The organism is Gelidibacter algens, from assembly GCF_001678675.1.
GTDB lineage: Bacteria > Bacteroidota > Bacteroidia > Flavobacteriales > Flavobacteriaceae > Gelidibacter > Gelidibacter algens.
Genome location: NZ_LZRN01000022.1, coordinates 1 through 57,671, shown reverse-complemented (window position 1 = coordinate 57,671; position 57,671 = coordinate 1). Strand labels below are relative to the sequence as shown.

52 protein-coding genes (1 of these 52 running past the window's edge) are annotated in these 57,671 nt (G+C 37.8%); 43 read left to right on the top strand and 9 right to left on the bottom strand.

The window, feature by feature from the left end:
* From A9996_RS11390 to A9996_RS11370, 5 genes are all read left to right on the top strand, one after another.
* Positions 1-251, top strand: partial view of a homocysteine S-methyltransferase family protein gene (locus A9996_RS11390; RefSeq protein ID WP_066434879.1) — the end only. Its footprint begins 754 nt before the window's first position; 251 of the gene's 1,005 nt are visible here — the last part of the coding sequence; the start codon falls outside the window, past its left edge; its stop codon occupies positions 249-251.
* 43 nt (positions 252-294) lie between these two features.
* Positions 295-2,970, top strand: a complete 2,676-nt coding sequence (metH, locus tag A9996_RS11385; RefSeq protein ID WP_066434853.1) for a methionine synthase — start codon at positions 295-297, stop codon at positions 2,968-2,970.
* A gap of 404 nt (positions 2,971-3,374) precedes the next feature.
* Positions 3,375-4,331 carry a methylenetetrahydrofolate reductase [NAD(P)H] gene (metF, locus tag A9996_RS11380; protein ID WP_066434851.1) on the top strand — a complete coding sequence of 319 codons (957 nt, stop codon included), beginning with the start codon at positions 3,375-3,377 and terminating at the stop codon, positions 4,329-4,331.
* A 147-nt stretch (positions 4,332-4,478) separates the two neighbouring features.
* Entirely contained in the window at positions 4,479-5,573 is a 1,095-nt protein-coding gene (locus tag A9996_RS11375; RefSeq protein WP_066434850.1) for an acyloxyacyl hydrolase, read from the top strand.
* Between the two features lie 72 nt (positions 5,574-5,645).
* Entirely contained in the window at positions 5,646-6,395 is a 750-nt protein-coding gene (locus A9996_RS11370) for a head GIN domain-containing protein (protein ID WP_066434849.1), read from the top strand.
* A gap of 90 nt (positions 6,396-6,485) precedes the next feature.
* Here the strand turns inward: A9996_RS11370 and gldA are convergent, their stop codons facing one another.
* Positions 6,486-7,379 carry a gliding motility-associated ABC transporter ATP-binding subunit GldA gene (gene gldA / locus A9996_RS11365; RefSeq protein WP_066434846.1) on the bottom strand — a complete coding sequence of 298 codons (894 nt, stop codon included), beginning with the start codon at positions 7,377-7,379 and terminating at the stop codon, positions 6,486-6,488.
* A 415-nt stretch (positions 7,380-7,794) separates the two neighbouring features.
* Here gldA and A9996_RS11360 point away from each other — a divergent pair, with 415 nt between their 5' ends.
* The 4 genes from A9996_RS11360 (at position 7,795) to A9996_RS11345 (ending at position 12,002) form a co-directional block, all read left to right on the top strand.
* Positions 7,795-8,622 carry a prephenate dehydratase gene (locus tag A9996_RS11360; protein ID WP_066434843.1) on the top strand — a complete coding sequence of 276 codons (828 nt, stop codon included), beginning with the start codon at positions 7,795-7,797 and terminating at the stop codon, positions 8,620-8,622.
* Positions 8,619-9,764 (top strand): pyridoxal phosphate-dependent aminotransferase, encoded by a 1,146-nt coding sequence (locus tag A9996_RS11355; RefSeq protein WP_066434841.1) that lies wholly within the window; start codon positions 8,619-8,621, stop codon positions 9,762-9,764. Before A9996_RS11360 ends, A9996_RS11355 begins: the two co-directional genes overlap by 4 nt.
* A gap of 60 nt (positions 9,765-9,824) precedes the next feature.
* Complete coding sequence (locus tag A9996_RS11350; protein WP_066434876.1) at positions 9,825-10,676, top strand: prephenate dehydrogenase; 852 nt, start codon at positions 9,825-9,827, stop codon at positions 10,674-10,676.
* A 243-nt stretch (positions 10,677-10,919) separates the two neighbouring features.
* Positions 10,920-12,002 carry a bifunctional 3-deoxy-7-phosphoheptulonate synthase/chorismate mutase type II gene (locus A9996_RS11345; RefSeq protein ID WP_066434838.1) on the top strand — a complete coding sequence of 361 codons (1,083 nt, stop codon included), beginning with the start codon at positions 10,920-10,922 and terminating at the stop codon, positions 12,000-12,002.
* Between the two features lie 97 nt (positions 12,003-12,099).
* On the opposite strand, the gene A9996_RS11340 is transcribed toward A9996_RS11345, so the two are convergent.
* Positions 12,100-12,552, bottom strand: coding sequence for a hypothetical protein (locus A9996_RS11340; protein WP_066434873.1), 453 nt, complete (start codon positions 12,550-12,552; stop codon positions 12,100-12,102).
* Positions 12,553-12,635: 83 nt separating this feature from the next.
* Here A9996_RS11340 and rsgA point away from each other — a divergent pair, with 83 nt between their 5' ends.
* The 8 genes from rsgA to rlmN all read left to right on the top strand — a co-directional run bounded on the left by rsgA (position 12,636) and on the right by rlmN (position 22,559).
* On the top strand, positions 12,636-13,583 hold the full coding sequence (gene rsgA, locus A9996_RS11335) for a ribosome small subunit-dependent GTPase A (protein WP_066434835.1): 948 nt from the start codon (positions 12,636-12,638) through the stop codon (positions 13,581-13,583).
* 155 nt (positions 13,584-13,738) lie between these two features.
* The gene (gene dtd / locus A9996_RS11330; RefSeq protein WP_066434831.1) at positions 13,739-14,191 is read left to right on the top strand and encodes a D-aminoacyl-tRNA deacylase; all 453 of its coding nucleotides are present in this window, start codon (positions 13,739-13,741) and stop codon (positions 14,189-14,191) included.
* 51 nt (positions 14,192-14,242) lie between these two features.
* Positions 14,243-16,171, top strand: coding sequence for a DUF3858 domain-containing protein (locus A9996_RS11325; RefSeq protein WP_066434829.1), 1,929 nt, complete (start codon positions 14,243-14,245; stop codon positions 16,169-16,171).
* Complete coding sequence (locus A9996_RS11320) at positions 16,168-18,189, top strand: DUF3858 domain-containing protein (RefSeq protein WP_066434826.1); 2,022 nt, start codon at positions 16,168-16,170, stop codon at positions 18,187-18,189. The genes A9996_RS11325 and A9996_RS11320 overlap by 4 nt, the downstream gene beginning before the upstream one ends.
* Before the next feature lies 1 nt (position 18,190).
* A complete protein-coding gene (locus A9996_RS11315; protein ID WP_066434823.1) occupies positions 18,191-18,517 on the top strand; it encodes a nucleotide pyrophosphohydrolase in 327 nt (108 codons plus the stop codon).
* A gap of 235 nt (positions 18,518-18,752) precedes the next feature.
* A complete protein-coding gene (locus A9996_RS11310; protein WP_066434821.1) occupies positions 18,753-20,027 on the top strand; it encodes a 3-phosphoshikimate 1-carboxyvinyltransferase in 1,275 nt (424 codons plus the stop codon).
* A 180-nt stretch (positions 20,028-20,207) separates the two neighbouring features.
* Positions 20,208-21,257, top strand: coding sequence for a tRNA preQ1(34) S-adenosylmethionine ribosyltransferase-isomerase QueA (queA, locus tag A9996_RS11305; protein ID WP_066434818.1), 1,050 nt, complete (start codon positions 20,208-20,210; stop codon positions 21,255-21,257).
* Positions 21,258-21,518: 261 nt separating this feature from the next.
* Positions 21,519-22,559: a dual-specificity RNA methyltransferase RlmN gene (gene rlmN, locus A9996_RS11300; RefSeq protein WP_066434816.1), complete on the top strand. Its 1,041-nt coding sequence runs from the start codon at positions 21,519-21,521 to the stop codon at positions 22,557-22,559.
* 578 nt (positions 22,560-23,137) lie between these two features.
* On the opposite strand, the gene A9996_RS11295 is transcribed toward rlmN, so the two are convergent.
* Genes A9996_RS11295 through A9996_RS11280 form a run of 4 tightly spaced genes read right to left on the bottom strand, consistent with a single transcriptional unit; the run spans position 23,138 to position 30,345 of the window.
* On the bottom strand, positions 23,138-24,583 hold the full coding sequence (locus tag A9996_RS11295) for a DUF4302 domain-containing protein (RefSeq protein ID WP_083993928.1): 1,446 nt from the start codon (positions 24,581-24,583) through the stop codon (positions 23,138-23,140).
* Between the two features lie 13 nt (positions 24,584-24,596).
* Positions 24,597-25,499 carry a substrate import-associated zinc metallohydrolase lipoprotein gene (locus A9996_RS11290; protein ID WP_066434811.1) on the bottom strand — a complete coding sequence of 301 codons (903 nt, stop codon included), beginning with the start codon at positions 25,497-25,499 and terminating at the stop codon, positions 24,597-24,599.
* Between the two features lie 27 nt (positions 25,500-25,526).
* Entirely contained in the window at positions 25,527-27,014 is a 1,488-nt protein-coding gene (locus A9996_RS11285) for a RagB/SusD family nutrient uptake outer membrane protein (RefSeq protein ID WP_066434808.1), read from the bottom strand.
* Between the two features lie 10 nt (positions 27,015-27,024).
* Complete coding sequence (locus A9996_RS11280; protein WP_066434805.1) at positions 27,025-30,345, bottom strand: SusC/RagA family TonB-linked outer membrane protein; 3,321 nt, start codon at positions 30,343-30,345, stop codon at positions 27,025-27,027.
* Positions 30,346-30,972: 627 nt separating this feature from the next.
* Here A9996_RS11280 and A9996_RS11275 point away from each other — a divergent pair.
* The 6 genes from A9996_RS11275 (at position 30,973) to dnaG (ending at position 38,211) form a co-directional block, all read left to right on the top strand.
* On the top strand, positions 30,973-31,995 hold the full coding sequence (locus A9996_RS11275; protein WP_083993927.1) for a T9SS type A sorting domain-containing protein: 1,023 nt from the start codon (positions 30,973-30,975) through the stop codon (positions 31,993-31,995).
* A gap of 251 nt (positions 31,996-32,246) precedes the next feature.
* Positions 32,247-33,224 (top strand): polyprenyl synthetase family protein, encoded by a 978-nt coding sequence (locus A9996_RS11270; protein WP_066434800.1) that lies wholly within the window; start codon positions 32,247-32,249, stop codon positions 33,222-33,224.
* Between the two features lie 340 nt (positions 33,225-33,564).
* Complete coding sequence (locus A9996_RS11265; protein ID WP_066434796.1) at positions 33,565-34,140, top strand: RNA polymerase sigma factor; 576 nt, start codon at positions 33,565-33,567, stop codon at positions 34,138-34,140.
* Positions 34,115-34,873: a hypothetical protein gene (locus A9996_RS11260; RefSeq protein WP_066434793.1), complete on the top strand. Its 759-nt coding sequence runs from the start codon at positions 34,115-34,117 to the stop codon at positions 34,871-34,873. Before A9996_RS11265 ends, A9996_RS11260 begins: the two co-directional genes overlap by 26 nt.
* 70 nt (positions 34,874-34,943) lie before the next feature.
* Positions 34,944-36,008 (top strand): hypothetical protein, encoded by a 1,065-nt coding sequence (locus A9996_RS11255; RefSeq protein ID WP_066434790.1) that lies wholly within the window; start codon positions 34,944-34,946, stop codon positions 36,006-36,008.
* A gap of 232 nt (positions 36,009-36,240) precedes the next feature.
* Positions 36,241-38,211 (top strand): DNA primase, encoded by a 1,971-nt coding sequence (dnaG, locus tag A9996_RS11250; protein ID WP_066434787.1) that lies wholly within the window; start codon positions 36,241-36,243, stop codon positions 38,209-38,211.
* On the opposite strand, the gene A9996_RS11245 is transcribed toward dnaG, so the two are convergent.
* Both A9996_RS11245 and nadE read right to left on the bottom strand, forming a co-directional pair.
* The gene (locus A9996_RS11245) at positions 38,208-38,837 is read right to left on the bottom strand and encodes a response regulator (protein WP_066434785.1); all 630 of its coding nucleotides are present in this window, start codon (positions 38,835-38,837) and stop codon (positions 38,208-38,210) included. The genes dnaG and A9996_RS11245 overlap by 4 nt on opposite strands.
* Before the next feature lie 150 nt (positions 38,838-38,987).
* Complete coding sequence (nadE, locus tag A9996_RS11240) at positions 38,988-39,776, bottom strand: NAD(+) synthase (protein ID WP_066434784.1); 789 nt, start codon at positions 39,774-39,776, stop codon at positions 38,988-38,990.
* A gap of 89 nt (positions 39,777-39,865) precedes the next feature.
* Here nadE and gldB point away from each other — a divergent pair, with 89 nt between their 5' ends.
* Genes gldB through A9996_RS11225 form a run of 3 tightly spaced genes read left to right on the top strand, consistent with a single transcriptional unit; the run spans position 39,866 to position 41,839 of the window.
* The gene (gldB, locus tag A9996_RS11235; RefSeq protein WP_066434782.1) at positions 39,866-40,834 is read left to right on the top strand and encodes a gliding motility lipoprotein GldB; all 969 of its coding nucleotides are present in this window, start codon (positions 39,866-39,868) and stop codon (positions 40,832-40,834) included.
* Positions 40,834-41,169, top strand: coding sequence for a gliding motility protein GldC (gene gldC / locus A9996_RS11230; protein ID WP_066434780.1), 336 nt, complete (start codon positions 40,834-40,836; stop codon positions 41,167-41,169). The genes gldB and gldC overlap by 1 nt, the downstream gene beginning before the upstream one ends.
* A gap of 58 nt (positions 41,170-41,227) precedes the next feature.
* Complete coding sequence (locus A9996_RS11225; protein WP_066434778.1) at positions 41,228-41,839, top strand: DUF4230 domain-containing protein; 612 nt, start codon at positions 41,228-41,230, stop codon at positions 41,837-41,839.
* A gap of 65 nt (positions 41,840-41,904) precedes the next feature.
* On the opposite strand, the gene A9996_RS11220 is transcribed toward A9996_RS11225, so the two are convergent.
* The gene (locus A9996_RS11220) at positions 41,905-42,216 is read right to left on the bottom strand and encodes a rhodanese-like domain-containing protein (protein WP_066434772.1); all 312 of its coding nucleotides are present in this window, start codon (positions 42,214-42,216) and stop codon (positions 41,905-41,907) included.
* Between the two features lie 68 nt (positions 42,217-42,284).
* Between A9996_RS11220 and A9996_RS11215 the strand changes: the two genes are divergently transcribed.
* The 17 genes from A9996_RS11215 to A9996_RS11135 all read left to right on the top strand — a co-directional run bounded on the left by A9996_RS11215 (position 42,285) and on the right by A9996_RS11135 (position 57,660).
* Complete coding sequence (locus A9996_RS11215) at positions 42,285-42,860, top strand: TetR/AcrR family transcriptional regulator (RefSeq protein WP_066434770.1); 576 nt, start codon at positions 42,285-42,287, stop codon at positions 42,858-42,860.
* 66 nt (positions 42,861-42,926) lie between these two features.
* The gene (gene paaE / locus A9996_RS11210) at positions 42,927-44,000 is read left to right on the top strand and encodes a 1,2-phenylacetyl-CoA epoxidase subunit PaaE (RefSeq protein ID WP_066434767.1); all 1,074 of its coding nucleotides are present in this window, start codon (positions 42,927-42,929) and stop codon (positions 43,998-44,000) included.
* Positions 44,001-44,169: 169 nt separating this feature from the next.
* Positions 44,170-45,126, top strand: a complete 957-nt coding sequence (gene paaA / locus A9996_RS11205) for a 1,2-phenylacetyl-CoA epoxidase subunit PaaA (protein WP_066434764.1) — start codon at positions 44,170-44,172, stop codon at positions 45,124-45,126.
* Positions 45,127-45,199: 73 nt separating this feature from the next.
* The gene (gene paaB / locus A9996_RS11200) at positions 45,200-45,490 is read left to right on the top strand and encodes a 1,2-phenylacetyl-CoA epoxidase subunit PaaB (protein ID WP_066434761.1); all 291 of its coding nucleotides are present in this window, start codon (positions 45,200-45,202) and stop codon (positions 45,488-45,490) included.
* A gap of 41 nt (positions 45,491-45,531) precedes the next feature.
* A complete protein-coding gene (locus A9996_RS11195; protein ID WP_066434759.1) occupies positions 45,532-45,882 on the top strand; it encodes a four helix bundle protein in 351 nt (116 codons plus the stop codon).
* A 47-nt stretch (positions 45,883-45,929) separates the two neighbouring features.
* Complete coding sequence (paaC, locus tag A9996_RS11190; RefSeq protein WP_066434757.1) at positions 45,930-46,682, top strand: 1,2-phenylacetyl-CoA epoxidase subunit PaaC; 753 nt, start codon at positions 45,930-45,932, stop codon at positions 46,680-46,682.
* Positions 46,683-46,782: 100 nt separating this feature from the next.
* Complete coding sequence (gene paaD / locus A9996_RS11185) at positions 46,783-47,283, top strand: 1,2-phenylacetyl-CoA epoxidase subunit PaaD (RefSeq protein ID WP_066434754.1); 501 nt, start codon at positions 46,783-46,785, stop codon at positions 47,281-47,283.
* Positions 47,284-47,385: 102 nt separating this feature from the next.
* A complete protein-coding gene (locus A9996_RS11180; protein ID WP_066434752.1) occupies positions 47,386-48,165 on the top strand; it encodes an enoyl-CoA hydratase-related protein in 780 nt (259 codons plus the stop codon).
* Between the two features lie 44 nt (positions 48,166-48,209).
* Complete coding sequence (locus A9996_RS11175; RefSeq protein WP_066434745.1) at positions 48,210-48,578, top strand: four helix bundle protein; 369 nt, start codon at positions 48,210-48,212, stop codon at positions 48,576-48,578.
* A gap of 52 nt (positions 48,579-48,630) precedes the next feature.
* Positions 48,631-49,830: a 3-hydroxyacyl-CoA dehydrogenase NAD-binding domain-containing protein gene (locus A9996_RS11170; RefSeq protein WP_066434741.1), complete on the top strand. Its 1,200-nt coding sequence runs from the start codon at positions 48,631-48,633 to the stop codon at positions 49,828-49,830.
* A gap of 151 nt (positions 49,831-49,981) precedes the next feature.
* Positions 49,982-50,398 (top strand): PaaI family thioesterase, encoded by a 417-nt coding sequence (locus A9996_RS11165; protein WP_066434739.1) that lies wholly within the window; start codon positions 49,982-49,984, stop codon positions 50,396-50,398.
* 73 nt (positions 50,399-50,471) lie between these two features.
* Positions 50,472-51,335 carry a KPN_02809 family neutral zinc metallopeptidase gene (ypfJ, locus tag A9996_RS11160; RefSeq protein ID WP_066434735.1) on the top strand — a complete coding sequence of 288 codons (864 nt, stop codon included), beginning with the start codon at positions 50,472-50,474 and terminating at the stop codon, positions 51,333-51,335.
* A 304-nt stretch (positions 51,336-51,639) separates the two neighbouring features.
* Positions 51,640-52,857, top strand: coding sequence for a 3-oxoadipyl-CoA thiolase (gene pcaF, locus A9996_RS11155; protein ID WP_066434731.1), 1,218 nt, complete (start codon positions 51,640-51,642; stop codon positions 52,855-52,857).
* 280 nt (positions 52,858-53,137) lie between these two features.
* On the top strand, positions 53,138-55,636 hold the full coding sequence (paaZ, locus tag A9996_RS11150; RefSeq protein ID WP_066434730.1) for a phenylacetic acid degradation bifunctional protein PaaZ: 2,499 nt from the start codon (positions 53,138-53,140) through the stop codon (positions 55,634-55,636).
* A 59-nt stretch (positions 55,637-55,695) separates the two neighbouring features.
* The gene (locus tag A9996_RS11145; protein ID WP_066434729.1) at positions 55,696-55,980 is read left to right on the top strand and encodes a GIY-YIG nuclease family protein; all 285 of its coding nucleotides are present in this window, start codon (positions 55,696-55,698) and stop codon (positions 55,978-55,980) included.
* Between the two features lie 45 nt (positions 55,981-56,025).
* Positions 56,026-56,778, top strand: coding sequence for an enoyl-CoA hydratase/isomerase family protein (locus A9996_RS11140; RefSeq protein WP_066434727.1), 753 nt, complete (start codon positions 56,026-56,028; stop codon positions 56,776-56,778).
* 51 nt (positions 56,779-56,829) lie between these two features.
* On the top strand, positions 56,830-57,660 hold the full coding sequence (locus A9996_RS11135) for a hypothetical protein (RefSeq protein WP_066434724.1): 831 nt from the start codon (positions 56,830-56,832) through the stop codon (positions 57,658-57,660).
* Positions 57,661-57,671: the final 11 nt, after the last annotated feature.

Genomic DNA, 57,671 nt, shown 5'->3' with positions numbered 1-57,671 from the left:
CTTATTTACAGCGTCTATCTCACGAGACAGAATTCTATACCTCTGCGCATCCCAATGCAGGTTTGCCAAATGCTTTTGGCGAATACGAACAGACCGCGAAAGAAATGCAGGTGCTGATTGAAAATTATCTCAAAGATGGCTTGGTCAATATTATAGGTGGTTGTTGTGGTACCACACCTGAACATATAAAAGCGATTGCAGAAATAGCTAAGAATTATGAACCACGCAAAATTGCAGTTGCGCACACCTGAGAGGTTTTTAAAACCTCTCAGGTCTTTTAAAGGAACTATTAAAATGAACAAAAACAATAAATACCTTACACTTTCAGGACTCGAACCATTAACCGTTACTCCGGAAAGTAATTTTATAAACGTTGGTGAGCGCACCAACGTGACCGGTTCACGTAAATTTTTACGTCTTATAAAAGATGAAAATTACAGTGAAGCCCTAGATGTTGCCCGAGATCAGGTAGAAGGGGGTGCCCAAATTATAGATGTCAACATGGACGAAGGTATGTTGGATGGCGTTTATGCAATGACCAAATTTTTGAATTTGATTGCGTCAGAACCAGACATTGCCAAATTGCCAATTATGATTGACAGTTCCAAATGGGAAATTATTGAAGCTGGATTAAAAGTGGTGCAGGGAAAATCAGTAGTGAATTCAATTAGTTTAAAAGAAGGTGAGGAAGCTTTTATCCATCATGCTAAATTGGTGAAACGTTATGGCGCCGCTGTAATTGTGATGGCTTTTGATGAAGATGGGCAAGCTGATACTTTAGAGAGACGTATCGAAATTTGTAAACGCTCTTACGATATTTTAGTTAATAAAGTAAAATTTGCTCCTCAGGACATCATTTTTGATCCCAATATATTTCCCGTAGCCACAGGAATGGACGAACACCGTTTAAATGCTTTGGATTTTTTCAAGGCTACCAAATGGATTCGTGAAAACTTGCCTTATGCCAATGTTTCTGGCGGTGTGAGCAACGTGTCTTTTTCTTTTAGGGGAAATAATGTGGTTCGTGAAGCCATCAACTCCGCATTTTTATATCATGCCATTCAACATGGGATGAACATGGGTATTGTCAATCCGACCATGTTGGAAATATATGATGAGATTCCGAAAGATTTATTGGAGCGTGTTGAAGACGTGCTTTTTGACAGACGGGAGGATGCTACGGAGCGTTTATTGGATTTTGCCGAAACGGTTAAAGATGATAAAAAAGTAGACGTTGCCAAAATTTTGGAATGGCGAAATGATCCGTTGCAAGATCGAATTACACATGCTTTAGTGAAAGGTATCGAAACCTTTATCATTGAAGATATTGAGCAAGCACGACAAGAAAGCAAGAAACCAATTGAAGTGATTGAAGGCCATTTGATGATTGGGATGAACGTGGTTGGTGATCTTTTTGGAAGCGGAAAAATGTTCTTGCCACAAGTCGTCAAATCGGCGCGTGTTATGAAAAGAGCTGTTGCTTATTTACAGCCATTTATTGAAGCCGAAAAAGACGGAAAACAAGCATTTGCTGGTCGTGTATTGATGGCCACAGTAAAAGGTGATGTCCATGATATTGGTAAAAACATTGTAAGTGTTGTTCTAGGCTGCAACAACTATGAAATTATTGACTTGGGTGTCATGGTGCCACCAGAAAAAATCATTGAAACCGCAATAAGAGAGAACGTCGATATTATCGGCTTAAGCGGTCTCATTACGCCATCGTTGGATGAAATGGTATATGTGTCCAAAGAAATGGAAAAGAAGAACATCAACATTCCATTGCTTATAGGTGGTGCCACCACTTCAAGGGCGCATTCGGCAGTTAAGATCGCACCAAATTATGGACATACCGTAGTGCATGTCAATGACGCTTCAAGAGCTGTAACCGTGGTTGGTAATTTGCTAAAAAAGGATAATCGTGTTTATAAAGAACAAATTCGTGAAGAGTATGAAAAGTTCCGCGAGCAGTTTTTAAAACGTGGCAAGCAAAAAGATTATGTGACCATTGAAGACGCCAGAAAGCGCAAATTCAAAATCGATTGGAACACTTCAGAAATCGTCAGACCAAACCAACTTGGGATTCAGATCATAGAAGATTTGGACCTTACAAAATTGGAGGATTTTATTGATTGGAGTCCGTTTTTTAGAAGTTGGGATTTACACGGGAAATATCCAGACATCCTCACCGATGAGGTTGTCGGAGAACAAGCCGCAGAATTATTTAAAGACGCCAAGGAACTTTTGAAAAAAGTGTTGGACGAAAAGCTTTTGAAAGCAAAAGGCATCTTTGGATTGTTTCCTGCGAATGCTGTAAATGATGATGATGTTGAAATTTATGATGATTCAGGCAGGGTAAAAGTCACCTTTTTAACCCTTCGTCAACAACTCGATAAACGCGAGGGCGTTCCAAACATTGCTTTGGCAGATTTTATAGCACCAAAAGATTCAGGAACACAAGATTACATGGGGTGTTTTTGTGTGAGTACGGGTTTTGGAACTGAAGCCTTGGCAAAACAATTTGAAAAAAATCTTGACGATTACAATTCCATTATGATCAAAGCGCTAGCCGATCGTCTTGCGGAGGCCTTTGCGGAGTATTTACATAAGGAAGTCAGAATTAATTCTTGGGGTTATGACTCCACTGAAAGTTTATCAAATGACGAATTAATAAAAGAAAGTTATAAAGGCATTCGTCCGGCACCAGGTTATCCAGCGTGTCCAGATCATTTGGAAAAGAAAACTATCTGGAAGTTGTTGCAAGTCAAAGAAACTATTGGTGTAGAGTTAACAGAGAGTTTGGCCATGTGGCCAGCAGCAAGTGTTTCGGGATATTATTTTGGGAATAAGGAAGCAAAATATTTCGGACTTGGAAAAATTACCCAAGACCAGTTGAAGGATTATGCAAAACGCCGTGGAATTTCGAACGAAGAAGCTGAAAAATGGTTGAGTCCTAATTTAGCGGATTAGAAAAAGGCGCTCTGTGTTTCTCTGTGAAATAGGTGTTACACAGAGTTGCACTGAGTTTACACAGAGATTCACAGAGAAATAATTAAAAATATATTAATCAAGCTGCTTACCTATATTTGAGTATTAGTGGCAAAAAAGTAGAATGTTAAAAGATGAAATGTAATCAAGTAGACTGAGCCGCGTTAGCGATTACTCATCCATTCTTATGTGATAAATAAGAAATCGTGAATGCTTCGCATTGGAACGGTCTGTTTGAGCTCCTCGAAGAGAGCGAGTAGTGAAAGCGCGACCTTTAGGTAACGCCAAAAAAAGTGAATAATAATTATAAGCCATTGAACATATTCGTGTCCCGATATTTTGGGAGTGGCTAAAAAAAGAGATCCCCACTTTCGTGGGGAGTAAACATGAAAGTAACAGAACACATCCAACAAGCCAACGGAAACACACAATTTTCTTTTGAAATTTTACCGCCATTAAAAGGGCAGCATATCAATATGATTTTTGATAATATAGATCCGCTAATGGAATTTAAACCGCCTTTTATCGATGTCACCTACCATCGTGAAGAGTACGTTTTTAAAGAACAAGAAAACGGACTGCTCAAAAAACACGTGGTTAAAAAACGTCCTGGAACGGTTGGGATTTGTGCTGCCATTCAAAATAGGTATAAGGTAGATGCCATTCCGCATATTTTATGTGGCGGGTTTACCAAAGAAGACACTGAGAATTTCTTGATTGATCTCGACTTTTTGGGCATTCAAAATGTGATGGCTTTAAGAGGTGATGCAGTTAAAAATGAAACCTATTTCAGACCAGAAAAAGAAGGTCATGAGTACGCCAACGGACTTGTAAAACAAATTTGCGCACTAAATGACGGCATTTATTTGGATGAAGAACTGCAAAACTCGTCTAAAACCAATTTTTGCGTGGGTGTTGCAGCTTATCCGGAAAAGCACATGGAAGCACCAAGTTTGGAAAGTGACATTCATTTTTTGAAAAAGAAGATTAAATATGGTGCAGAGTATGTGGTCACTCAAATGTTCTTTGACAATCAGAAATACTTCGAGTTTGTGGAAAAATGCCGAAGTGAAGGCATAACTATTCCTATCATTCCTGGATTAAAACCTATTGCCACCAAAAAACAATTGAACTTGCTACCACACCGTTTTCATGTGGATTTACCGGAGGCCTTGATCCTCGAAATTATAAAATGCAAGGATAACACTGAAGTAAAACAAGTGGGTATAGAGTGGTGTATTCAACAATCAAAAGAATTGCAAAAAGCAGGAATTCCGGTGCTACATTACTATTCTATGGGGAAAAGTGATAACATTCAAAGCATTGCATCACAAGTATTTTAATTGTTATGACAGCTATTAAAACAAGATAATTTGGGGTGATGGTAAGTTTTGAAATTTATGTTTCAAAACGTTAAAGTAAAAAAGATAGATTCCCACAACCATCACATTTTTAATTATTCGGTTAAATTTGCCGAATATTCCAATTGAATGAAGCATTTAATAGTAAGCTTATTGTGTTTAGCGAGTTCATTTCTGTTCTCTCAAGACGATCCTGATTTGTTCACTTTAGACGCTAATTACTTCTATGGAACCATATTAGAACATAATCCTGATATTTCACATCTTATTACTGACCATCCTACCGGACTAATCTTAAGTTATAGCAAAAAAACTTACGGCTTTAAGGCTTGGGAAAGTCGCTACAACTATCCAGATTGGGGGTTTTCATTCATCTATCAGGATTTAAAAAATGAATATTTGGGCGAAAACTACAGTCTATATGCCCATTACAACTTCTATTTTTTGAATCGGAATCTTAACTTTAGAATAGGTCAAGGTCTTGCATACACTACAAATCCGTACGACAGGGAGACCAATTACAACAATAACGCTTATGGCTCAGATGTGATGAGTACCACGTATATCATGCTCAATTATAAAAAAGAGAATGTGTATAAAGGCTTGGGTTTTCAGGCAGGATTCTCAATCATTCATTATTCTAACGCCAATGTCAAGGCGCCAAATAACTCTACAAATACCTTTGTCTTTAATGTAGGCGCTAATTATTTGGTGGATTATAAGGAGAAGCCAGACTTTCAGCCGTCAACGGAAGACAAGAAATTCACCGAAAAAATCAAGTATAACCTCGCATTTAGAGCTGGAGTTAATGAAAGTGATGTGGTAGGCACCGGACAATATCCATTTTATAATCTGTCATTTTATGCTGATAAGCGCATCAATAGAAAAAGTGCTTTGCAGGTAGGAACAGATGTGTTTTTTGCTGAGTTTTTAAAGGAATTGATCTATTATTATTCGGTGGCTTATCCTGAAAGAAATATTGACCCCGATACTGATTATAAGCGTTTGGGACTGTTTGTGGGCCATGAATTGTTTATCAATAAAATGTCCCTTATAACCCAATTGGGATTCTACGTTTATTATCCTTATGATTTTGAAGGTCGCGTATATAACAGAATTGGCTTAAAACGTTATTTTGGAGATCAATTTTTTGGAGCAATCACCTTAAAATCCCATGGCGCAAAAGCAGAAGCTGTGGAATTTGGAGTGGGGGTGAGGCTCTAATAGATTGAAGCTTGAAGTTGGAAGTTGGAGGCCTGAAGTTGGATGCATAAATAATAGTCGGAAAAATTAAACATGAAAAAGTACCTATACATCATTGGAGCAATCGTATTACTTTCCTGTAATGCCAAGGTGATGCCAGATTGTTTTCAGAATTCTGGGGATATTATTCGGAAGGAAATTACCGTTCCTGCCTTCAGTAAAATCATTGTTTTTGAAAGGGTGCAGCTGATCCTCAAAGAAGGACCCGAGCAAAAAATTGTTGTTGAAACGGGGGAGTACTTGATAGATGATATTAAGATCAACGTTGAAAACGATCAGCTTGTTTTAAGAAATAACAATGGGTGTAATATCACTAGAGATTATGGAATTACTAAAATTTATGTGAGCGCACCTAACATTACGGAGATCCGATCGAGCACGGGGCTGCCTGTGTTGAGTGATGGGGTTTTAAACTATCCTGTTTTGACTTTGGTCTCTGAAGATTTTGAAGCAGCAGATCAATACCATACTGACGGTGATTTCAGAATGGAAGTCAATTGTTCCAACTTAAATGTGATCAATAACAACTTATCTCATATGTATTTGAGCGGAACTGTTGAAAATTTGGTCATTGGTTTTTATTCTGGAGATTCCCGCTTTGAAGGCCGGAACCTCATTGCACAAAATATCAGGATTTTTCAGCGCAGCAGTAATGATATGATCGTCAATCCGCAGGCATCTTTAACTGGAGAAATCAGAAGCACTGGTAACGTTATTGTAGTCAATAAACCTCCAATTATTGATGTGCAGGCGTATTATACAGGACATTTGATTTTTGAGTGATTATTTAACACTGCCAACTGCTTGCCCTATTATGACTTATAAGAAGATAGGAAGCCCGAAGCCTGAAGCCTGCTGACTGAAGACTGCTGACTATAACGTCAGCTCCCTGAATAAGCTTTCCAAGTTTTTGTTCTTTTGGTTCAGTTGTAAAATCTTCAAGCCATTATCATGTGCAAAATCAAATACTGAGGCACGCATGTCTGCTTTGGTTGAGAAGGTTAATTCGTATATAAAGTCGTGGGTATTTTTAACGCTTTGCACATGCTTTAAACGATTGAGTAAAACATTCTCAACACGATAGTCAAACTCCACTTCAATAATTTGTTGCTGGTCTGCTTTTAATTCCGTTAGCTTTTTATCGGCGACAATTTCACCGTTATTGATGATAATAACACGGTCACAAATAGCCTCCACTTCTTGCATGATGTGCGTGGATAAGAACACCGTCTTTTCTTTTCCAAGAGATTTGATCAACTGTCTAATCTCAACCAACTGATTGGGATCCAATCCTGTTGTTGGCTCATCCAAAATCAACACTTCTGGGTCGTGCAATAAAGCACTCGCCAATCCAACACGCTGACGATACCCTTTTGAGAGTTGACCAATTTTTTTGTGAGCTTCCAAAGTTAATCCTGTTAGGGTGATCACGTCGCTAATGCGGTCCTTGTCAATCTTGTAAACATTGGCATTGAATGTCAAATATTCCTTTACGTACATGTCCAAATACAGCGGATTGTGTTCAGGCAAATATCCAACGCGTTTTTGAACATCGCGTGCATTTTTTTGAACATCAAAGTCATTTACTTTGGCTTCCCCTTCAGTGGCGTCAATATAGGTGGTCAATATTTTCATCATCGTCGATTTCCCAGCGCCGTTTGGCCCTAAAAATCCCACAATTTCACCTTTGTCAATTTTAAAGGAGATATTGTTGAGCGCTTTTTGATTGCCGTATAATTTGGTAAGATGATTGACTTCAATAGACATAGATTGCTAAATTTGTTCAAAAATACGCATTTTTAGATATAGGATACTTTGCGAAATCGTTGTATATCAAAAAGAGTTTAAAAAAGGTTTTGTTTATTCAATTTATTAATTACTTTAGCGACATCAAATAATGAAAACAATAATTACATCATATCAAAACTGGTTTTATTTCTTTTTTAGCAAAGGGGACGAGACTTCGTATGTGTAATTTATTAACCATAAATTTAATATAAAAGTCTCGATGAAAATCGGGACTTTTTTTGTTATTGAAACGTTCGTTTTATAAGTATCGAAGAACGCAATAAAATAAACTAGTTGAACTAATCGCGCCTTTCGGCAGGATCAAGAAAAAGCTATTAGCAAAAATAGGAGTATTTAGAATCAAGCTTTTTAAGCAGAAAACTTAAAATAAAAAATGATAAAATCGGTTGCTATACAAGGAATTAAAGGATCATTTCATCATATTGTTGCCTTACAATATTTTGAAGATGCTGTAACACTCGATGAGTGCATGACCTTTGACGGTGCTGTCCAGAGCGTGCTGAGCAATAAAACCGACGCTGTGATCATGGCGATCGAAAATTCAATTGCGGGGTCCATCATTCCTAATTACGCATTGATAGACGACAATCACCTGCACATTATTGGAGAACACTACTTGGATATTCAGCACCATTTAATGGGCCTTCAAGGACAATCTATTGAAGACATCCACGAGGTGTATTCTCACCCGATGGCGCTGTTGCAGTGTAAGGAGTTTTTCAAGAAACATCCACACATTAAGTTGGTAGAAGACAAAGATACGGCTGAGGTAGCACAACGCATCCAACAAAAAAAGCTTAAAAATGTCGCCGCTGTTGCAAGCCGTTTGGCTTCTGAATTGTTTGAACTGGAAATTATTGCAGAAAGCATCCAAACCATCAAACATAATGAAACCCGCTTTGTGATTGCAAAAACTTCCAACTCTGAAGTTGATGAGGTCAAGATCAACAAAGCCTCCTTAAAATTTGAACTGGACCATAAACGGGGCAGTCTAGCGTCTATCTTAAATGTGATGAGCGACTGTAAATTGAACCTTACCAAAATTCAGTCGCTACCAAAAATAGAAACGCCCTGGAAGTACGCCTTTTTTGTAGATGTTACTTTTGAGGCCTATCAAGATTATCAAAAGGCAAAATCAATAATGACCATTATGGCACAAGACTTTAAGGTTTTGGGCGAATATAAAAATGCACGACAATGATCACCTTTGCAAATCGATTAAATACTGTTGAAGAGTACTACTTCTCGAAAAAATTGAGGGAAGTTAACTTGCTCAAAGCCCAGGGGAAGCCAATAATCAATTTGGGAATTGGAAGTCCAGATTTAGAGCCACCGGCAAGCGTTATTGAAGCCCTCAATGAAAGTATGAAAGATGCTGTAGCCCATAAATATCAAAGCTATCAAGGCTTGCCCGAGCTGAGGGAAGCCATGGTTGGTTTTTATAAAGAGCATTTTGGGGTGTCGTTAAGTCCGCTAACTGAGGTTTTGCCGTTAATGGGCAGTAAGGAAGGCATCATGCACATCTCTATGGCATTCTTGAATGAAGGAGATGAGGTATTGATCCCGAACCCTGGCTATCCCACTTATGAATCAGTAACCAAACTTGTAGGAGCGAAACCTGTTTTTTACGATTTGGTAGCTGAAAACGATTGGTGTCCTGACCTTATGGTTTTGGAAAAAAGCGATTTGTCAAAAGTGAAACTCATGTGGATCAGCTATCCGCATATGCCAACGGGAGCCACGGCAAGCAATAAGGTTTTTGAAGATATTATTGCCTTTGCAAAACGTCACCATATTTTGGTGGTCAATGATAATCCGTACAGTTTTGTGTTGAACGAGTATCCGCGAAGCATCTTAAAATATAAAGGGGCCAAAGATGTTTGTTTGGAACTTAACTCTTTGAGTAAAACCTTTAATATGGCAGGTTGGCGAGTGGGCATGGTCTTGGGCAAATCAGAATATATTGATGCCATTTTGAAAGTGAAAAGCAATATGGATTCTGGCATGTTTTACGGCATTCAAAAAGGGGCTATTGAAGCCTTAAAATGTTCAAAAATGTGGTTCATTAGTCTGAACAGTGTTTATGAAGAACGCCGTCAGAAAGTATGGGAATTGGCGACCGCCTTAAACTGCTCTTATGACAAATCTGCGACCGGATTGTTTGTGTGGGCAAAATTGCCGCCCTTCATGAAAGCTGAAAAGTATATTGATATGATCTTGAAGGAGCATTCAATTTTTATCGCTCCTGGGACTATTTTTGGAAGTAATGGCGAAGGCTATATTAGGTTTTCACTGTGCGCCACGGTTGATGAATTGGAAGAGGCGATTGCAAGAGTGAAATAATATTATATAAAAAGAACTAATTCTTCCCTTTGGGAAGAGGTCTTGAAAAGACAAATGGGAATGAAAAATATATACATCATAGGGGTTGGATTGATAGGCGGTAGTTTGGCTCTTGATCTTAAAAAACACCACCATAAATCAAAAGTGTTCGGAATTGATCATAATGACGCACATTTGGAGGAAGCCATTCAGTTAAATGTTATTGATGCTAAAGCTACCTATGAGGACTTAAAGAACGCTGATTTGGTAGTTTTGTCCATTCCGGTAGATGCAGCAGTCAATGAAATTGTAAAAGTATTGGATTTGATTTCAGACGATGCCCTAGTTTTTGATGTCGGATCTACCAAAGCGGAGATTTGCAAAGCCATAGATCAACATCCTAAACGCCGTAACTTTTTAGCAGCTCATCCAATTGCGGGAACCGAATTCTCAGGACCAAAAGCCGCCATTTTAGGATTGTATCAAGATAAGACCAACATCATTTGTGAAGTTGAAAAAACAGCCTTTAAGCTCCAGGAAAAAGCACTTAAATTGTTTACTGATATGGGCATGCGCATCCGCTATATGAATCCTGATGCGCACGATAAGCATATTGCGTATGTCTCACATTTGTCGCACATCAGTGCTTTTATGTTGGGAAAAACAGTGATTGACAAAGAACGAAACGAACGCGATATTTTTGATATGGCAGGTAGTGGATTTGCTTCAACGGTTCGTTTGGCAAAAAGTTCCCCAGAAATGTGGACACCAATTTTTAAACAGAATAAAGCCAATGTGCTTGAAACATTGGATGAATACATCAACAACCTCACAAAGTTTAGAGCGTTAATGCATGACGATGATTTTGATGCTATTTATTCAGAAATGAAAAACACCAATCATATAAAAGAAATTTTAAACGGCATACAATAACTTTAAACACCAAAAATGTAAAGCACCAAATTCCAGTAGTGGTGGAATACAATCTTAAAGTTTGGATTTAGCCCCTAAGTATCGGGGTAAATCTTGGAAACAGAAAAGAGAACAAAGAACAAAGAAGAAAGAGCAAAGAGCAAAGAGCAAAGAGCAAAGAGCAAAGAGCAAATTTATTTGTGAAGTATGTCTTCTATGATCTTTTTTCTTAATAAAAAATAAAAAATTATAATCAAGAATACAATGGAAAACACGAAAGAATTAAGAACATGGTTAGATGATTTAAAATTGGATCATCCCTTGGTCATTGCAGGCCCTTGTAGTGCAGAAACAGAAGAACAAGTATTAGGCATTGCCCACCAATTGAAAGATACGGATGTCAGTTATTATAGAGCTGGAATTTGGAAACCACGTACCCGACCTGGAATGTTTGAAGGCGTTGGCGCATTGGGTTTAAAATGGCTACAAAAAGTTAAAGAAGAAACGGGTCTCAAAACAGCTACAGAGGTGGCCAATAGAGCGCATGTTGAATTGGCGTTGGAGCATGATATTGATTTACTTTGGATTGGTGCCCGCTCTACCGTAAGCCCTTTTATTGTTCAGGAAATTGCAGATGCTCTAAAAGGCACCGACAAAATTGTATTGGTTAAAAACCCGGTAAATCCAGATTTGGCGCTTTGGCTGGGTGCTGTGGAGCGTTTAGCTACCGCAGATATCAAAAATTTGGGGGTGATCCACAGAGGGTTTTCAACCTATGATAAATCAAAATACAGAAACAATCCAGAATGGCAATTGGCAATCGAGTTGCAAACCAAATTTCCTGATTTGCCATTAATCAATGACCCATCGCACATTACAGGAAAGCGCGATATGATTTTTGATGTCTCGCAAACAGCGTTAGACCTGAATTTTGACGGACTTATGATTGAGACGCACAGCAATCCTGATGCCGCTTGGAGTGATGCCGCACAGCAAGTTACTCCAAAGACGCTGATTCAAATGATGATCGATTTAAAAATCAGAAAAGAGTCAGACCCGGAAGCAGAATACAATACCAATTTGAATAATTTGAGAGCACAAATTGATGTTGTTGACAATCAACTAATTGAAATGATGGGGAAACGCATGAAAATTGCCGATAGCATTGGAGGCTTGAAAAAGCAGAAAAACGTCGCCGTTTTACAAAGCAAACGTTGGAATGAAATTTTGGGCAATATGGTCCTGGAAGGTGAACAAAATGGACTGAGTGAAGAGTTCATCCTTAAAATGTTTAAAGCTATTCATCAAGAATCTATTAACCACCAGGAAAAGGTTATCAACGGATAATATGAGTCTTAAATAAGATTTATGTCACATCGAGCCAAGTCGAGCTGCTTTCTTTAATTTTAGAAGGTTCTCGACTTGGCTCGAACAGACATATTTTTTACTGCTTATTACGTTTAAAAACATAGCGTGTTATAAAAATGCCTTGCCCGTCATCTTTTCCGCTATCACTTTCCACGGCACTAGTCACAAAGGCTAATTCCCAACCTTCTTCAGACATCGTGTTTATTTTTGAACTTACAACAGCATCGTTTGCAGCAATGTTTTGAAAACGGATACCTCCAATATTGTAAAAGTTGAGCAATTTTGTTTCCTCAAAATTCTTAACACGAATCTCGCCTCTGTCTGATTTATTACGTTCATCATCTTCTTCAGATCGATTGGTTGTAAAATCCTTATAATTCCTATCCTCTAAAGCTGAAACAATCCGAGAACGGCCCAAACCACTCGATACAATAGATTCAACACTTGTAATAACTTTATACTCTACCTGTGCATTGGCATCCATAAAGGTTATTAATGCCACTATTAATAATAAACCTAATTTTTTCATGTTGTTAATTTTTGAAAATTTTACATCTAAGTTATACATATTCTCGACTTAAAAATCGTTATTTTGTTAATTAAATTCAATCAATGACAGGAATTGTTTATAAATCTACAGGAAGTTGGTACACCGTTAAAACAGCGTTAGGTGTGGTGTATGATTGCCGTATAAAAGGAAAATTTAGACTTCAGGGCATTAAAAGTACCAACCCAATTGCCGTGGGAGATGTTGTAGATTTTGATGTGGAAACTTTAGACAATGTCACTACGGGTATTATTCATACCATTCACGATCGTGAGAACTATATCGTGCGCAAATCGGTTAACCTCTCTAAACAAACCCATATTATTGCATCTAATATTGATCAGGTTTTTCTTCTTATCACCATCAACAACCCACCAACACTCACCAGTTTTATAGACCGCTTTTTGGTCACTACCCAAGCCTACGGAATTAAAACTGTTTTGGTATTCAATAAAATGGATACCTATGATGATGAGAATGTGATGGAGGTGAAATATTTGGCATCCGTGTATAGAAAGATAGGCTATGAATGTATGGAAGTGTCAGCCATGAAAGGCCAGAATCTTGATCATTTAAAGAAATTGATGAAAGATAAAACCAGCATGTTTGCAGGCCATTCGGGTGTTGGCAAATCGACGTTGGTCAATGCCATTGAGCCAACTTTAGACCTAAAAACTAAAGCCATCTCCATGCAGCACATGCAAGGTCAACATACCACAACCTTTGCGGAAATGTTTGATTTGAGCTTCGGTGCCAAAATTATAGACACGCCAGGAATTAAAGGTTTTGGAGTCGTCGATATGGACAAGGAAGAAATTGGGGATTATTTCCCGGAGTTTTTCGCCCTAAAACAAGACTGTAAATTTAATAATTGTCTTCATGTTGAGGAACCCAATTGCGCTGTAAAAGAGGCATTGGATAGAGATGAAATTTCATTTTCCCGCTATAGAAGTTACCTGCAGATTTTAGAAGGTGATGATGAGAACTATAGAACGGAGGAATGGGTGAAATGAGTCTTCAGTCTTCAGTCGGCAGTCGGCAGTCTTCAGTCGGCAGTCGGCAGTCTTCAGTCATCGGTCATCCGTCATCGGTCATCCGTCATCCTTCATGATTAAACGAAAAAGATTAACAATTTAAAACTCCCCTACGGGGATTTAGCGGAGAGCTTATGAAAGTAGTCATTCAAAGAGTTTCAAAAGCAAGTGTTACCATTGATAACAAAATAGTGGCATCCATTAGTTCAGGATTGCTCATTTTATTGGGCATTGTTGATGAAGATACTCAGGAAGATATTCAATGGCTTACAAGAAAGGTTGCCAACCTTCGCATTTTTGAAGATGATAAGGGCGTTATGAACCGTTCCCTTTTAGATTGTGATGGAGATGCTCTCGTGGTCAGTCAATTTACTTTGCACGCTTCAACCAAAAAAGGCAACAGACCCAGTTACATTAAAGCAGGAAAACCCGATGTTGCTATTCCGCTGTATGAAACTTTTGTAACACAATTAGAACAAAGTCTGGGCAAGAAAATTCAGACAGGCCAATTTGGCGCAACTATGAAGGTTGAACTTTTAAATGATGGCCCTGTAACCATTATAATAGATTCTAAAAATCCTGAGTAACTATTTTGTTATTAGCTAAAAAGTTATATTTTAGCTATCTAACAAGACCCCATGATCAAAACCTGCCGCTTATTTTTCGTCTTGGTTTTCCCGCTTATCTGCTTATCTCAAGAGGAAAACCTAGTAACTTCCCATACCATTCCTTCTGCTTTATTAGAAAATGCCAATGCTGTGGTAAGACTGGATGATATCCATATTGAAGTCGAATCTTATAATAAAATGGTGTACACCAACAAACGGATTGTCACTATTTTAAATTCTTCCGGGAACTCTAAAGTTGGAACTTCAATGGGTTATGATGAGAATGTTTCCATTAAAAAAATGGAAGCTAAAATTTATAACTCAAGTGGTGAAGAGATCAAAAAATTTAAAAAAAATGATTTTGAAGATGTCAGCGCCGTTGACGGTGGAACATTGTATTCTGATAGTCGTGTCAAATATATGAGATACACGCCAACTGACTATCCTTACACTGTGGTCTTTGAAACTGAGGTAGAGTATGGATATACTGCCTATATCCCAAGGTGGAAACCAATTGAAGGCTATTATATAAGTACAGAAACTAGTCGTTACTCTATAAAGTATGATCCTTCTAATGAGCTCAATATCTATAAGAATTATTTCAAAGAATTTAACGTTCTAAACAACTCTAAAGATGGCGAAATCTATTATGAGGCATATAATTTAAAAGCCATTATGCATGAAGCTTATTCTCCCAATCTCACTGATGTTACACCATATGCAATGATAAATTTGAAAAACTTTTCCTATGAAGGTTATATAGGGAATACAAATGATTGGCACAGTTTAGGGCAATGGATGCATGAGCAATTGTTGGTAGGAAGAACAGAAGTTTCTGAAAAGACAAAAAGTGAAATAAGATCACTGGTTGCAAATATGGTAGATCCCATTGATAAAGCTAAAGCAGTGTATCAATATGTCCAAAATAACACAAGATACATCAGTGTTCAGGAAGGTATTGGAGGCATTCAGCCAATTGATGCGTTAAAAGTGGATGAGGTTAAGTATGGTGATTGCAAAGGACTTTCTAATTATACTAAAGCATTGTTAGATCTCGTTGGTGTAGAATCCTATTATACTAGAGTTTACGCTTCTCCTGATAACCTTGTAAGCATAAAAAATGATTTTGTTTCATTTCTTGGGCAAACAAACCATGTTATACTGAACCTGCCATACAAAGGAGAGAATATTTGGTTGGAGTGTACGAGTCAAACATCACCATTTGGGTACAGTGCCAATTTTACGGATGATAGAGATGTCTTTGTCATTACCCCTGAAGGAGGTAAAATTGTCCGTACTAAAGTTTACAGTGCATTAGAAAACCTATTGGATACGAAGGCCAACATCATTGTAACTGAAAATGGTGATATGGAAGCTAAAATCAGCTTAAATTCATATGGAACACAGTATGGCCATCACGTAGGTATTCAGAACAGTACGCTGAAAGATCAGACACTTCATTATAAAAATTATTGGAATTATATCAATAATGTTGATGTGGGCTCCATGACTTACAATAATGATAAAGACAGCATAGTTTTTACTGAAAATATTGAATTGACTGCCAAAAAATATGCTTCACAAACTGGAGATCGTTTATTGTTAAGTCCAAATTTTTTCAATGTGCTTTCAAATGTACCAACACGGTATCGGGATAGAACATTGCCGTTTGAAATAGAGCGGGGTTTTTATGATAAGGATGACTATGAGATTTCAATCCCTGAAAATTTTGAGGTTGAAGCCTTACAGGAAGATACACATATCAAAAACCAATTTGGTGAATATGCCTATTCCATTGTTAAAAAATCAGAAATCATCTTAAGCTTCAAACGAACCTTCATTTTGAATAAAGGCGCTTATGCAAAAGAAGATTATGAAGCTTTTAGAAACTTTTGGCTAGAGGTTGTCAAACAAGATAAGTCAAGAATTATTTTAATAAAAAAATCACTAACCCCATGACAAAAATCACCTGCCTACTTATTTTTATGGCCTTTAACTGGTCCAATGCGCAAGATTACCGATTTGGAAAAGTATCTGAAGAAGAACTTCAGGAAGTTAGTAATCCTACAGATCCTGAGGCAAATGCCACCATTCTGTATCTGTCTCAAAAAACCTATTATGATTTTACACAGAGTGATGGATTTGTTCAAATTACTGAGGTGTATCAACGTATAAAAATTTATAATAAGGACGGTTTTGATTGGGCTACAGAAGAAATTAAACTGAGTGATAATGGGTCAAAAAGAGAGACTGTTAGTGGTCTTAACGCAGTAACCTACACTTTAGTAAATGGCAAGATCGAAGAAACCAAACTTAGAAAAGATGGGATATTTGAAGAGCATAACAATAAATACTGGAAAACCGAAAAGTTCACCATGCCTAATATTAAGGAAGGATGTGTTATTGAGTTTGAATATAGGGTAACGTCACCATATATTAGTATTGACGACATGAATCTGCAATATACCATTCCTATTAAAGAATTGGATATTTCTGTCAGAATACCAGAATACTTCAATTTTAATAAATATGTCAACCCAAGAGCTACTTATATTCCAAAAGTAAATGAATCTACAGTGAGTAGAACAGAGGAAGTTCGCAGTAAAAGTAGAGAATCTAACTCCACTGGATTTGGAAATACTGTCAAGACTAACTTTTCAAGCGACAAGTTTAATTTCAAGGAATATAAAACGGAAATAAAACTATCCAATGTTCCTGCACTAAAAAGCGAAAACTTTGTAAGCAATCTTAATACGTACAGAACCAAGTTGATTTGGGAATACGCCTTTTATAAAAGTCCATCAGGACAAATTACAGATTATGCCTCCAACTGGGATGAGGTTACAAAAACCATTTATGATAACAGCGACTTTGGATCACAACTAACACAAACCAATTATTTTGAAGATGATATTGATGCACTCATCACGGGTGTAACTGACGACTCTCAAAAACTAAATCTCATTTATAATTTTGTCAAATCAAAAGTAAAATGGAATGATTATTTGGGCTATACTGCTGATAGTGGTGTAAAAAAAGCATATAAAGAAGGGGTAGGTAACGTAGGGGATATCAACTTGATGCTTACAGCGATGCTGCGTTATGCTAAAATAAACGCAAACCCAATGTTGATCAGTACCAGAAGCAATGACATTCCGTTGTTTCCTGCAACAGGCGCATTCAATTATGTGGTTGCAGCGGTTGAGGTGCTTAATGATGTCATCATTTTGGACGCTACTGATAAATTTGCGACACCAAATGTGCTTCCTGTAAGAGCCATCAATTGGCAAGGACGGATTATTAGAAAGGCTGGCAGCTCCACTTGGTTTGATTTATTACCTAAAGACATTGTTCAAGAAAATGTTTCCTTACTTGCAACAATTAACGGTGATCTTTCAATTGATGGTAAGGTTAGAAGTCAATTGACATCTTTTGCGGCCAAAAATTTCCGAAGTGAATATCAAAATTTCAATGCTGAAGAACAACTTATGGCTGTTGAAAAGGATAAAGGCGAAATAGAAGTGTCAAATTATGAGATCTCTGATATGGAAGCCTTAAATAAGCCAATAACCTATAATTATGATTATCATCTTGAAAGTGGCATTGAGCAAATTGGTGATAAGTTGTTCCTGACACCAATGCTGTTTTTCGCGCCTAATGAAAATCCGTTTAAGCAAGATAAAAGAGAGTATCCAGTTGATTTTATATATTCATTTAATGACAGATATCAAGTTATTATGACGATCCCTGACGGCTATGAGGTAGAGTCTATGCCATCAAATTCGGTGGTTCAATTTCAAGGAGATGCAGGTGAGTTTAAGTATATTGCAAAAGCAAGTGGGAAAAGTTTACAATTTTTAATTTCCATAAATTTAAATAAATCGTTTATACTGCCGGGCGAATATGATAATTTCAAGCAGTTTTATCAGCTCATGACAGAAAAGCAGGCAGAAAAGGTTGTACTGAAAAAAATATAAGATGGAACTAAAAAATTCACAACGTATTGTAGATGAGTGGATCAAGACCCACGGTGTCCGTTACTTTAATGAGCTGACCAACATGGCTCAACTTACTGAAGAGGTTGGCGAGGTAGCCAGAATTATTGCGCGCCGTTATGGTGAACAAAGTGAAAAGGAAAGCGATAAAGACAAAGATCTTGGTGAGGAATTGGCTGATGTGGTTTTTGTCGTGTTGTGCTTGGCCAATCAAACAGGAATCGATCTTCAGGCCGCCTTTGACAAAAAAATGGACACAAAAACGAAACGCGATCATGACAGACATCATAATAATGAAAAGTTGAAGTAAATGTTGGTTGTTAAGTGAGTTCGTTGCCTAGGGATTAAGATCTGCGTTCATCCGCGAAATCTGCGGGAAGCAAGAAATCATACGGACCATTTATGAGCTATTAATAGAACTAACTATTCTTCCTTTAGTTGAGGAGTCTAGTTGATTCCTGAATTTTATCTTTCAATATTTTGAATTTTTGTGTTAGTTTTTGACATAGCTTTTCTATTTTCGTTGATTGTAAATTTTTAATAGAATGTTGTTAACGCTCCACAAATCCTCTCTCTCAGAAAATATTCCTAAAATTGTCATCACGGGTTCCAAGAGTGAGTCCAATAGATTGTTGCTTTTGCAAGCGCTTTATCCAGAATTGCAGATTGAAAACATCTCCAATTCTGACGATTCTGAGGTGATGCAAAAAGCATTGAAATCGACCTCCAACCTTATTGACGTATCCCATGCGGGTACTGCCATGCGGTTTTTAACGGCTTTTTTCGCTACTCAAACGGGAAGAGAAATTACTATTACAGGTTCAGCTCGAATGAAAGAACGCCCAGTACAAGTTTTGGTAGAAGCGCTGAATATGTTAGGCGCTGATATTTCTTATCTCGAGTCGGAAGGTTGTCCGCCATTGTTAATCAAGGGCGAATTGCTGTCAAAAGACCAAGTAGCTCTCAAGGCCAATGTGAGCAGCCAGTATATTTCAGCCCTTCTGTTGATTGCCCCAAAATTAAAAAATGGTTTGGAATTGTCTTTGGAAGGAGAAATCACCTCTGTTCCTTACATCAATATGACTTTGGATTTGCTTAATCAAATTGGTGTAAAGACTAGTTTTGAGGGTAATACAATAAAGGTAAGTCCGCTAAAAAAGCTGAACACACATCAAGATATCCTTACAGTAGAAAGTGATTGGTCCTCGGCATCGTATTTTTATAGCATCGTAGCCTTAAGTCCTATCGGAACTGAAATCACCCTGTCCTCCTACAAAAGAGATAGCTTACAAGGCGATTCAGTGTTGGCTGACATTTATACTGATTTTGGCGTGGCTACACTATTCAACAACAATGCAATCACCCTTACAAAGCAAGCTGACTGCCAACTGCAGACGGTCAACTGCCAACTTCAAAACGCTCCAGATATAGCACAAACCATCGCCGTCACCTGTTTTGGATTGGGTGTAGGCTGCCATCTCACTGGTTTGCATACGCTCAAAATCAAAGAAACCGACAGGCTCGTTGCCTTAAAAACAGAACTAGAAAAACTAGGAGCAGACCTGCACATCACGGAAAACAGTTTAACCCTGAAACCTCACAAACTTTTCATTGCAGACGTAAGTTCCCCTCCTTCGGAGGGGTTAGGGGAGGATACAGGAGAGGCCATCAGCACATATCATGATCACCGGATGGCCATGGCGTTTGCACCGTTAGCTTTAAAAACAAACCTTCAAATTGAAGATGCCATGGTAGTCTCCAAATCCTATCCTACATTTTGGGAAGACCTTAAAACTCTCGGTTTTAAAATAACCCAATAATAAACCCTCATTTACTTGACAACCCCTACTTTGAGATTGTATATTTGCAGCCTGCAAAAAATCTATACAAATCGACGTGTAAAATACTTACAGCTAAGTAGGAAGCAATCGGTATGGTAGAAAAGGTATTCTTGAGGTCTGTTGGCAGATAGGTCTGATCATTAAAAACAAATTGTAAACATGAAATTATCCCATTTTAGTTTTAAACTTCCTGAAGAATTATTAGCTGAACATCCTGCCGAAAATAGAGATGAAGCACGTTTGATGGTCTTGGATAGAAAAAACAAGACGATTGAGCATAAATTATTTAAGGATGTCATTGATTATTTTGATGAAGGAGACGTCATGATTCTTAACAATACCAAGGTTTTTCCTGCACGTTTATATGGCAATAAAGAAAAAACAGGCGCAAGAATTGAAGTGTTCCTATTAAGAGAACTCAATGAAGAACAACGCTTGTGGGATGTTTTGGTTGATCCGGCACGTAAAATACGTATTGGTAACAAATTGTATTTTGGAGATGATGAAACTTTAGTGGCTGAGGTTATTGATAATACCACTTCTAGAGGACGTACATTACGTTTTCTTTACGATGGTTCTTATAAAGAATTCCGTCAAAAATTGACTGAATTGGGAGAGACACCACTACCAAAATATATTAAGAGAGATGTGGAGCCAGAAGATGAAGAGCGCTACCAAACTATTTTTGCAAAAAACGAAGGTGCAGTTGCAGCACCAACCGCAGGGTTGCATTTTTCTAAACATTTACTGAAGCGTTTGGAAATTAAAGGTATTGATTTTGCTGAAATCACCCTTCATGTTGGTTTGGGAACCTTTAACCCCGTTGAAGTTGAAGATTTGTCCAAACACAAAATGGACAGTGAGGAAGCTTTTGTAGATCAGAAAGCTGCCGATATTGTCAATAACGCGAAAACTAAGAAAAAGAGAGTGTGTGCTGTAGGAACTACTGCCATGAGAGCTGTTGAAAGTTCAGTATCCTCAAGTGGCACATTAAATGAGTTTTCAGGATGGACCAATAAATTTATTTTCCCTCCTTATGAGTTTAGTATTGCCAATTGTATGATTACCAATTTCCATACACCAAAATCAACCTTGTTGATGATGGTTTCTGCCTTTGCTGGTCATGATTTTATGAAAAAAGCGTACGAAGAAGCTGTTAAAGAAAAATACCGTTTCTATACGTATGGTGACGCGATGCTCATTATCTAAGAGATACTTTTTATTTTATAAAGGCTCCATCATTTTGATGGAGTTTTTTTTTCTCTATTATTCGTCAAAAGCTATTGAAATGAGGAAACATAAGGGTAATCGTTGGTTTCTTCTGCGTCAATCTGCGACATCTGCGGGAAAATCCCCAAAGTCTTTATAACGTCGGCATTAAGTTTAGACGAACCATAAAATTGAACTTTTTCAAATTATCCCGCTACCTATTCTGTAAACGGAAATCCTTTCATTATTTTTGCATCTGCAATGGAAACAACAAAAAAAGACATACGAGCATTAACGAAAGAGCAACTTCGTGAATTTTTTGTCGCACAAGGCGATCAGGAATTCCGCGGCAATCAGGTGTATGAATGGCTGTGGAGCAAAGGTGCCCACAAGTTTGAGGATATGACCAATATCTCCAAAGACACACGTCAAATGCTGCAAGATCATTTTGTGATCAATCATATTGAAGTGGACCAAATGCAACGCAGTAATGACGGGACCGTTAAAAATGCGGTGCGCCTGCATGATGGTTTGATTGTTGAATCGGTGTTGATTCCTACCTCAAAACGTACCACAGCATGCGTGTCCTCTCAGGTTGGTTGTAGTTTGGATTGTAAATTCTGTGCCACTTCGCGTCTTAAACGCATGCGTAATCTTAATCCTGATGAAATTTTTGATCAGGTGGTGGCCATTGACAAAGAGAGCAAATTATATTTTAACAGACCATTGAGCAATATTGTGTTTATGGGCATGGGAGAACCACTCATGAACTATAATAATGTATTAAAGGCTATTGAAAAAATTACATCGCCAGAAGGTTTGGGAATGTCTCCCAAACGAATTATTGTGTCTACGTCAGGTGTTCCTAAAATGATCAAGAAAATGGCTGATGATGAGGTGAAATTTGGTCTTGCCGTGTCGTTACATTCTGCCATTGATGAGGTGCGAACTTCCATTATGCCTTTTAATGCTACGTTTCCGTTGGCTGATTTGAGGGAAGCTTTAGAATATTGGTACGCCAAAACCAAAAATACCATTACCTATGAGTATGTGGTTTGGGAAGGGATTAATGATTCTAAAAAAGATGTGGAAGCTTTGATCCAATTCTGCAAATTTGCGCCAAGCAAGGTCAACTTAATTGAATATAACCCCATTGATGATGGCCAATTTCAACAAGCCAGCAATGCGGCTATCGAGATGTATATTTCCATGTTGGAAGCGAGTAACATTACCGTTACGGTAAGACGCTCAAGAGGCAAGGATATTGATGCAGCTTGCGGACAGTTGGCCAATAAGTCCTAACCCTGTTAAAAATAGTTGTCTTAAGACTGTTTTTAAAAGTCATTGCTTAAAAATGACTATATTTTGATAGCATTTTCCAATCATTGTAGAAAATTTCAGAGAAAAATATCGAGAATTTGTTAAAATGTTTGACAGCTTAATTCTCAGCATGGCAAAGGAAATCATGGGTTGCTTAGGCAGTTCTTCAAGAAGGTAAAATATAAGGGGGCGAAAAAGTGCAGACGGTTGTCAATGTGGATGAAATTGTGCCGAGTTTTGTTTGTTTCAACAAACCCATAACACCCGACCATAAAATTAGTACAACCTTTCTTTGCGTTCTTCTGATCAGATAGTCAGATAGGTTTATTTTTTCTAGTGACATCTACATGCTATCTCCTAACACCAACTAAATTAGCCATCCAAGAAATGCACTTAGGATAGTGCTGAAATGCAGGGCCATTTTAGCTTATTTCTGCGCATAAGGAATTTCAATAGTAGGTTAGGAAATTGATATCGTAAACTCATACCAAGAAAAAGCCTTTACGCAATACGCAAAGGCTTTTGAAATTATTTTATAAATACTTGATGTTTAGATACCCTTAAAAAAACAAGCCATAAACTCTTATTTCACCATTACCTTCACTATCTACACTTGTAAAGGTTCCTGCGGTATTGCCGAAACTGGCAGTATTAGTGGAAAAACTACCTTCTCTTGAAAATATCAACCCATCAGGATCTCCGACAAAATCAAGTAACGGTTGGACCCATGGTACGGTAAAGGCCAGACCTGGGTTACTTATACCTGTATAAGTTAAAAATAGTTTCCCATCATTAATCTTGGCGGCTTCAAAACAATAAAAGATATTAGGCCCTATAGCCTCTCCATCGTTAACGCCGTTATTATTAACATCATTGTATAGCTGAAGAACCAAGAATGTATCACAATCATTACTTTCAAAGTCCAATATCAATTGATAGCCACTAACTCTATAATTAAGGTTTAACCCTTGGTTGAAACTATTGGACACTAAATTAATCATGCTATCATGAGTACCGCTGGTAAGTGGGTTCTTTCCCAAATTTAAACGATACAGAAAGCCTGATGCTCCAAGATCCTGTTCCAAAACGACAATGTCATTAGGGTTAACATAGGCCGCTGCAAAGTCATAATAAATAGATGCCGTAGTGCCATTTACTGTTGATACGTAACGTTTGGTTTCATCATTGTAAGTAAAATCCTCATAGACCTCTCCTTGATACGTAAGCGGTGGACTGACAGTCAATCCTTCCAATGTAGGCGTAATACCAAACTCCAAATCTGTGATAGCGTTAGAAGTTACTAACCTTGAAGTTGAGAATCTTGTAACCTCATTGAACGAGAACTTAAATCTTGTATTTCCCTGACTGTTGTCAAATTCCAAAACGGGATATGTTGGCAAATCTGATTGAGGCGAACTCAACTTATCATAATTTTCTCTCAAAACATCAACTTCCGCAAGACTTTGTGAATCAAAATCTGTAAAATTGGTTGGCGTTAAGGTAAGTGTCGCTGTTTCGCTATTTCTGATATCCCTAAAACTTAACACGCCATTGTCGTTTCCAAAAAATTGAAAATTGTTAGTACCTGCGTAGCCCGTTCCAATCTCAACAGAGACGCCATCAATTTGAGCAGTGGGATCGACAGCCTTCGTAATGTGATTTCTCGTTGAAAAAACCAATTCTACTGTCGTGCCAAACCGTACGTCATAAAGAGAGTTGGCCAAAGCTGTTTGATTGTCAAAATCTGAGGTTTGTCTGACCGTACCATCTGCATTAAACTGCATGTATATGGTAAACCCTCCACGTTCATCATTTTTTGTGAAATATTCAGCCCTGTAGCCATTAGGTTGTGATAGCAATAGTGCCTTAAGTTCGTTGGTTTGCTGATCAGCTCTAACGGATGGAGATTGATCAAATAATTCTTCGGTGGTATCATCTTGACAAGCTGTTAAACAGATCATTGCTAGTAATACAAACCAGTATTGTGTTTTAAAAATTCTTTTCATTGTAAAGTTTATTTTAATTTACTGCATCTATTAAGGCCTGACTCGTTAACTCCTGGAGGGCATAAAAATCAATATCAAAATTATCTTGATAGTAATCCACAACAAATTGTTCCTTCAATCTAATAGCATCCTTAGCTTGTTGACTAGAGATACTATTAACCAGTGCATCATAATCTGCCCTTGTTCGTACCAACATTTGTGCAATCATTTCAACAAAATCTTCACCTGGTTGGTTTGATGCATAAGCGGTTATAAAACCTAATTCCCTCGCTTGCTCATTACTTCTATTAAACCATTGCGCAGTATAGTCGCCTGGTGTAATTTTTTCAAAAGCAGGATCAAAAGGCACGTTTTGGTTTAAAATATGGCCATACTCGTGATGAACAGTACTTATGGGGCCTACGATACTTAGTTGAACCTCAAAATCATTGTTGGTATCTTCATCATATACAATTGAGCTATAATCAAGCTCATCCAAGTTAAATAAGGTGATTCTGGCACCAGCTTCAGCAATACCCAATGTAATGGTAGGACTGTTAGGGTTGTAATTAAATCCTCCAGATAAGATAAATTCTCTAGGAGCGATGTTCTTAATAAAGTTGACTCCCCCAACCGCTGTATAAGGCGCTATCCAAACATCTTGAAGCAACGTTGCCATTGGCTTTACATTAGATTGAAATGGTGGATGCAAAAACCTGTTTACGCTCGTATCATTAATATCCCACTTGTATTGTATATCGATATTGTAGGGTATTACAAAACTATTTCGAAGATACAGATCAAGTTCATTGAGGATTGGTGGGGTGGTATCTATTTGGCTTGGGCCCACACTGTCATCTACATTACTACACGAGGTAGTAAAAACGGCCAGAATGATGGCGATGACAAAGGTTCTATTTAAAAAATTATCTTTCATAACTCTAGTGGATTTAAAATTAATATACTATCTAGGATTTGGTTCAATTCCAAAGGATTGTGCATCACTTGGTATTTGTAATGCTCTTCTCAAATCATCTTTTGGCAACGTAAATGTATTTCCGAAGAAATCATTATGGACAACTACTATATTATGTCGTTTAATATCAAACCAACGCAAACCTTCATCAAAGAAAATTGTTTTCTTCATATCTAAAACTGCATTAATATAGGGTAAGGCCTCCTCTGATATTGTGTAAAATGGTGTATATAAGCTATTATCGTTTACAGCAAATTCGTTTCTAAGTTCAGCATCAGATAAAACATTCCGTGGTGCATAATCTTCTGTTTTTACGGAAAAAGACAAGTTTATATCTGCCAAGGCACTTTCATACTGTCCTAACATCGCATACGCCTCAGCTCTATTTAATAGAGCTTCATCTGCATTAAAAAGCACAAAAGTTGCAAATGGAAAACCAATACCAGCTGCTTGATTAGTGACTCTAAAATATTCTACAAATTTAGGAACATTTGCAAATAATTCACCTCCGAAAAGTGAATAAGCCCAAGGAGAACCAGTGCCATTATCACCAGGAAATAGGCTATTACTCACAGAAGCACCCAAATGGTAACGTAGAGTTGCAAAGTCCCTAGCATACGTAGAGCTTCCTGCCACTAACAACAGGTTGGATGGTTCGCTACTTGAAATGTAACCATTACTCAATTCACTATAAGTTAAATTTTGATACGCTTGGGTGTTAATGATTCTCAATGCACTTGCCCCACCAGAGCCTAATGCCACAGTACTGTGATCAATTACCTTTTGCCATTCACCTTTATTCAAATAGAACCTGGCGGCAAAGGCATTCGCGGCCTTTTTGTTGAAGTGGTAAGAAGGTACATCGTAATTGTCTAAAATTAATGGTAACCCCTCAGTTAAATCTTTTTCAATATTAGTGTAAACCTCTTCAATTGATGCTCTTGTATACTTTGGCAACAATACCGTTTCTGGCTCTGTTACATAAGGCACCCCCAAGGTACTGGCGGCTGTTTCTGGATTATAAGCTTTAGCGAATATACTAACCAGCATAAAATGGGCATATGCTCTGCTTACCAAAGCTTCACCCCTTTGAGCATTAAACTTGTCGCCACCACCAAGTTCGTCTATCGATTGTAAGGCTTGGTTGGCTTGCGAAATGGCTTCATAAGCACTGTTCCAATAATTGGTTGGTGTATCAGAGTCAATGTCATTTAAATCTCTCCAGAAATACATTTCTTCATTGAGCCTTTGATTACGGGCATCCGGACCTTTATCAGTTGCGATGTCTGACATGGGCTGAACAAAAGAAACGTAAGCCGCCTCAGGGTAGGCTGCTGTCAATAATCGCGTTATATCCTCTTCTGTATTTATAGATGCCCTATTATCTGGCACCTCATCAAGAACATCGTTGCATGATACGAATGACGCACCTAGTACAACAAATAATACTCTTAAATTGAAATTATAATTTTTCATAGTTTATTTTTTAAAAACCTACATTTAATGAAAATGTGAATGATCTCGTGATTGGATATGCAACTCCTCCAGAATTAAAAAACTCAGGGTCTTGTCCTCCTAAATCGGAATCTGAATATAATAAAAATAAATTCGTCCCTTGCAGACTCATTCTTAAATTGGACAATCCTATTTGACTGAGGCTTTCAGAAGGGAAAGAGTATCCTACGGTCACATTTTTTAATCTTACAAAATCTCCATCAGCTACGCGTTCTGTAGAATAATTGTATGCATTGTAAGCTTGGGTAACGGCATTTTGACCATATGCTTGTATAGCTTGCTGAGAAGCAATTGCAGGAATATTTGTTATTGCTTCATCTCCAGGAAGTAACCATCTATTTACAAACTCTCTAGGAAATACATCCAAGTCTGAATATGTGGCGCTATAGCTAGGGTTTAACCTTACCTTATTACCCGCAGAAAAAGAAAAGAACACACTCATATCCCAATTTTTGTATTTGAAATTATTTGCAAAACCTCCTGTAATAGTAGGAAGTGTTGAACCTTCATGCACTAGGTAATCAAGAACATCTATCGTGTCCTGAAAATCGACGCCACCAATTGGATCTGCATCTGGGTCATCAAAATTGAAAGTTGGCAGCCCAAATTCATTCAAGCCATCAAAATCAAACGAAAATAAAGACCCGGGAGCATACCCGATAGCGTTCCCTCTACCTGTACCAGATACCAGATCAAAAACGTTGGTCTGTTGCTTTAAGTTCGTAATCTCTTGGTCAATGAATGAAATATTAAATCCTGAGCTCCATCTGAAATCTTCGGAATCAAGGTTGATGGTATTTAACTGAAACTCAACACCCTTAGTGTCCATAGAAGAATTATTACCAAGTTTTAATACTTCTCCACCAATTCCAGACGTTCTGATGAGGTCTATAAGGTCTATACCCTTTCTAAAATAAACATCAACTACAGTTTGAATTCTGCCGTTGTACATACCAAGTTCTAAGCCAAGATTCAATTCTTTAGTACGCTCGTATGTTAAATTGGAATTTTGAAGATCCACAATATCAATATAGTTTTCACGATCATCAGGGTTCAATCGGTCTGTTACCAAATTTTGAAAAACAGGTAAATTGTTACTGGCAGCATCAGCGATAAGTCCGGTCACACCATAACTTGGTCTTAACACTAAACTTGAAATGACCCTAGAATCTTTCAAAAAGTTCTCATTATGTACGTTCCATCGTCCGGCGATAGAATAGGTTGGAAGCCATCTGGCGTCAGACGATTTTCCAGCTCTGTTAGAGCCTTCATAATTACCTGTTAAATTGACGATGTATTTTGTATCAAAATCATATGTTGCCTGAACAGCTAAGGACACTTCACGTTGACGCGTTTCTTGTGAGAAAAAATAGTCATTACCCTCTAAAATTACCTTTTTCAAAATATCAGGGTCCGTGAAAATTGAACCTCCTCTAGAGAATTGGTACCCGTATCCTGTAAATGAAGACGCTGCCCTGTCAACATATCGGTATTCTTGAGAAGAATAGATTGTTAAACCATGTACATCATTGAATGTTTTTGAAAATTCCAAAGAATTTCTGAAGGTATAGGTTGTTAAGGTATTTTTCGATTCTGTCAAGATCCCACCAAATGGCAGTACCACTTTGGGCAAAGCATTTGGGTTATCTGGATCAGTAAATAAAAATGTGTTTTGTTGTTGCACAATGGCTGTTTCATCTGCCCTGTAAGCAGCAGCAAGATTGGAGTTCTCAGTTGCACCTTGCTCCCCATTGGACGTTACATATCTTGCAGAACCCAGAAAGTTATACTTCAGGTTATCATTGATCTTATATTCTGCCTGACCTTGGAACTTAAGATCGAACACATTTAGTTCAAAGGTGTTATTTCTAACTTCGTTTAAAATATTAAAAGGAGCCCAATTATTTCGATAATACTCCAAATCTCCATTCTCGTCTTTTGGTCTTAACGCCCTACTGGTCTGGATGGCATAATTATAAGGGTTAATGTCAAAGTCTCTTGTAAATGACCCGAAGAACACATCTTCCTGCCTATTTTGGGTCCCTGGCGTTTTCTGGTTTCTTATATTACCTTGAAGTAATGTTGTTAACTTTAATTTATCATCGTTAAGGTAATACGTATTTCTTAAAGTAGAAGTTATACGTCTCACCCTGTCTGCAACGGTCCATCCGGCATCTGTATAATATCCCAAAGACGCGTATGTTGTGGCTTTGTCGCTCCCGCTAGAAAAACTAATGTTGTGGGTTTGCGTAGGGGTCATATTGAACAACTCCTTAAACCAGTCTGTATTGGCTAATTCATATTTTTGTAAAAATGCTGCCTTAGCTTCAGCCGTATTTTCCAAACCATAAGAGCCATCAGACTCATTATAAGTATTTAGTGCTCTTGCCCTAATATTATAGATTCCCCCATTTCTTCCTTGTAAAACTGCAGGATAGCCTAAAAATCCCTTGGACTCCATCTCTCTATAAACAGAAACAGTTTCTTGAGAATTCAGCAAATCATACTGACCATAACGAGGCCTATCCCTTACTAAAAATTCACCGTTATAATTAAATTTGGGAGCCTGATTCTTTTTGCCTGATTTTGTGGTTATCACCACCACTCCGTTTAGTGCTCGCGCCCCATACAATGAAGTCGCAGAAGCGTCCTTCAAGATCTCAAAGCTTTCAACATCAGAGGGGTTTAGCCCAGAGATAGCAGAGCTCAATAAGGTATTTGGATCTCCAGAGACCAAATCTGAAACGGAAATGTTAACAATCTCTTCTTGGATAACCCCGTCCACAATCCAAATAGGTTTCGTATCTCCTAAAATTGAAGACGACCCTCTTATGGTAATTCGTGGTGCAGCACCAAAAGTTCCAGTAACGTTTTGAACAGAAACACCCGCAGCCCTACCTTCAAGTGACCCTGATATATCAGCTACACCATCTAATTTAATATCTGCTGCTTTTAGTGTTTGCGAAGCACCTGTAAAAAGCTCTTTTTTGATATTTTGATAACCAGTAATAACGACGGTTTCCAAACTTTCAACATCCTCAGCCATTACTATATCATAGGTCATCCCATCACCTACGGTAATGGAATTGGTAGTCATGCCAACATAACTAAAATCAATGACCTCTCCTTTTTGTGCATTGATAGAAAAATTCCCGTCAAAATCTGTTTGCACACCTCTTGAGGTTCCTTTCACAATAACATTCACACCCACAAGTGTCATACCGTCTGATGCAGAGGTCACAGTACCAGTTACTGTTTTCAGTTGGGCAAAGGAAACATGTGTGATAAACAACCAAAAAAAGTGTCATCAACCAGGTTAGTTTTAATTTCATATAATTTTTTCTTTAAATTAATCCGGCGTAAACTTCTTAATTTAATCTTAAAGAAACAAACAAAACACTTAAAACAATATTAAAAAATCGAAATTTAACTCCCAAAAGCTATAGAATCATCAGTAAACCATAGGGTTCATTAAAATAATAGCAGTATAAATCGTCAAACACTAATAATTACGTAATGTAGTGTCCCTATTTCCAGATACTTATGCATGAATAGTTATTTTTTGAGATCGTAAATTATAGTATTTGTTAAGGTTAACCAGATCGGATTTCAGCAATTGAATCGAGCGCTTTGATGGAGAATAGCATGATGCACTTTTTTTATTATAAAATTGAAAGTGTGACCCAAGTAGGTTAACTTAATTGAATAAATACCATTGATGATGCTTATTTTCATCAATCCAGCAATGTGGTATTAGAGATGTTTGTCTTTATGTTGGAAGCGAGTGCCACCATTACGGTATGATGTAAGAGAAATTGATGCAGCTTGCGGTGAGTTGGAGAAAAAAAGCTAGATAACTGTTAAATTTAAATAATAAGGTTTATTTTTAATCAACTATTAATGTATAAATAATAAAGATATGATGAAAAAATTACTTTTAGTATTACTCATTTTACCATTTTTCGGTTTTAGTCAACAATTGAGTTCCTTTGATTTTAATTCCCTCACTCCTGGCAACATCAAGGGGCAACTTGGATGGGATACTCAGATTAGCAATGGAGCTCCGCCTACAACCAGCAACAATGCATCTGAAGAAAATTTGCAAGTTACAGCCAACGGGAAAAACAGCACACAAGGTTTTACCTTAACTGGACCCAATGGTGATATGGGAGGTTCATTTGTTTGGAACGATGGATTGCCAGCTGCGTGGGCATCTCGAACGTCTGGTAATGACATAATTGAAGTAGAGGTGTCGGTTAATCCCGGAGATTTGGGATCTTCAAGTTTAAATAATTTTGGCGTATATATTTACGATCCAAGTTATACCAAAGTTTTGGCGGGTTTTAGAATTGACGAATCCACTAATAAATTGTTTCTTGTAGCCTATAGTCTTCCTACCGGCCAGCTTACTCCTGGTAATTTTAGGTATGATCTAGATATTGTAGTGGCTCCAAATATGTTTTCAACTTATGGTATAAGCTATAATACGATAACTGGACAAGTGTTAATTGATGGTGATGGTATCGACGGACCATTAGGTCTTCCTATAACCACGCAACCCGATGTTCCAACTGAAATAGACTTTGTTGCTTTTTCCGGATCAACGCAAACCGTTCCGAATACAATGGCGTCAAGCATAACTTTTGATAATTATATCGTAAGAGCTTCAGCGACAAATACTTTGCTCGGCGTAGCAGAGTTTGCAACGAATGTTACGTCACTTTATCCTAATCCTGCAACCAACGAGATTAATTTAAAGTCGATTTCTGCAATTCAAAAAGTTCAGCTCTACAATAGTTTGGGACAAGTTGTTATTGAAAGAACCACAAATTTAGTTAAAGAGGTTAAATTCGATATTTCTGATTTAGGAGGAGGTATGTATTTTATAAATATCAAGTCTGAAGATGGGAAAATAGAAACTAAAAAATTTATTAAGAAATAATATTATAAATAAGAATATTGTCATCTGTTGAAATTTCAACATTCAATTATAATATCTGAAAACCTGAGCAAAAGTCTACTTGTTCAGGTTTTTTTAGTTGGAATACTCTTTTTTATGTGTATTTGTCTGTTGAATAAATCATTATTTCATCTCATACATACATTTTTAAATGTGTCTTTCCATTATTTATAATAGCATATCATTGCCATTTTTAGTACGTTTGTTAAAGAAATCCGTATGTCTATAACCCTTTGAAAATCGTTGAACAAATAAAGCAGCCCATAGCTTATGAAATGGAACTTTTTGAACAAAAGTTTCTACTTTCCATGTCTTCAAAAGTGGCGCTTTTAAATAGGATTACAACTTACATCGTTAACAGAAAAGGCAAGCAAATGCGGCCTATGTTTGTGTTTTTGGTGGCTAAAATGGTCAATAACGGCAATGTTAGCGAGCGTACTTATAGAGGTGCTGCGGTAATTGAATTGATCCATACGGCCACATTGATGCATGATGATGTGGTTGATGACAGTAACAGGAGGCGTGGGTTTTTCTCCATTAATGCTTTGTGGAAAAATAAAATTGCCGTTCTTATTGGCGATTACCTGCTCTCAAAAGGTCTCTTGCTTTCTATTGATAACAATGATTTTGATTTGCTTAAGATTATTTCCGTAGCGGTTAGGGAAATGAGCGAAGGCGAACTGCTTCAAATAGAAAAAGCCCGTCAGCTGGACATCACGGAAGCTATTTACTACGAGATTATTCGTCAAAAAACGGCAACGCTAATTGCTGCGTGTTGCAGCCTTGGTGCTGCTTCAGTAAAGCCCAATTCTCCTGATGTGGAAGCCATGCGGAAATTTGGAGAACTCATAGGAATGGCTTTTCAAATTAAGGACGACTTGTTCGATTATGGAAACGAAGCCATCGGGAAACCAACAGGCATCGATATCAAGGAACGAAAAATGACCTTACCGCTTATCTACGCCGTCAATAATTGCTCGAAAAAGGAAAAATCTTGGCTGATCAATTCGGTCAAAAATCATAATAAAGATAAAAAGCGCGTCAAAGAAGTCATTGCTTTTGTGAAAAATAAAGGCGGACTCGATTATGCAGTTTCTAAAATGATTGCTTTTCAAGAGGAGGCATTACAACTTCTCAATACGTATCCAGAATCTGAATTTAAAGCGTCTTTGTTGCTTATGGTCAATTACGTTATCGATCGGAAGAAGTAGGATTAAGGGTGAAGTTTGAAGCATGAAGCATGGAGTTTGAAGCATGAAGCATGAAGACTAAAGACTAAAGACTGAAGACTGAAGACTGAAGACTGAAGACTGAAGACTGAAGACTGAAGACTGAAGACTGAAGACTGAAGCTGGAAGTTTATACATTTTTATAATTAGGTTTGCAATTTGTTTTAATTTTAATTTACCTAGGTAATTAACGGATAATCAATTAATTAACACCTATCAACAAACCACTCAGCGACACACAACTCTACAATAACCAACCCTCCAGGCAACCTTTTGCACAACTTTTGCGTCTTTATAAATAGAAGACCTAACGCGACTAATTTTGAAAGTTATCCACTTACATAACAACAATATCCAGCTCATAAAAAAAGCAGCCAAAAACAATCGTGAAGCGCAACACCTCCTTTATGAAACACATGCGCCAAAAATGCTGAGTATGTGTAGGTATTATATAAGAGACCTTCAAAAAGCGGAGGAAGTAATGCTCAACGGATTTTTTAAAGCGTTTACCAATTTGAAAAATTTCAAGAATGAAGGGAGCTTTGAGGGATGGCTCAGAAAAATTATGGTAAGGGAGGCTATTTCGTTTTTGAGACAAGAAAAGAAGATTGAATTTTCAATGGAAGATGTTGACATCAACCATCAGCATACCAACAATATTGAAACCGCAACTGAACTGGATGAAATTCAGCAATACGTAGATGAACTTCCTGAAGGCTATAAAATGGTCTTTATGATGTATGCGATTGAAGGCTATAAACATCATGAAATTGCAAGCGTGCTCAATATTACTGAGGGCACTTCAAAATCGCAGTTGTTTAAGGCACGACAAATTTTAAAGGATAAGATTAACAAATCAAATAGAACGAAAGATGGGACAGCAGAAATGGGAAGATAGTTTGAAAGAGAAGCTCGAAAAAAGAGCCATTACGCCCTCTGAGGCCTCATGGAATACTTTGGCTGAAAGATTGGAGTCCGCTGAAAATCGAAAGAGTAAAACACTGTTTTGGCGATTGGGGATTGCTGCCAGTATGATAGGTGTTCTCTTTACAACAGCCCTAGTTTTTAAAGATGCCGGCAGTGAGATTCGACAGCCTGTTGTAGTGGAGACTCAAAAACAGGTTGAAGATCAATTAATTCCGATGGACAAATTACCACAACAGAAACAGTTGGCAGAAACAGAAGAACGTGTTGAATCTCTTGAGTCTCTTGAGAAGAACACCTCAAAAACCGAACTTTTAAAAACACAGAAAAGCTTGACATCTCCGATAAAGGAGAATCTGAGTGTTGCTAAAAACGAAAGAAATAAATCTTTGGAGCCATTGAAAATAAGCCCACAAAAAGAAACTTTGGAAGATCAAAAAGTATCAGAAATTGTGGCACAAATTAAAGATTTAGAAAAGAAAGGCGAAGCGGTGACAGATGCAGATATCGATGCATTGTTGCGCAAAGCACAAAGAGAACTTACTCACCAAGCTATACTAAAGGAAAGCATCAGAACCGTAGATGCCAGTGCGCTTTTACAAGACGTTGAAACAGATTTGCAACACTCATTTAGAAACAAAATCTTCGAAGCCTTAAAGACCAGTTATGAAACCGTAATCACTGCAGTTGCGGACCGAAATAATTAAAAGTAATAAATCCGCCTCGAAAATCTTAAGACGGTAGCGTAAATTAATCATCAATCAAAATTCGAACATTATGAACACAATTACAAAACTTATTGTGCTGGCAAGCTTATGCTTAATTATGGGTAAAGCTCAAGGGCAGGACACCATTCAAAAAACAAAAACTCAGTTAAAAATCGAGTCTTTCAAACAGTATAAGGAAACCATCGAAAAGGAGGAGAAAACCGCATTAAAAACTGAAGTGGAGGAGATCAATCAACGTTTGGAAAAAGGCGAGATTACCGCGGAAAAAGCCGAAACATTAAAACAGGAAAAGGCCAAAAAGCGGGCTTTGAATATTGAAAATCGTTTGGCCATTATTGATCATCAAATTGCACTTTTAGAAAGGAATGATGAGGCTTATGGAATTAAAAACTCTCATGAAAAAGAACTCGTAATTTCCATAGGTAAAAAAAAGGGACTGCGTATCAAAAACGATAATGGGCCGCCAAAGTATGACATAAAAACGGGCAACCAGTTATTATTCGCCATCGGCTTCAACAATACCATTATTGATGGGGAAAGTTTGGATGACTCACCTTATGAATTGGGAGGTTCTGGTTTTGTCGAAATAGGATGGATCTGGAACACGAGACTGCTTAAAAATTCAAATTTTGTGAGGGTCAATTATGGTTTATCAATGCAATGGAATAAATTATCTATAAAAAATAATAACTATTTTGTTGAAAATGGCGACGAGACAACTTTGGAAGCGTTCCCTTTTGATTTGAAAAAATCAAAGTTTAGAACTACCAGTTTTGTCGTGCCGTTGCATTTTGAGTTTGGACCCTCTGACTTAAAAGATTATGGCGACCGTATCCGTTATTTCACAGACAATCACTTCAAGATCGGTATCGGTGGATTTGCTGGTGTCAATTTAAGCGCGATGCAAAAATTAAAATATAAAGAAGATGGTGACCGTCAAAAGGAAAAAATAAAGTCAGATTTCAATACTACAAATCTTGTTTACGGCTTAAGCGGTTATATTGGGGTTGGAGATTTTAGTATTTATGCCAAATATAATTTGAATGAATTGTTCAAAGATCAGGCAGTAGACCAACACAATGTGTCTTTAGGATTGCGTTGGGCTTTAGATTAAGTCATATAATAAAAATTTAGTTATTTTGTGTTAGTCAAAAAAGGACTTAAATTTATTTGAGTCCTTTTTTAATTTAATTGCCTGTCCTGAGCTCTCTTCTTATTTTTATTTGTCTCAGGCATTAGTGGAGGAGATTCATAAAGTTCCTCTTGATATTCACAAAACTCAAACCCTCCATTCCTGTAATGTTTGATAAGATTGTACTATTTTTACAAAAAATTCTACCAAAACTTTGATCTCTAAATCTTCCATTGAACAAGTATTTGAAACAGCCCGTGTTGAGGAGGTTATTGGCGATTTCGTCAACCTTAAAAAATCGGGAAGTAACTTTAAAGGGTTGAGTCCTTTTAGTGATGAGCGGTCTCCAAGTTTTATGGTAAGTCCCGTAAAACAAATATGGAAAGATTTTAGTAGCGGTAAGGGCGGCAATGCAGTGACTTTTCTTATGGAGCATGAGCATTTTACCTATCCGGAGGCCATAAAATACCTCGCCAGAAAGTACAACATTGAAATTGAGGAAACGGAACAAACCAACGAACAAAAGGAGGAAGCCAACGAGCGGGAAAGCCTCTATTTGGTGAATGAATTTGCGAACACCTATTTTCAAAAAATACTTCATAAAACAGATCCAGGCAAAGCCATTGGCCTCAGTTATTTCAAGGAGCGTGGTTTTACAAATGAGACCATTAACACTTTTAATTTGGGGTATTCTCTTGATGAGTGGCAAGCGTTTACGGATGAAGCTTTAAAAAAAGGATACCAACTTGAATTTCTTGAAAAAACGGGCTTGACCATTGTTAAGGAAGAGAAGCGTTTTGATCGATTTAAGGGTCGGGTCATGTTCCCAATCCACAGTATGAGTGGCCGAATATTGGGTTTTGGAGGCCGAATTTTGGGTGCCGATAAAAAAGCGGCCAAATATCTCAATTCACCTGAAAGTGAAGTCTATCATAAAAGTAAAATTCTGTATGGGCTATTTCATGCGAAGCAATCCATCGCTAAGGAAGATAATTGCTATCTGGTAGAAGGGTATACTGATGTGATCCAATTTCATCAAACAGGTATTAAAAATGTGGTCGCCTCTTCTGGAACGGCCTTATCACCTGAACAAATCCGTTTGATCAATCGGTTGACCAAAAACATTACTGTCCTTTTTGATGGTGATGCCGCAGGAATTAGAGCGAGCGTTAGAGGGATTGATTTGATTTTGGAACAAGGAATGAATGTTAAAGTATGTTCTTTCCCAAACGGAGAGGATCCTGACAGTTTTGCTAGGCAGAATTCATTAAATGAACTTTCTGCTTATCTTGATGAAAATGCCAAGGATTTTATTCAATTTAAAGCCTCGCTATTGGTGCAGGATGCCAAAAATGATCCCATAAAAAAGGCAGATACTATTAGGGAAATTGTCAACAGTATTGCAAAAATTCCTGATCCCATCAAGCGTGAGATCTATGTTAAGGAATGTTCCAATATCATGGACATTAGTGAGAATGTCTTGTTTTCTACCCTGGCGCAAATTGGCAAAAAAGAAACCCAAGAAATTGGCAAACAACACCAAACTGAACAAAGAGCCTTTGATGTGGTGCGTTCAGAACCGCCTAGTAACAAGGTCAACCATCAATATGAGTTGGAACTTAAAATCATTGAGATTCTTCTGCTTTACGGCAACGAAACTGAAGATTTTGAGGATTTAGTCATGAAGGAGGATGAAGCTACTGGCGATTTAAAAATGGAGCCCGTAATCCATCAGGCAAAAGTATTTGAAAAGATCTATTTGGATTTACAGGAGGACGAAATGCAGTTTTCTGATGAACACTTCAAAAATTTATACTATATTATTATTGATGCCTTACACCAGGCGGAAGACTTTCAGTTAAGGGATTTTATTAATAAACTGGATCAGCATATGGCCAATGAAGTAACCAGTATTTTGATGAATGATGAGCGTTACAGGTTGCATGATTGGGAGCGGAACCATATCATCCCTAAAAATAAAAAGGAAACTATTCCGCAATTGGTAACCCAAACAATTTTAAGTCTGCGCTGTTTTCTAATTGACCAAAAGGTAGTGGAATACCAGGCGGATATTATCAGGCCCGATGCCAATTCGATGGTCATCATGGAGGATGTCAGGGATTATTTAAGGCTAAAAACCCTATTGTCTAAAAAATTGGGAAAAGTTGTTGGAAGTAAACATTAAACAGTGCCAATATGTTTAGCTTGATGGATTAAGTCCACCAAATTGGTCACATTTAATTTCTTGAAAAGGCGTGCTTTGTATGTACTGACGGTTTTCTCATTGATATCAAGCTCTTGTGCGATTTCCTTATTCTTTTTTCCCGAAGATAGTAGTTTCAAAACTTCAACTTCTCTCGTTGATAGACGTTTGTAAAGCTTGCTCTTCGTATTTCGGGTGTCATCAAAATTCAAGTGTTTTGCCATATTATCACTTAAATAAATAGCGCCATTATAAACTTTCAGGACGGCTTCTTTGATGGTTTTGGTATCTACTGTTTTTGAAAGATACCCTGAGGCACCTGCCTTTATAGAACTAATGGCATAAATTTCTTCAGGATGGTAACTGAACATAATAACGCGTAAATCTTTATGTTCTTTTTTAATAGCCCTTAAGGCTGTAATACCGTTGAGTTCAGGAAGATCAATTTCAGAAATCAACACATCTACGGGATGGCGTCTAACAAATTCAAAAATTTCAATACCTGTGCCTACCGTTCCAACAACTTCTATCTCTGGATCCTTGTCAAAAAGTAGCCTTAATCCTTCTCTTACTATGGGATGATAGTCCACAACCAGTACCTTAATCATAATAGTGTATTTATTAGTTACTTATGTTAGTCAATATACTTAAGATTTTAAGTTAAACTTGTGGAGATGTGCTACGTAAATGTATAAAAAAAACAATAATATACCATTAAATTTGATAATATTCAATGAATATGCTAATAGACCAATCGCTTATTTTAGGTATGTAGGAATTTCACAGATAGGGATGGGGATCATTTTGTGTTGATTGATAGTATTTAACCTCGAAAGTATGTTAAAGACTTCTTGTTGGCGTCCATCAAAATCATCCGCAGTTTTACCGCTTTCTTTCATGTTCATGGCCCATTCCAATTCAGGGTAAGACGCGCCAATTTGATCTTCATCACTTCTGGCATCGCCAAACAAGCCATCGCTAGGCGCTGCGTTTATAATCGATGCTGGAACATCCAATTCCTTTGCAATCCTGTACACTTCAGATTTCATTAAGTCTGCTATGGGGCTCAAATCCACACCACCATCGCCATATTTAGTATAAAATCCGACGCCAAAATCTTCTACTTTGTTTCCGGTTCCAGCAACAAGCAAACCTTTTAGTCCTGCATAGTAATAAAGGGTGGTCATCCTTAGGCGGGCACGGGTATTGGCAAGCGCCATATCAACGACTGCTTGAGTGCCATCCAAGGAAACTTCGGCCTTAAATGCTTCAAAAACTGGAGTTAAGTCTGCAAGTTTATCGGTAACGTTTCCATAATTATTTTTCAATTTTTGGATGTGTTCCCGACCTCTGGATACATGACTTGCAGGTTGATGGATTGGCATTTCAATGCATAAAACATCCAATCCTGTTTTGGCGCAAAGGATTGAGGTAACGGCCGAATCAATGCCGCCAGAAATACCTATAACAAAACCATTTACACCGGCGTTGGTGGCATACTCTTTTAGCCAGTTTACAATGTGGTCAACAACTTTTTCTGTTTGCATTTTTTGGAAGATTTAACACAAAGAATACTACCTTTGTACTACAAAAATAAAGTAATCAGATAAGTAATAAAAATTAAAAACTACTTAAAATTAGTCCCACTGAAGAATGTTGGTCTTTTAATAGTACTGTTGCTTTTTTTAGTTCTTGTAAGGAGGATAATGAGATAGAAAGTGAAATTTCTAAAATTGACGTAGAGGTTACTATAGAACGTTTTGATCTGGCTTTCGCAAACGCCCAGCCTAAAGAGTTGCCTAAACTTAAGGCAGACTTTCCTTTTCTTTTTTCAGAGCAAATCAATGACTCTATTTGGGTTGATCGGATGACTGATTCTTTGCAGCAAGAACTGGCAAGTGAAGTAAAAGCAACGTTTTCAAATTTTGATCAAGAACAGGAAGCAATTGAGTCGCTTTTTCAACATTTGAAATATTACGACAAGACCTTTACAGTGCCACGAGTTATTACCGTAACCTCTGATGTAGACTATAGAAATAAAACCATCGTCACAGATACTATTGTTTTGATTTCTTTAGACACCTATCTCGGCACAGAACATCATTTTTATGAAGGCATTCAGAAGTTTCTGACCCAAAATATGAAGCGATCACAGATGGTGAGCGATCTGGCGTCAAACTATTCAGATCACTATATCTTCCAAGATAGTCCTAAAACACTTTTAGACGATATGGTCTATTCTGGAAAGCAGCTGTATTTTAAAGATAAGATGATCCCGTTTGCTTCAGATGCTGAAAAGATTGGCTATACCGAAGCGCAGATGGATTGGGCCGCTGCCAATGAAAGTGAAATATGGCGTTATTTTATTGAACGTGAGCTGTTGTTTAGTACAGACAATACTTTAGCAAGCCGATTTATTGCCGATGCCCCTTTTTCAAAATTTTATCTGGAACTGGATAGTGAATCTCCAGGCAGGATAGGGCAGTATGTAGGTTGGCAAATAGTAAGGGCTTACATGAAAAATAATGATGTCACGTTAATGGAAATGCTTCAGAAGAATGCTGACGAAATTTTTAATAATTCAAAATTTAAACCCCGTAAATAATGTCAAAAAATAAAACCTCTACCATAGAACTTAAAGTGGAATTAGATGAAAACAAAGTTCCTGAAAAATTGATGTGGACTGCACAAGACGGTGGCATAAACAACGAAGAAGCCAAAGCTATGATGCTCTCTGTTTGGGACAGTAAAGCCCAGGAGACTTTAAGGATTGATCTATGGACTAAAGATATGCCAGTTGATGAAATGAAACTTTTTTTCCATCAAACGTTAGTGGAAATGAGCAACACTTACCAACGTGCTACCCAAGACGATAAAATGACTGCAACCATGAAAGATTTCTGCGATTATTTTGCAGAAAAACTAGAGCTAAACAAATAAAATAGGTTTTGAAGCCTTTGAGATTTCACAATCAGCTTAGGTCTTAAAAGAGATAACAATGCGAAGACTTCTATACGTTTTAATTTTGGTGATCGTGGTCTTGTTTGGCTATCGTTATTTTTTTAATGATAATGACAAAACAATTCTACAGGAAAATTCAGCGCTCATCCAAGAACAGATTCGGAATGTGAGCAAGTTGGTTGTTACTGAAGGCCATTTTAGTCAAGTATTCACCTATAAAAACTCTAAAGCGGTTTTTGCCAATTTGGTGAATGTCGAAAAGAAAGCCCTTGTAGTTGTCAATGCAGATGTGACGGTGTCTTATGATTTAAGTCAAATTGAATACCAATTGGATCAAGCATCAAAAACGCTAAAAATTTTAAGCATTCCAAAGGAAGAAATCAAAATCAGTCCAGATTTTGAATATTATGATGTCACTGCAGATTTCTTAAATCCGTTTCAGGCAGAAGATTATAATAAAATCAAGGATAAGGTGAATGCACAGCTGATGAAAAAGATTGAGGCATCCAACCTTAAAAGCAATGCTCAAAATCGATTGATTAGTGAGTTGTCAAAATTCTATATTCTCACGAGTTCTTTGGGATGGACACTTCAGTATGAAGGCACTTCCATCCAATCCTCTGACGAGTTGCAAAACATAAAACTTTAAAGAGATATTGTAAAAGTGATAGCAACAAAAATTAGCTCTTCTTCGGAGTGTCCTAAGTCTCGGGGTTAGGAGGAGACTTTTTTCTTCAAGCTCAACCATCCACCGCCATTAGTGGCGATAATATTATTTAAGTTTAAAAATTCGGCAGCTTTTGCTGAGCGCATTCCGCTGGCGCAGCAGGTAATAATGGGTTTGTTTAGTTTCTTCAATTTCTCAACATGATTTTGCAAATCATCTAAAGGAATGTGTTTAGAATTGGCAATATGGCCGCTATCCCATTCTCTCTTGCTTCTCACGTCTAAAATAATAGCGCCTTTGTCCAACAATTCTTGCACTTGCCGCTTTTTTGTGCCAAATATAAAATCCAAAAATCCCATTGTTTATTTTTATTTAAATTTACAAAATATCCACCACTCGAAAAACTTTGAGACTAAAATTATAAACTTTGAATAGTGTAGTTCAAACACGAAAAGAAGAGATCATCAAAACGGCCGCTAAACTTTTTAAGGAAAAGGGTTATAGCGCGGTGACGATGAGAGACCTGGCGGCAGCCATGGGCATCAAAGCGGCAAGTCTTTATAACCATATCACCTCCAAACAAGACATATTAAAAGCGATCATTGTTTCTCTTGCTGAAGAGTTTACTCGTGAAATGAATGTAATCAAAGCGTCAGACCTTAGGGCCATTGAAAAATTAAAGTTGATTGTGGCACTTCATGTAGAGATCACTGTAAAAAATACTTACGGAATGGCCTGTCTGAATAATGATTGGATGCATCTGGAAGAACAGTTGGAGCACTATTTACAATTGCGAAAAACATATGAGCAGGATTTTATTGACATTATCGAATCAGGAATTATATCTGATGAAATTATGGATGCTAATGCCGAAATTATTATGTTTTCCATACTCTCTACCTTACGTTCCTTATACCTTTGGATTCCCAAAAAAGAGGCTGTCAACGCAAACGATTTAGCTGAAACCCTAAGCAGAGTCCTCATCAACGGAATTAACAAATAATTTAGAATTTATTTTGTAAATTTGCGAAGCAGACTAACGGTTGTTAGTTTGATTATTTGACGATTTATGGCAGAATTCCACAAGATTAAAGTGGCAGATATTTACAAGGAAACGAAAGATTGCGTTGTCATTTCTTTTGAAATTCCTGACGAGCTTAAGAAAAAGTTCAACTACCGACAAGGTCAACATTTGACCTTACGTAAGGAGATCAATGGCGAAGACATCAGACGGAATTATTCATTGTGCTCAAGCCCTTTGGACGGTGAGTGGAAGGTGGCCGTTAAAACCATTCGTGAAGGTGTGTTTTCAAATTATGCCTTCAATAAATTAAAGAAAGGTGATAGCCTTGAAGTCATGGCACCACACGGTGAGTTTACGGTTGATGTGGATGTTGATGCGTCCAATAACTACATTGCTTTTGCTGCAGGAAGTGGTATTACGCCACTCCTTTCCATCATTAAAACACATTTGCATCAAGAACCAAACAGCACCTTTAAGCTGTTTTACTTGAACAGAACCGTAAAATCCATTATCTTTAAAGAAGAAATAGAACAACTTAAAAATGAGTTCTTTGGAAGGTTTCAAGTCTTTTATTTTTTGACAAAAGAGCAGCGCGATATTCCGTTTTTGAATGGCCGTTTTGATAAGGATAAAATGGCTGTGTTGACCAAAACATTTATAGATGTTCCAGATACGCATCATGCGTTTATATGTGGACCTCAAGACATGATTTTCCTCATTCGTGATGAGTTGCAGGCGGCTGGAATGCCAAAAGGCAATATCCATTACGAACTGTTCTTTACAGGAAGCTCCGAAGAAGAAAATAAACATATAGCAGAAGTCCTTGAGCAAAGGATAGAGGGCACGCAGGTGACCATTATTGACGGTGGGAAAGAGTTCCATTTTATCATGGATGATGATTTTGATACTATTTTGGACGGCGCTTTGGCCGCTGGTGCTGATTTGCCATTTGCTTGCAAAGGCGGTGTTTGCAGTACTTGTAAATGTCAAGTCAAAGAAGGATCCGTTAAAATGAAAAAGAATTACGCACTTGAGGATAAGGAAGTCGAACAGAATTATGTGTTAAGCTGCCAAGCCGTCCCGACCAGCAAAAAAGTAGTGGTTGATTTTGACGTATAATTGGAATAATAATTTGGGCGTTACCCAAAAGGGTCAGGCTTTCCGCTATATCTTTTTTGTGAAAAACAAAAAAGGATGCCGCTGCAATCCTTAACGCAACAAGACCTCACAGGTTTTCAAAACCTGTGAGGTCTGAAAAACAAATAACAGTTCACTAATACCAAATAAGATGAGTGAAGAACAAGTAAAAAACTTAGAAAAGCAGTTTGAGGAGCGTATCGCAAGAGACGAAAAAATCGAACCCAAAGATTGGATGCCAGAAAAATACCGTCAAACGCATATCCGTCAGATGTCGCAACACGCACATTCTGAAATTGTAGGGATGCTTCCTGAAGGCAATTGGATTACCAGAGCGCCTTCTTTAAGACGTAAAGTAGCATTATTGGCAAAAGTCCAAGATGAGGCGGGCCATGGCTTATACCTTTATTCAGCATGTGAAACCTTAGGCATTTCCAGAGATGAACTGTATGAACAATTGCATTCAGGAAAAGCGAAATATTCTTCCATTTTCAATTATCCTACCGTGACTTGGGCAGATATGGGAGCCATTGGTTGGTTGGTAGATGGTGCGGCCATCATCAATCAAGTGCCGTTATGCAGCACTTCTTTCGGACCTTATGCCAGAGCAATGGTCAGGGTTTGTAAAGAAGAAAGTTTTCATCAACGTCAAGGTTATGAGATCATGATCAAATTGGCAAATGGAACTCCTGAACAAAAAGATATGGCTCAAGACGCACTGAACCGTTGGTGGTGGCCAAGTCTGATGATGTTAGGACCTACAGATGCGGAATCTATCCATACCGAGCAATCAATGAAATGGAAACTCAAACGTAAATCCAATGACGAGTTACGCCAACAATTTATAGACCAAACCGTTCCACAGGCAGATTTAATAGGTTTGACCATTCCAGATCCAGACTTAAAATGGAATGAGGAGCGCCAAAGTTATGATTTTGGAGAAATCAATTGGGATGAGTTTTGGCAAGTAGTCAAAGGCCATGGCCCAATGAACAAAGAACGCATGAAAGCAAGAGTTGGCGCATGGGAAGGCGGAGAGTGGGTAAGAGATGCTGCCATGGCTCACGCTGAAAAGCAACAAGAAAGAAAAGAAAAACAAGCAGTTTAATGTAGAAAATAGACTTGAGATATGAGACGTTAGATAAGCGTCCTGAAGTCTAAAATCTAAAATCTAATGTCTTATGTCTAATAAAAAAAACTGGCCTCTCTGGGAGGTTTTCGTCAGAAGTAAAAACGGATTGGAGCATCGTCATTTTGGAAGTCTGCACGCCGCAGATTCAGAAATGGCCATGGAAAATGCACGGGACGTTTATACGCGACGTAATGAAGGTGTGAGTATTTGGGTGGTGGAATCCAAGAACATTACCGCATCAAATCCCGAACATAATGGCGAACTTTTTGAACCAGCACAAGATAAAGTATACCGTCATCCAACGTTTTACGAGTTGCCTGATGAGGTGAAATATATGTGACAAAAGAAATTGAAACTCAATTTGAAGTTTAAATCTGAAACATGATTGAGAAGAAATTTGATCTATCAGATCGTTTAGAAGACTTTGCTGCAGAAATCATTTTGCTCTATGACAAAAAACCATTGTCATATGCGGGAGATTATTTAGCGAAACAGCTCATTCGGTCTTCTTGTTCATCAGCTTTAAATTATGGAGAAGTTTTAGGTGCTGGAACCGATAAGGATAAAATTAATAAATTGAGAATTTGTTTAAAAGAATTAAGGGAATGTCACAGAAACTTTAATATCCAAACAAAAGCAAGATTATTTTCTGATGATAGTTTGATGACACTAAAAGATGAAAATGATCAACTGATTCGCATAATAGTTACAAGTATTAAAAATATTAAATAGGAAAACTCAACCTGATTTCAAATTCAACTTCAACTTCAATTTATAAAATGAAAGATAATCTGTATAAATATATCCTCGGTATCGCCGACAACAGTCTTATCCTGGGCCAACGCATGGGCGAGCTTTGCGGCCACGGACCAAGTTTGGAAACCGATATCGCCTGTACCAATATCTCTTTGGATCTATTCGGGCAAGTACGCAGTTACTACCAATACGCCTCTAAAATTGCAGGAGATGGAAGGACAGAAGATGATATTGCCATGCTTCGTAAAGAACGTGAATATTTGAATGTTCTGTTGGTGGAACAGCCCAATAATGATTTTGCTTATACGATGGCGCGCCATTTTTTATTTGATGTGTACCATTTCTTGTTCTTGACAGAATTGCAAAAAAGCAAAGATTTGACCTTGGCTGCAATCGCGACAAAATCTTTGAAGGAAGTGAGTTATCACCAGCGTTTTTCCTCAGATTGGATAAAGCGTCTTGGAGATGGGACTGATGAAAGTCAACAGAAAATGCAAACTGCCATTGACTTTTTATGGACTTATACCGACGAATTGTTCCACCAAACAGAAGCTGATAAAGCAATGGTTTCAGAAGGAATTGGTGTAGATGTCACAAAACTAAAGCAAGCATACTACTCAAAAGTAAATAGCATTTTGGAAGAATCCACCTTGATCATTCCTGAATCAAAATATTTCCAGAAGGGCGGAAAACAAGGTATTCATACCGAACATATGGGATACTTATTGACCGAATTGCAATACATGCAACGCGCGTATCCGAATATGGAATGGTAAAAGAATCATGAATATTGAAGTTTGAATAACGAATCATGATTTAACTAAAAATCTCAAACTTTATACTTCGATATTCAGCATTTGATATTCGCTATTAATTATGACAACAACTGAACAACATATCGACCCCAAACTGATCACGATTTTGGAAACAGTTTCAGATCCAGAAATTCCAGTTCTTTCCATCATGGACATGGGTGTCGTGCGTTCTGCTATCCTAGAAAATGAATTTGTGAAAGTGCAAATCACTCCAACGTATAGCGGTTGTCCTGCGATGGATGTGATTGGCGATGATATTAAAACGGCTCTAAAAGAAGCAGGCTATCAGTGTGAAGTAGAGTTAATTCTTTCTCCTGCCTGGACCACTGATTGGATTACACCTAGAGGTAGAAAAGCCCTAGAAGATTATGGAATTGCGTCGCCCCTAGATGCTGAAGCTGACAAAGACGTGTTACTGCATGGCAAACGATTGGTAAAATGTCCGCAATGTGGTTCCATAAATACAAAAATGGTGAGTCAATTTGGATCAACAGCGTGTAAAGCACAATTTCAATGTGATGATTGCCAAGAGCCCTTTGATTATTTTAAATGCCTAAAATAAAAGGATTAACAATTGCAGAATAATGATTTTTGATTTCAGAAGCGAGATACTTCAACAATCAACAATCAACAATCAACAATCAACAATCAAAAATAAGATAAAATGAGTTCTATTCTATTAGAAAATAAAAATGGTGTAGCCTATATCACCCTTAATAGGCCCGAGGTCTTTAATAGTTTCAATCGCGAAATGGCATTTTTACTTCAAGATACTTTAGATGCTTGTGAAAAAGATGATGCCGTAAGAGCAATTGTGCTTTCAGGAAATGGAAAAGCATTTTGTGCTGGTCAAGACTTGAAAGAAGTCACATCCTCTGATCTCAATCCAGGATTCAAAAAAATTCTTGAGGAGCATTATAATCCAATAATTACCAGAATTCGTTCTATTAAAAAACCAATCATTGGCGCCATTAACGGCGTAGCCGCAGGTGCTGGGGCAAATATTGCCTTAGCTTGTGATATTGTGGTCGCTCACGAACACGTTAATTTCATTCAAGCGTTTAGTCTGATTGGTTTGATTCCGGATAGCGGTGGAACCTTCTTTTTACCAAGATTGATCGGTTTTCAAAAAGCATCAGCTTTAGCAATGTTAGGCGATAAAATAGCTGCTGAAGAGGCAGAACGTATGGGAATGATTTATAAGGTGATTCCTTTTGAAAACTTTGATGAAGAAGTGAATAAACTCGCAATAAAATTGGCCAATATGCCAACCAAAGCCTTAGGAATGATCAAAGAGTTATTCAATAAATCAATGACCAATGATTTAGAATCTCAATTAGCTTTAGAATCCAAACTACAAATTGAAGCAGCCCAAACCGAAGATTATGCCGAAGGAGTTTTAGCCTTTATGGAAAAGAGAAAGCCGGAGTTTAAAGGTTTATAAATCTCGAATAAAGAACTGATTAATAACGAATAATGAAGTTTTAAATGGCAAATTATAAATTTGATTTAGAAGAACGTTTGATTCAGTTTGCAGTAGATGTTATTTTAATTTGTGGAAAAATTGATGGTAGTTTTGCCTCACAACATTTATCAAAACAATTAATTCGTTCAGCCACGTCGGCTGCATTGAATTACGGGGAAGCTCAAAGTGCGGAGTCGGCAAGAGATTTTCTTCATAAAATGAAGTTGTGTCTAAAGGAACTGAGAGAATCCTTAGTGAATCTTAAGATTCAGAAAGGAGCAGATTTAATTAAAAATATAGAACGTTTAGAGATTATAATGAAAGAAAATAATGAGCTAATTGCGATTTTTGTTTCAAGTATTCGAACATCTCAAAATAACAGTAAAAATTAAAATAAATTGACGGCATTACACTTCGATATTCAGTATTCAAAATTCGATATTCATGATTAATAAAGTAGGAATCATCGGTTCAGGCACCATGGGAAGCGGCATCGCACAAGTTGCGGCAACTTCTGGCTGTAAAGTGAAATTATACGATACCAATCAAGCGGCATTGGACAAAGCAAAATCAGCTTTGGAAAAAATTCTCGCCCGGTTGGTTGAAAAAGGTAGAATTGATTCTGCAGAGAAAAACAGAATCCAAACCAATATTTCTTACAGTGATAGTTTAAAAGATTTATCAGATTCTGACCTCACTATTGAGGCAATTGTTGAGAATTTAGAAATAAAAAAGAAAGTCTTTTCAGAATTGGAAAGTTATGTAAGTGATGAATGCATTATCGCTTCAAACACATCAAGTTTGTCTATCGCATCTATTGCGGCATCATTACAAAAACCAGAACGTTGTATCGGAATTCATTTCTTCAATCCAGCACCATTGATGCAGTTGGTTGAGGTTATTCCGGCTATTCAAACTTCAAAAGAAGTTTTGGACAAGTCGGTTAAAATTATTTCAGATTGGAAAAAAACTGTAGCAATTGCTAAAGATACTCCTGGGTTTATTGTCAACCGTGTGGCAAGACCTTTTTATAGTGAGGCTTTGAGGATTTATGAAGAAGGGATTGCTGATTTTGAAACCATTGATAGAAGCATGAAAACTTTGGGAGGTTTCAGGATGGGGCCTTTTGAATTGATGGATTTTATTGGAAACGATGTGAATTACACCGTAACTGAAACCGTATTTGCAGCCTTTTATTTCGATCCAAGATACAAACCAGCGTTCACTCAAAAACGTTTTGCTGAAGCAGGTTATCTTGGAAGAAAATCAGGAAAGGGCTATTACAATTATGATGAGAACGGCTCAATTGTTCCACAAATTTCTAATGTCCCTCAAAACGCTCCCGAAGTTTCGGGAGAGGAGTCTGAATTAGCCCAACAAATATTCGACCGTGTCCTCGTTATGCTCATCAACGAAGCTGCAGATGCTCTATTCTGGAATATTGCTTCAGCGAAAGACATTGACAAAGCAATGACCAAGGGCGTCAACTATCCGAAAGGATTGTTGGCTTGGGCTGATGAAAAGGGCATCGATTGGTGTGTTTCAAATATGGATGCATTATATAACGAATATCATGAAGACAGGTACCGTTGTAGTCCGTTGTTGAGAAGAATGAATGGGAAAGGTATGAGGTTTGAGGTATGAGGAAGTTTAAGTATCATTTCAAATTTGAGAAATTATATAACGGCAGAAGAAGATGAAGAAAACAGAAGATTGATAACTGAATGGTCTAAAATGATAACAACTTTACGTGCAATAATTGTCAAAAGAATAAATAAATAATTTTTAAGAACGGATGAAACCTATTGCCTCACACCTCATACCTAAAAGAATGCTCTCTCTCGATGCCTACAGCCAATGGCTAGGGATAGAAATTCTACAATGTGAACTAGGCAGATGCAAAGTCGCCATGACTATCAGAAAAGAAATGCTGAACAGTATGGGCAAAGCGCACGGTGGCATTAGTTATGCCTTGGCGGATACGGCATTCGGTTTTGCTGCCAATACCCATGGGAAATACGCAGTTTCAATCGAAACAAGTATCAACCATATAGAAGCATTGAATGAAGGAGATTATATCGTGGCTGAATCAGTGATCGGAAAGGTAAACAATAAGTTGGGCTTTAATATTATCGAAGTGAAGAGAGGTGATGAGTTAGTGGCACTTTTTAAAGGAGTGGTTTATAGAACCAGCAAAGATTGGGAAAAATAATTTACTTAAATTTAGGTTTGGAAGAACATGATGTTCAACTTAGGATTAACGAATAATAACAACTCATCTAATTATGAAATGGCAAGGTAGAAGACAAAGTGATAACATGGAGGATCGTCGCGGAATGAGCTCCAAAGGCAAGTTAGCTGCAGGTGGCGGACTAATAGCAGTCGTAGTTGTACTGTTACAACTTTTTGGTGGTGAAACTGGGCAACAGTTAGCTCCAATTATTGAGCAAGTCACGCAATCACAATCAGGCTCCCAGTCTATCCAACAAAGAGAATTAACGCCACAAGAAAAAGAAATGGGCGATTTCATGAACGCCGTTTTAGTGGATACTGAAGACAACTGGAATCAAATTTTTAGAGAAAATAATCTCGGTGATTATGAAGAGCCTGGTATGGTCTTTTTTACTGACGCTGTCTCAACAGGTTGTGGAAATGCGAGCTCAGCATCCGGGCCTTTTTATTGTCCTGCAGATCAAAAGCTGTATATGGATTTGGCCTTTTTTGACGAATTAAAAACTCGATTTGGTGCTAAGGGAGGTGATTTCGCCATTGCATATGTCACGGCTCACGAAATAGGCCATCACGTGCAGACGTTGCTAGGCACTTCTCAAAAAGTGAGAGAACTTCAACAACAAACCAATGAAGCAGGCGCCAATCAACTGTCTGTGGCACAAGAGCTCCAAGCAGATTTTTATGCTGGCGTTTGGGCACATTATAATAAAGAGTATTTGGAAGAAGGTGATATTGACGAAGCTTTGAGCGCTGCAAATGCGGTAGGAGATGATGCCATTCAGAAAAGAACGCAGGGCAGTGTGCGACCAGATAGTTTTACGCATGGCACTTCAGAACAGCGCAAGTATTGGTTTATGAAAGGTTACAAAACAGGAGACATCAAACAAGGAGATACGTTTTCGGAACTGGTGAATTAGTAAAAAGATTACAAACTCCTAGGAATTCCTAATTTGTAGGAATTCAGAACTTAAATGAACATATTTAAATACTTACTAAAAACAAGTTCCCTTTCCTTTGGAAAGGGATAGGAATAGGAACGAAAGAAGCATCGAAATGATCTCGAAACGTCAAAAATATCCAATATCGAACTGATAAATAATGAATACTGAAGTTAGTTCGATTCTAAAAAATAATTTAAAATAATAAAACAGGAATTTGTAATGAATGCAAGAATGAAAACTTCGATTTTCAGCGTTCATAATTCGATATTCAATATTTAAAATGGAAGCATACATCATAGACGGTATTAGAACACCAATAGGAAGTTATCAAGGCGCTTTATCGACAGTTCGTACTGACGATTTAGCAGCATTGGTGATTGAAGAAATTGTCAAACGAAATCCAACGATTCCAAATGAAGCCTATGACGATGTCATTTTGGGCTGCGCCAATCAAGCAGGAGAAGACAATCGTAATGTGGCACGTATGGCCGCTCTTTTGGCAGGATTACCTTTTACAGTGCCAGGTGAAACGGTCAATCGCTTATGCAGTTCAGGGTTATCAGCAATCATTCACGCCAATCGCGCGATAAAAGCTGGTGATGGTGATGTGTTTATTGCGGGAGGCGTTGAACATATGACCCGCGGACCCTACGTGGTTGCGAAACCTTCCACTGCTTTTGGAACCGATGCCAAAATGTACGATTCCAGTTTTGGATGGCGATTTGTCAATCCAAAAATGCAAAAATTATACGGCACAGATGGGATGGGACAAACGGCTGAAAATTTGGTAGAGAAATATAATATCTCTCGTGAAGATCAGGATAAATTCGCGTATTGGAGCCAAATGAAAGCGGCCAAAGCACAAGAAAATGGACGACTTGCTAAAGAGATAATCACTGTTGAAATTCCACAACGCAAAAAAGACCCAATCAAATTTTCAAAAGATGAATTTGTCAAACCAAACACATCATTGGAAGTATTGGCAAAATTAAGAGGTGCATTTAAAGCCGAAGGTGGCAGTGTCACTGCTGGTAATTCATCAGGATTAAATGATGGTGCCGCAGCAACAATCATCGCTTCAGAAGACGCAGTGAAAAAATATAATTTAAAACCATTGGCACGAATTGTAAGTTCAGCTGTGGTTGGTGTAGAACCAAGAATCATGGGGATTGGTCCCGTAGATGCATCAAATAAAGCCTTGGAAAAAGCAGGTTTGACTATGGATGATATGGATATCATTGAGTTGAATGAAGCCTTTGCAGCCCAAGCATTGGCTTGTACAAGAGCTTGGGGATTAGCAGATGACGACTCCAGATTAAACCCAAACGGTGGAGCCATCGCCATTGGTCATCCACTTGGCGTTACAGGAACGCGACTCGCGTATTCTGCCGCTTTGGAGTTGAAAGAAACCGGAAAAAGATACGCGTTGATTACCATGTGTATTGGTGTTGGCCAAGGGTATGCCGCTATAATTGAAAATGTGAGTTATAATAAATAGTTGGGGCGCCTGCCTGTCACAGACAGATTACCCTAAAAAGGGTCGGGCTTTCGGCTGTCGCTCTCTTCTAGGAGCTCCAACATAACGTTCAATTGCGAAGCACTCACGAGTTCTTAAATATTAAATAAGAATGTATGAGTAATCGCTAACGCAAATCTAACTCGGACAAAAGACCTAACAGGTTTACAAAACCTGTTAGGTCTGATGAAATTTTTAGAAGTAAAAAAGTTTAATAAATAAAAGAGGCCCTTTCCTTTGGAAAGGGTTGGGATAGGATAGGATGAAAAAAATACAACATTACGTTCAAGGACACTGGACAACAGGAACTGAAGAAGGCACACCAATATTGGACGCCGTTACAGGCGAAGCGTTTTCAAGTATCGCGGTTGAAGGTTTAGATATCCCAGAAATTCTCAACTACGGACGCACCAAAGGAGGCGAACTGCTTCGTAAAATGACCTTCCAAGAACGCGGTAATATGCTCAAGAGTCTGGCATTGTATCTCACGAAACGGAAAGAATCTTTTTATGAATTGAGTTATAGAACAGGTGCCACAAGAGTGGACAGTTGGATTGACATTGAAGGTGGATTCGGAAACTTGTTTGCCAATGCATCTTTAAGAAAATTATTCCCCAATCAACCGTATCATGTAGAAGGCGACCCCATTGATTTATCTCGAGGCGGACGTTTTATGGCACATCACATCATGGTGCCCAAAAAAGGAGTCGCTGTTCACATTAATGCGTTTAATTTCCCGGTCTGGGGAATGTTGGAGAAATGCGCCGTCAATTGGATGGCAGGTGTTCCAGCCGTTGTATTGCCAGCGCCATCATCCTCCTATTTGTCAGAAGCGGTTGCAAAAGAAATCATCGCATCCGGTATTTTGCCTGAAGGCGCTTTGCAAATCATAAACGGAACAGTTAAAAGCATATTGGACACCGTCGAATCTCAAGACGTCATCACCTTTACAGGATCTGCAAAAATAGGACGCTTATTAAAAGCGCATCCAAGATTAATTCAAGAATCCGTGCCATTTACTATGGAAGCTGATTCATTAAATGCGTCGGTTTTGGGTGAAGACGCCGTTCCTGGAACTCCAGAGTTTGATTTGTTTATCAAAGAAGTCAGAAATGAAATGACTGTCAAATGCGGACAAAAATGCACAGCTATCCGACGCATCATCGTTCCAGAAAATTTGGTTGAAGATGTTCAAATCGCTCTTGGAAAAGCCTTGGATAAAGTCACTATTGGCGACCCAAGGCTGAAAGAAGTTAGAATGGGGTCTTTGGTCAGTCACCAACAAGTGCAAGCCGTGAGAGATTCAGTCACTGATTTAGCGAAAGAAGCGCAAATTGTCTACGGAAGTTTAGATAAAATTGAAACCATTGGCGCAGATGCTAAAAAAGGCGCTTTCATCAGCCCTATTTTATTGCGAGCAGACCATCCGTTTCAAAATACCATTGTTCACGAACGCGAAGCATTTGGTCCGGTAAGTACCATCATGCCTTATAAAAATTTAGAAGAAGCGATTAAGTTGGCAGAAATGGGTAAAGGCTCGTTGGTGTCATCAATTGCTACAAATGACGATAAGATTGCCAAAGAATACGTCATCAATGCTGCGAGTCATCATGGACGTATTTTAGTCTTGAATCGTGAAAGCGCCAAACAAAGCACAGGGCACGGTTCGCCCTTACCATATTTGGTTCATGGTGGTCCAGGACGTGCCGGAGGTGGAGAAGAAATGGGCGGTATGCGTGGCATCAAACATTATTTACAACGCACGGCCATTCAAGGGTCGCCAACAACCCTAACTGAAATCACTGGCATTTATCAGGCAAACGCAAAATATAAAGAAGCTGATCAGCATCCGTTCAAATACCATTGGGAAGACATCCAACCGGGCATGTCGTTAAAAACCCATAAGCGTACGCTGACCGATACAGACATCATCAATTTTGCGAATCTTACTTGGGATCATTTTTATGCCCATACCGATATCACCTCTTTAGACGGCAGCATTTTCGAAAAACGAACCGCTCATGGTTATTTCATTATTGCAGCAGCAGCTGGCTTATTTGTGTATCCTAATAAAGGACCTGTTGCCGCCAATTACGGATTGGAAGATTGCCGATTCTTGCGTCCCTTATATCACAATGACACCATTTATGTACGATTGACCTGTAAACAAAAAGTAGATCGCGATGTGGTTTCTACTGAACACCCAAGCGGCATTGTCAAATGGTTTGTCGAGGTATTCGATGTAGAGGATGAATTGGTAGCCGTTGCTACAATTTTGACCATGGTTCAGAAGAAACAAGACGTTTTTATCGAGATGACCGATGCTAAAATTGATGAGTATCTTTCAAAATTAACGTCAGACATGAAACCAAAATGGGGCATCATGACACCGCAACACATGTTGGAGCATTTGGAATATACTTATAAGATTGCAGCTGGTGAGATTCAGGATTTTGACGTTGCCACACCAGAGAAAATTTTGGAAAAGGTCCATGCAAGTCTTTATAATTATGAGAAATTCCCGAGAAACACCAAATTTCCATCCTTAGAAAAAGATAAGCTAGCAGATTTGAAACATCCTGATTTGGAAACGGCAAAAGAGAAGTTTAAAGAGCAAAGAGAGAAGTATTTGGAATTTTTCAAGGAGCATCCAGAATCTAAATTAAAAAATTTAGTATTTGGCGAATTGAATAAATATGAATCTTATTTATTGGAAAGGAAACATTTGAATCATCATCTTGAACAGTTCAATCTTTTATAAAAGATTGAACTGTTCAAGCACCCGAGAAATCGGGTGTCTCGAAAATTAAAATACAATCTATGTCATGGAGCATTTACATAATAACGAATATACCAAATGGAGTGCTTTACATAGGACAATCAAAACGTTTGAAAGAACGAATATATCAACATAAAATCAAATCGCATCCAAATACTTTTTCTGCGAGATATAATTTAGACAAACTTGTATATTTTGAGAATCATGACATACAGGATAATGCCAGAATGAGAGAAAAACAATTGAAAAAATGGAATAGAGATTGGAAAATTGAACTAATTGAAAACACTAATCCAGAATGGTTGGATTTGTATAAGAATTTATAATTAATAATAAAAAGATTCCCATTTTCATGGGAACACATAAATGTGATGACACAACCCTACGTAAAACAAACCATAGAGAACGAAGTAGCAACCATTGAATTTTTTCATCCCGCTCATAATTCCTTACCAGGAGATGTATTGGCGGATTTAGCGCAAACTATAATAGATGCAGGGAATAACAATGACATAAAAGTGATCGTACTTAAAAGTGGCGGTGACCGTACCTTTTGTGCAGGCGCCAGTTTTAAGGAACTGATATCCATTAATGATGAAGCTACTGGGAAAATATTCTTTTCTGGATTTGCCAATGTCATCAACGCCATGCGCACATGTCCGAAGTTCATCATTGGTCGCATTCAAGGAAAAACAGTAGGCGGCGGCGTCGGATTGGCAGCGGCTACCGATTACTGTATGGCCACTAAATTTGCAGCCATAAAATTAAGCGAGTTGAATATCGGAATCGGCCCTTTTGTGGTTGGTCCAGCTATTGAACGCAAAATGGGATTGAGCGCTATGTCGCAAATCGCCATCGATGCCAATACGTTTTATCCAGCAGAATGGGCAATGCAAAAAGGATTGTATACAAAAGTGTTCGATTCGGCAGAAGACTTAGATAAAGCTGTGGTTGAGTTTACTGAAAACCTCAAAACCTATAACCCAAAAGCCATGACCGAAATGAAAACCATGTTCTGGAGAGGCACCGAAGATTGGGGCCAATTATTGGCACAACGCGCCAAAATTAGTGGACGATTGGTGCTTTCAGAATTTACTAAAGAAACGTTGAAACGTTTTAAATAATTATTTGAAGGAAATTGAAACATTTTCAAGTACAACGTAATTTATGGTAATATGAATATTGAAAAAGTAAAAAAGCAAATCAATAATTTCCGTGAACATGGATGGACAAGCCTTGATTTTCGTAATTGCGGTATTACACACATTCCAGCTGAACTTTTTGAAAACCCTAACATTGTATTTCTGGATTTTGGCAATGATTTAGGAATTGATATTAAATATCAAAATAAAATAAATGAAATTCCAAATGAAATTGGCCAAATTAAAAGATTGGCTAAATTAAATTTAGAAAATAATGAGGTTATCAAAATAAGTGATGAGTTGGCAACTCTAAATCGACTAAAGTACTTGAACTTAAAAAACAATAAGTTAAAGCAATTACCAGAAAAAGTTGCTAATATGGAACAATTAGATGTTTTAGAAATTTCAGGCAATCCATTTGATATACTGCCACCTGAAATTGCATCTCAAGGAATAGATTCCATTAGAAATTTCTTCCGTGAACTTAAAGACCCAGATTACTTATATGAAGTAAAATTGCTCGTTGTTGGTGAAGGGAGAGTTGGAAAAACTTCTTTATCAAAAGCATTAATAGATGAAAATTATTCACTAGAAGATGAAACTTCCACCGAAGGGATTAACATTGCAAAATGGAATGTACCTCAAGAAGTAGCAGTAAAATATAATCCAGAAATTAAGCGAGATTTGTTGATTAATATTTGGGACTTTGGAGGACAAGAAATATATCATTCAACTCACCAATTTTTTTTAACAAAAAGATCTTTGTATCTACTTGTCACAGAATCTAGAAAGGAAGATAGTCATGATGATTTCTTTTATTGGCTCAATATTATAAAGATGCTTGGTGATAAAGCCCTGTACTAATGGTATTGAAC

Coding starts and splice junctions, on each gene's coding strand:
- metH (WP_066434853.1), top strand. CDS start 295: ATGAACAAAAACAATAAATACCTTACACTTTCAGGACTCGAACCATTA.
- metF (WP_066434851.1), top strand. CDS start 3,375: ATGAAAGTAACAGAACACATCCAACAAGCCAACGGAAACACACAATTT.
- A9996_RS11375 (WP_066434850.1), top strand. CDS start 4,479: ATGAAGCATTTAATAGTAAGCTTATTGTGTTTAGCGAGTTCATTTCTG.
- A9996_RS11370 (WP_066434849.1), top strand. CDS start 5,646: ATGAAAAAGTACCTATACATCATTGGAGCAATCGTATTACTTTCCTGT.
- gldA (WP_066434846.1), bottom strand. CDS start 7,379: ATGTCTATTGAAGTCAATCATCTTACCAAATTATACGGCAATCAAAAA.
- A9996_RS11360 (WP_066434843.1), top strand. CDS start 7,795: ATGATAAAATCGGTTGCTATACAAGGAATTAAAGGATCATTTCATCAT.
- A9996_RS11355 (WP_066434841.1), top strand. CDS start 8,619: ATGATCACCTTTGCAAATCGATTAAATACTGTTGAAGAGTACTACTTC.
- A9996_RS11350 (WP_066434876.1), top strand. CDS start 9,825: ATGAAAAATATATACATCATAGGGGTTGGATTGATAGGCGGTAGTTTG.
- A9996_RS11345 (WP_066434838.1), top strand. CDS start 10,920: ATGGAAAACACGAAAGAATTAAGAACATGGTTAGATGATTTAAAATTG.
- A9996_RS11340 (WP_066434873.1), bottom strand. CDS start 12,552: ATGAAAAAATTAGGTTTATTATTAATAGTGGCATTAATAACCTTTATG.
- rsgA (WP_066434835.1), top strand. CDS start 12,636: ATGACAGGAATTGTTTATAAATCTACAGGAAGTTGGTACACCGTTAAA.
- dtd (WP_066434831.1), top strand. CDS start 13,739: ATGAAAGTAGTCATTCAAAGAGTTTCAAAAGCAAGTGTTACCATTGAT.
- A9996_RS11325 (WP_066434829.1), top strand. CDS start 14,243: ATGATCAAAACCTGCCGCTTATTTTTCGTCTTGGTTTTCCCGCTTATC.
- A9996_RS11320 (WP_066434826.1), top strand. CDS start 16,168: ATGACAAAAATCACCTGCCTACTTATTTTTATGGCCTTTAACTGGTCC.
- A9996_RS11315 (WP_066434823.1), top strand. CDS start 18,191: ATGGAACTAAAAAATTCACAACGTATTGTAGATGAGTGGATCAAGACC.
- A9996_RS11310 (WP_066434821.1), top strand. CDS start 18,753: ATGTTGTTAACGCTCCACAAATCCTCTCTCTCAGAAAATATTCCTAAA.
- queA (WP_066434818.1), top strand. CDS start 20,208: ATGAAATTATCCCATTTTAGTTTTAAACTTCCTGAAGAATTATTAGCT.
- rlmN (WP_066434816.1), top strand. CDS start 21,519: ATGGAAACAACAAAAAAAGACATACGAGCATTAACGAAAGAGCAACTT.
- A9996_RS11295 (WP_083993928.1), bottom strand. CDS start 24,583: ATGAAAAGAATTTTTAAAACACAATACTGGTTTGTATTACTAGCAATG.
- A9996_RS11290 (WP_066434811.1), bottom strand. CDS start 25,499: ATGAAAGATAATTTTTTAAATAGAACCTTTGTCATCGCCATCATTCTG.
- A9996_RS11285 (WP_066434808.1), bottom strand. CDS start 27,014: ATGAAAAATTATAATTTCAATTTAAGAGTATTATTTGTTGTACTAGGT.
- A9996_RS11275 (WP_083993927.1), top strand. CDS start 30,973: ATGATGAAAAAATTACTTTTAGTATTACTCATTTTACCATTTTTCGGT.
- A9996_RS11260 (WP_066434793.1), top strand. CDS start 34,115: ATGGGACAGCAGAAATGGGAAGATAGTTTGAAAGAGAAGCTCGAAAAA.
- A9996_RS11255 (WP_066434790.1), top strand. CDS start 34,944: ATGAACACAATTACAAAACTTATTGTGCTGGCAAGCTTATGCTTAATT.
- A9996_RS11245 (WP_066434785.1), bottom strand. CDS start 38,837: ATGATTAAGGTACTGGTTGTGGACTATCATCCCATAGTAAGAGAAGGA.
- nadE (WP_066434784.1), bottom strand. CDS start 39,776: ATGCAAACAGAAAAAGTTGTTGACCACATTGTAAACTGGCTAAAAGAG.
- gldC (WP_066434780.1), top strand. CDS start 40,834: ATGTCAAAAAATAAAACCTCTACCATAGAACTTAAAGTGGAATTAGAT.
- A9996_RS11225 (WP_066434778.1), top strand. CDS start 41,228: ATGCGAAGACTTCTATACGTTTTAATTTTGGTGATCGTGGTCTTGTTT.
- A9996_RS11220 (WP_066434772.1), bottom strand. CDS start 42,216: ATGGGATTTTTGGATTTTATATTTGGCACAAAAAAGCGGCAAGTGCAA.
- paaE (WP_066434767.1), top strand. CDS start 42,927: ATGGCAGAATTCCACAAGATTAAAGTGGCAGATATTTACAAGGAAACG.
- paaA (WP_066434764.1), top strand. CDS start 44,170: ATGAGTGAAGAACAAGTAAAAAACTTAGAAAAGCAGTTTGAGGAGCGT.
- paaB (WP_066434761.1), top strand. CDS start 45,200: ATGTCTAATAAAAAAAACTGGCCTCTCTGGGAGGTTTTCGTCAGAAGT.
- A9996_RS11195 (WP_066434759.1), top strand. CDS start 45,532: ATGATTGAGAAGAAATTTGATCTATCAGATCGTTTAGAAGACTTTGCT.
- paaC (WP_066434757.1), top strand. CDS start 45,930: ATGAAAGATAATCTGTATAAATATATCCTCGGTATCGCCGACAACAGT.
- paaD (WP_066434754.1), top strand. CDS start 46,783: ATGACAACAACTGAACAACATATCGACCCCAAACTGATCACGATTTTG.
- A9996_RS11180 (WP_066434752.1), top strand. CDS start 47,386: ATGAGTTCTATTCTATTAGAAAATAAAAATGGTGTAGCCTATATCACC.
- A9996_RS11175 (WP_066434745.1), top strand. CDS start 48,210: ATGGCAAATTATAAATTTGATTTAGAAGAACGTTTGATTCAGTTTGCA.
- A9996_RS11170 (WP_066434741.1), top strand. CDS start 48,631: ATGATTAATAAAGTAGGAATCATCGGTTCAGGCACCATGGGAAGCGGC.
- A9996_RS11165 (WP_066434739.1), top strand. CDS start 49,982: ATGAAACCTATTGCCTCACACCTCATACCTAAAAGAATGCTCTCTCTC.
- ypfJ (WP_066434735.1), top strand. CDS start 50,472: ATGAAATGGCAAGGTAGAAGACAAAGTGATAACATGGAGGATCGTCGC.
- pcaF (WP_066434731.1), top strand. CDS start 51,640: ATGGAAGCATACATCATAGACGGTATTAGAACACCAATAGGAAGTTAT.
- paaZ (WP_066434730.1), top strand. CDS start 53,138: ATGAAAAAAATACAACATTACGTTCAAGGACACTGGACAACAGGAACT.
- A9996_RS11145 (WP_066434729.1), top strand. CDS start 55,696: ATGTCATGGAGCATTTACATAATAACGAATATACCAAATGGAGTGCTT.
- A9996_RS11140 (WP_066434727.1), top strand. CDS start 56,026: ATGACACAACCCTACGTAAAACAAACCATAGAGAACGAAGTAGCAACC.
- A9996_RS11135 (WP_066434724.1), top strand. CDS start 56,830: ATGAATATTGAAAAAGTAAAAAAGCAAATCAATAATTTCCGTGAACAT.